Raw genomic sequence first — 57671 nt, forward strand, 5'->3', positions numbered from 1 at the left:
CCGATACTTGAAATGGGCAGTTGATTTAATATTCTATTCAGGGTTTGGGTGCTATACCCGCCTGGTTTTAATAGGGTCTATTTGTTTTCTAGCATGGAATAGATTAAAGCTATTTTTATTAAAATCTTTCGGTAAAAAAAATGGGTTTACGTCTACAGTATTACTCTTTTTATGGTTAATATTTACCTGTTGTTTTATATCCTTTGAAAGGATATGTATTTATTTATCCAGGTATGATTTTATAAAATCACGTGAATGGTTAACACCTTATCTATTTATACTGTTTTTTAGTGCTTTTGCACTTCCATTTTTGTTTAATAGAGGTATAAAACCTTCCATAAAAAAAGATAAAAGTTCAATTATTAGTCCTAAATTTTACGATAAAAAGTCACCTTTTAGCATTGCTTTACCTACTAAAAACGGTCTATTACCCATCAATAATCCTCAGAGAGGAATTTATATACTAGGCGGTCCTGGAAGTGGTAAAACTAGATATGTTTTAGAACCCATATTATATGAAATGATCCAAAAAGGTTATTGTGGACTTGTATATGATTATGATTTCGAAGGTACTCCAATAGATCCAAAAAGAAGCTATTGCTTATCTAAATTTGTATATAATTGCTATTTAAAATTACCAGGAAAAAATAGGGAAAATATTACTTTTAAGACGATTAATTTTACGGATCTGAATAAAAGTAGTCGAATCAATCCTATTGATCCTATATACATATCGGATAGAGCCTATTTAGAAGAATATGTAACCGTATTATTAAAAAATCTTAATCCTGGCGGGAAAGATGATTTTTGGTATTTAAGTACTAAATCCCTTCTAAAAGGCATTATCGCTTACTTATCCAACCAGGCAAAAAGTTGTTGTACGCTACCACATGTGTTAACATTATCTACTAAGCCTTTTGGTAAAATATTAAGTTTAATAGAACAAGACCCAGAAGCCTATTCCTATGCAAGTTCCATATTTGATGCTTATAAAGGCGGTGATAAATCATCAGGTCAGTTAGTAGGTATCATAGCAAGCTTTAAAACAAGCTTACAACCTTTAATTGATAAGAACTTATTTTGGGTATTGAGTAAAAATGAAATAGATTTAACTATCAACGATAATATTAATCCAACCATACTCTGTATAGGCAATTTTCCACCTGCCAAATCAGCTTTCAGTCCAGTTATATCCCTACTGATTACCATATGTTTTAAATCTATGTATGGGCACAATAGAACGAAGAGTTTTGTGGCCATAGATGAACTACCTACCTTATACATCCCAGGTCTTTCAGAAGTCCCAGCTACGGCAAGAAAGTACGGTATTAGTACCATTTCTTGCATACAATCGAATGCCCAACTAGAAGATACCTATGGAAATATAGGTGCTAAAAAGATACAAGGTACCCTAAGCAATCAATTTATGGGCAACTGTGGTGTGGAGTCTTCTAGATATGCCAGTTCCATATTTGGAAAGGAAGAACATACGATCAAGTCTACAAGTTCCTCAGAAACCTGTCACAGTAATACTCAAGGTCATCACACTACGCATGGTGAAAATATCACTATACATGAACAAGAGTTGATCAAACCTAATGAGTTTTCAAGTTTTGGTGTGGGATTTTTTGCGGGGAAAGTAGTAGAAAGTGATAATGTATTTTTTCAGGAACAGTTCAAAGAAGTATCGTCCTATGACAAAAACTTTAAAAATGAGTTATTAGAAGATTTACCAGATGTTACAAAGGTCAGTAATGAAGATAATGCTATCTATAAAGACAACTGTCCTCTTTATAGTGCTGTATGTAATGAAAACGAAGATACGGTTGCCTTATTACTCTCTCATGGTGCTAAAGTTATCTTTCAAGGAGATGGCAAATCAAATATTTTAGACGCTGTACGATATAAAAAAAATGATGCATCTAAAAGGATATATAATCTTTTGGTCTCTAAACTTTCTCCTGAGGAAGTTGCTAGACTGAATGTTCAAGAAAAAAAAGAACAAGATATAAATGAGGTTAAGAATGAAAGTACGCCTCTATTATGGGCTGTTATAGATAATGATTTACCTAAGGTGAAAGAACTTCTAAGCTTAGGCGCTAATCCAAATATAGCTAACGTGCATAGTAACCCTCTTGAGGTGGCTGTACGTAATAAGAATAAAGAAATGGTTTCTGTATTACTCTCTTATGGAGCGGAGGTAAGATTTGATAAAGATGGTGATTCAAGTGTTTTTAATTCTTTAGAGGTCAATAACAATCAAGAAATCCTTGATGTAGTTCTTTGTCATTTTGCTGATATCGGTAAGAAAGATTCAGTGGGTTTAACTCCTATTCATTGGGCTTGTAGGGATGGACACCTAAATGTAGTAAAACATATTTTAGATAAATCACCTTTTCTGGTTCACAATACAGATAATCCTTACAAATTCACGCCACTTCATTGGGCTGCCAGAAGAGGGTTTAAAGAAATCGTTGAACTGCTTATTGCTAGAGGTGTCAGTAAAACTGCTAAAAGCAAGAGTGGCTTTACATCTTTGATGTTGGCTATAGCTAATAAGCATGAAGCGTTGAAATGTATCCTTTCTCCAGATGGTTTTTCAAGACATTCAAAATTGGTAGACAAAGATTGGCAGTGTAGTATTTGTATAGAAGGCGTACAAGATTCTAGGGATAAAATATTTCCTGTTATCCCGTTGGATTGTGGTCATAAGTTCCACTTCAGGTGTATTACTATGCATGTGTTGAACCAGCATGACAATGATCAAACCATTAACTGTCCTAATTGCCGTGGTAATCTATCAGCAGATATGATTCAAAAAATAGTTTCTAGTGCTACTAACCCAACCATGAGTGCATTTAGTACGTTAAATGCAGTTAGACAAAAAGATATGAAAAAGTTGAAGTTTTTATTGGCAAAAGGTGGCAATCCAAATGAGTCAACCGTTACTAATTCGGCTTTAGAAGAAGCAGTTCGTCAGTCTAATTATGAGATGGTCTCTTTGTTATTGGACTATGGTGCTGATCCTACATACCAAGACCCTAGGACAAATAATACGCCTTTGCATTATGCAGCAGATAATATGTTTTTTGAAAGAACTAGTCAGGATGTATCTAACAAGATATTCATAGCCCTTATCAAACATGGTGCTATAGTAAATATGCAACGATTAGGATCAGAAAACCGTGAAACACCTAGAGATTGTGTGTGTACGTATGATGATCCTCTATTTGTTTTAACAGAAGCTGGCGGAATTCGTTCAGGTTGGTTTACTGATATTCAACCTGCCTTTGGCTTGTCAGGTGATAAAACTATATACAAAATTTTGTTTGGACGAGATCCAAAACAGGACACCTATCATGCAAAACTATAATTATGTCTAATCAAAAAATAATAACAAGCCTTTTCATTTTTTTAGGTTTGACTTTTAGTGTATTTGGTAAACCGAATAGGGTTTATATCTTGCAAAGACCTATTCATACACATGGCTGTCATGGGATAGAAGTCAATTATGGGGTTTCGCATAAAATGCATGGGGTTTCTGCAGGCTATGCATATCACATTAATGAAATATGGCATATGAAATTATCTGGTGGTTTTTCCAACAAAAACCTCTTAACGGTATACAATACTTACCACTATAATTTGTTTAATCATTACGAATCTATCTTTCTGAATGTTTTAGTAGGATGTCAAGGAGTTATAAGTTTCATCATGCCTGTTGGGAGCATTGTGCTAAACGTTTCAATATAGGCGCCCAATTAGGTTTAGAGTTGGAAAAATATATCACGGATTATTTGCTTTTGATATTACTAGCAGAAACTCCTATTTCCTTGTTGGATAAAAATGATGTGTTTAATTATCGATTTTCGGCAGGATTACGTATTACCTTTTAAAGAATAGCTATTGATCTAGTCGAAGCAATAATGTAGCAAATAGTTTTACTATGTACTATTAACCCAATATAACGAATATATGGTTAATTAATGAAAATGAGAACTAAAATGAGAAAAATAGCATCCCCATCATTTATTGTTGCTTCTTTATTTTTTTGGTCTTGTACAGTGGCCTTTAGACAGCAATTTGCCGACGATATTATTTGGATACCAAAGCATGAATATGCCTTGTTGCCAGAAAAAGGTGTAGCACCTGTTTTAGCTGAGAAAGTTCCTGTAATCTTGAGTATTAAGTTTGACGACACATGGAATAACGATAGGTCTAACAAACCCAAAGCTCCACATAGGTATGAAAAATGGGATGTTAATCCAGAGGTTATCCAGTTTCGTATTAAGGGTATTAGGGTTGAAGGTGGCGAAGGAAAACTGTTCAAGCGTGTTGAAATAGATGGAAAATGTTCTATAGGTGAGCCATTTAAAGTAGGTAGTATAGTCCAGCATGGCGAAATACCCCTATATTATGTACCCAATGAGAAAGACACTTGTCATACACATAAGGTAAGTATTGATGCCATCATATTGACTTGTGACTTTAACAGGGAGGGAGGAGATCCTATAACCTGTTCGCTAAGGCTAGATGAGCCTCCTTATGATTTAAAAGCAAGTGCCAATGTTAAGGTTATTTATGTAGAAGACAAAGAGGATACACCTATTAACATTAATATCAGTTCATCCAACGTATTAGCATCGTGTCAAAAATACCGATTGGTTAAATGGTGTGTGACAGATGGCCAGGGTACTATGTATGTAGATACAGGATCATGCAAAAAACCAATATGTAGCAATGAACCGCTTAAGTTTGGCAGCAATACACTCTTCTACGCTCCAAAACCTGGTAGTGATGGCACCCATACCATTCATTCATTTAACAGTAGGCAATACTAAAGGTGATACCACACAAGACTATTCTTTTTCTGTTAAAGTTCAAGATCATAGAATTGAAAACTTTACAGCAGAACTTTCTATAGTCTCAGAAGAAATACCTTTGTTACCGTTTAAAGATAGGGTATGTAAACTTAAGATCAGACCATTAAGCGATGCAGGTAAAGTTCTTAAATACCATATTAAGGCCATTAAGCTGAATGGAGGTAAGTTCATTTTAGGCAAGGATTCCATAAAAGAAGGAACGCCCCTAACAGTAGGGGTCAATACACTAATGTTAAATCCATGTGGTTATGTTGGTGATTTAACGCCTTCTATCACCATAGTAAATGATAAGGGAGATGAACGTGAAGTAACGCTTAAACATCAATTTATTGTTAAAGATCCATCTTTTAAAGTAGTGGGTAGTTTAGAAGGTAGTGTTGAGAATGGTATGGATAACAGACATATCAACTTAAAGATTATTGCTCCTTTTAATACTACAAGTGATAAGTTTATTTTGTCAGATTATCGTCTATCAGGCGGTATAGAAGGTGATTTACTAAAAATAACAGGAGAACTTGTTGAACCAGGTGGTATGCTTTCAGTAGGCGATAGTGCATTTAAATTTAGGTTAGGTGATATAGATCAGTTATAGATAAGATTGATGGTGCACCGAAGCTGTACTTCGACATTACCTATCCAGATGGCACACATCATGAAACAGAAGCTGTAGATCTTTCTATTTTCTTATTTGAAACATTGGCCTATAAGATAGAGTCATTATCTGAAGATAGTAAAGAGCTTTATAAACCAGTTGTTCAGGACTATAGTTTAAATCCAGAATCAGCCTTTCAAAATTTACAGGCTATAGAACCAGATTGGTATAATAGACAATCTAACCTACATAATATACTGGTTTATATGCAGCATGATACGGCTATTGCCCCTCAAGCTATGGATGCACTTACTAGCCTACAGACACTCAAAAGTGATACTAAAGATAAAGTAAAGACTAGGGTATTGACCACAAGGTTATTAAATGATTGGCATAAAGAAATGAATCATATTAACGCTAACCAAGAACCAGATGGTCGTAAAATACATACAGAAATACTAGAAAAAGAGCTTGGTGCTTTTTCTGATATATTTCGATCATGTAGAGATACTCTAGGTATGGAAGATGTAGTACAATCGTTAGATGATATGCTTGAAAAAATTGAGGGATTAAAAGTAGAAACAGCAAGATTAGATACTAAAAAATATGAGAAAGAATCAGAATACAAAAATTTCCAAAGAACAACCAGGAGTGATATAAAAAATGAGAGAGAAACTAGAGAGGCTGACGTTAGTATTTTAAAATCTGAAGACAAGCGTTTAGGAAGAGAGATAGAAGAGCTATGTAACAGTAGGGATGAACTAGAGTCTAAAATAAGAACCCATGATGGTAGTATTTCTAGATTAAACTCGTTGATGAACGAGTTAAGCAAGGTTAATAGTGATCTGCGTTCTAAGTGCAATACATTACAGTTATGGTCCGGTAAAGTAAATAAATATATTAAAAGTGTAAATGAAAGATTGTACGATAAAAGAGATAAAATGGGATGCACGCATATTTGGGAAAATTTTGAAAAAGATTTTTGTTAAAACATATATCTAAAGTGTAGTAGTTAAGATTTAATCTTACAGGCAGTAAAAAATTATAGTTTAAACTTGTCAGTTAAGTCTAGTTTGTCAGACATTTCTTCAATATAGGCGATTTGATTATTTTTTCAAAGACTAATTTTTTACTGTCTTCCCAAGTTTGTATAGGTGTTTTACCGTAACAATACTTTCCAGAATGGGGTCGCTCATGATTATAGTAATGCAACCATCTATCTAAATCCTCTTGCAAATCATCTAGATTAGTATAGATTTTTTTACGCATTGCTGTATCAAAAAATTCCTGCTTCATTGTTTTATTAAAACGTTCACAAAATCCATTGGTTTGTGGTGAATAAGCTTTAGTGACAGTATGTTCTATGCCTTCAATGCTTAAAAATAACTCAAAAGCATGATGTTCTATTTTACCTTTATACTCAGTACCACGATCTGTTAGAATGCGCAAGATTGGTACGCTTTGCTCTTGATACCAAGGTAATACTCTATCATTTAACATATCAGCTGCTGTTAGAGCTGTCTTATCAGTATAGAGTTTTGCATTAGCTACTCTAGAATAGCTATCTATAAAGACTTGCGTATAAACTTTACCTATACCTTTAAAGTTACCCACATAATAGGTGTCTTGACAGCCTAAGTAACCAGGATGTTCGGTATCTATTTCTCCACATGCCTCTTGTTCGTTTCTACGTTTTTCTAATGCTGCTAGCTGAGAGTCAGTTAAAACAAAACCATCTTGCGCCATCTTAGCTTCCAAAGCTTTAAACCGTTTCTTTATGTTGTTCAAGTCATTACGTAACCAGATAGATCTTACGCCACCAGGAGAGACAAGTATACCTTGTTGCTTTAATTCGTTAGATACCCTAAGTTGACCATAAGCCGGATAGTCTATGGCCATATCTACTACTGCTTTTTCTATATTAGGGTCTACTCTATTAGCTAGAATAGGTTTCTTACGGCTTATTTCATACAATGCTTCTTGACCAACTGTCTCATACAAGGATTTAAATCGGTAATAGCTATCTCGGCTATAACCCATATTTTTACACGCAGAGGATATGTTACCTAACGTTTTAGCTAGTTCTAATAAGCCTAATTTCGGTTTAATGATTTTTTGATGTAAGTTCATAATAGTTATAATTTATATCCATACAATTTAACAATTGTAAGACTAAATCTTAACTACTACATTTAAAGAGCTGATTTCAATAAAAATTTTAAGGGATCTTGACTAGAAAAACAAATATAAGTACATTGCTCTTCTAGTCAAGATCCCTTTTTTTAATAGAGAATCTAATTTTTTATTTCCTATACTTTAAATTAAAGGATAGGTGCCTCCACAAAAAATACCAAAAATTGATTTACACACTTAATGGGACAGGGCCAGGTACACCCATACATTTGGGTGTAATATGAACAGAAATGTTTATTTTTGAACACATTTTTCAAACTTATTAAAAAATTTATCCAAAAACTCTGAAAAATCTTTAGCAAAATGTACGAGATTACCAGAACTATCTACACAAAATACATGGCCTAAATTAGAATTTTTTTCTAAATTTATACAATATTGAATATCTTGATCTTTAGATATTAACCAATAATTTTTCTCATTTCTTCCTAGTTTCTTAATAGAACGATGAAATAAAATTTGAGTTGATGTTATGACATTAACTTTCTTGTCTATATTACTTTCCTTAATCTTATCATCTAGATATTCATATTCACTAAGTTCACATTTATATATATCGAAAGATGTACGACATATAGATCCATATTTATTTAAAAACTCCTTATACCCTTTCAATTCATATTGATCAAAACTATTGATATTCATGCCTAGTTTTTTAATTGACGAACCTAATATATCATTAGTTATAGCAAACCCTAATTCAAGTCTATTTTTGCTCAAAAACTTATTTACTCTGTCATCAAGACTTTCTTCAGAAGGCTTTTTTTCTTTATAAGAATCAACTTCTCCAGATTTCATCATATAATCTTCAAGCAACCTAGCCAAAAATATTAAAAAACTTTTAGAGAAATATTTAGGTATACCATCAATCCCAATAACATATATATATCCATGATTTGAAAAATCTATATAATACTGGTTATCTTCATCTTCAGCTATTAACCATATTTTTTTTCCTTCCAGTTCTTTCACAGTTTCATTCATTCTATTATTAAATGAACGTTGCATTGATATCATACACTTAACTTTTTTCTGTTTATCATCAGCTGCCTTGGTAGGCCCGAATATAAATAAGCTTCTACCATATATAGACCCATATTCGTTTAAAAAGTTTTTATACCCTTTTAGTTCATCTAGATCAAAACTATTGCTATCCCATTCTAGTTCATTAAATACTAAATTTAATTCCTCACTAGATATACAAGATCCTTGCACAAGCCTTCCTAAGTTCAAGAACTCTTTCACCTTTTCACGAATAAGATAGATATCACTGTCATCTTCAGGTACACTACATATATTCTCCTCTTTAGACGTAGACTGACAACTTAGCTCGTCTCCCATTCCCTTATTCATTTGATTACGATAGTATGATGTACATCCTAAATGTGTTACGCATATGAATAATAAAACGTAAATATTCCTTTTTTTAAACATAAGATGAATTATTATGAAGTTGATGATACATATAATTACTTAACCGTTTTATTTAACAGAACATAATCTCTTGTATCCTTTGATTTGTATATTTATAGTCTACCTCTATTTGGTCTATGTGTCCAGTAATTATCGGATTCCCTTATTACGTTTTCTAGAGGCAAACGTATTAGATTATCTATAAATCTATTCTTTTCTCTATGAAGAAATGCTGGTAGCTCAATCGTAATACTGTTATCTCTAAACAAATGATCTACGTCAACCCTATCTCCTAGATACCTAGGCGAACGCCCATGTTCTGCAAAATCCCAATTAAAAATATCCAAATGACCTGAGTCATCATGCGAACGAAAACCATAAAAATTTGTAAAAAGATCTCGTATCCTAAACTCTACCGTGTATGGTCGTCTGTTATTGCGTGCTACGTTAGTATCCCAATCTACTCGCACTGGTTCCCAAATTAACATTTGATTACCTGGAATTCTTCTAAATTCACGTACAAACTGATCCCTTCCATCTTCATCAAACACTGTTCCAGGTTTTTTCAAATAAAGAGAATTACAAAATACAAACATAAAATGCTTTCTAATGTTATCATTATTTGGATCTTACCCACCAACAAAACCTTCTCCCTCTAATCTTGTAAATTTACTTCTTAACTCTCTTGGAAAGAATCCGTTGACATAAAACCTTAAATCATTTTGCAAAGATTCTATTGGAATAGGATTTATATTCAACTCTCTTCCTCTAATAGAGCAAGACTGAAAGAAAAAACCAAGAAGATATAATAATGATCCAATTGATGAAATAGATGAGTATACTCTATTTCTATATATTTTTACCATACTTTAATAGGACAACCTTAAATTCAAAATATTAATAACAGATTTAACTTACTAATGATACAAAAAAATTTATAAAATATGAAAATAAATGCAGTAATATACTTTATAACCACACCCAACTAAACCAGTCTCTAAATATAAAATAGAGCACTATATCCAAACACGTTTCACAAAAAAACCTCTTCTATTTATATCATTATACATAATCCGATCAAATCCAGCTTCTCTTAACGCGCTTCCCACTAATTTAGTATTTAGCCTAATCGTAGTGCCAACAATTTCCTGCAAGTATTAAGTATATCGGTAGCTGTCATAAATTCTCCTTCTCCTTTAGTAGAAGGAGAAAGATATTGTACAATCAACTCAGCCTCTGTAGACATAGTCGTAAAGTGATTAGAACGATCTACTAATTCTGATAATTCTTCTTTACTTAATTCACCACTATTCGAATCTAATCTGTACAAATGATAAGCCTGCTTCCATGCTTCCTCTAAAATATACCTTGATTCATTATCCAAATATTCAATAGAATCTACCTCAAAACTAATCCATCTACTATGACCCAAATCTGATCGTAAAAACTCAATATCATTAGTACTTCCTAAAAAAGAAGCTATACGTGATGCTGTTATTTCATCTTCTTGATAAGGCAAACGAACATTAACATAACGCTGGGACAACCAAGTTTTGATTACATGAGCATTAGAACGAAACTGATGTAATTCATTTAATTGTATTATAGAACCAATTTAGTATTAATTTAAATCTAAGTTAATATTAATTAGAAAATTAAATAAAGCATTAAACTCCTGTATAGCTTTTACATCTTTAGGCTTTATCTCAGTAATTGCTAGTCCTTTTGAAGATGCATTTGGAAACGACTTCCTGTTTCCTATGAAAATATCTATGAACTCCAACGTTTTATTCTCCTTAAGAAGGTTAGCAGCCTCACTATCATCTTGCCCACTAAAATCAGCCTTATTGATAAAAGAAAATGATTTTAACTTTGGGTTAATGATCCTCATTTCTTCTATTAGTGTGGATACTTTTTCTATTGTCCAAATATCAAATGATCTAGGAACAAATGGGACTAAGTAAATATCAGCAATGCTTATAGCAGCGCGTTAACTAGTAGTATCCCTACCACCTGTATCAATAATAATATGGTCATACTTTGATGCTAACTTTATTGTTTGATCACGAACTGTTCTATCTGATAACTGAATGGATGTATAATCCAAGTTATCTTTCATTGTTGCACTTCTAAAAACAGTAAAATCAGAGGCACTTTGTTGATCGTCTGCATCAATTAAAAGAATATCTTTGAATTTTCTGGCCATTAAAACTGCTAAATTTGTAGAAATAGTAGATTTACCAGATCCTCCTTTAATACCACCTATTACATATATCATTTTTACACTAATATAGATTTATTACAATATATTTTATATGTCATAATAAACATTACTTAATATTATAGTGATACTTTTTTAGTATTACTTACATATCATTCTTAATGAGAATTAATCAAATATACAATATTAATATCGCAATGGTATCAAGATTTACGTATTGCTAAATAAGCATATAAAGGGTGATCTCAGAAAAGGGAAAATAAAGCACGTCGTACGTTTGTATTAAATAAGACTATCTTATTAAAGAGCTGGAATAAGGTCGCATTGCACCTGGTACTAGATACCGTCCTTAACGTTTAACCCCAGCTCTTTTCATCTTTAAAACTGAATAGTTCGCTGGCCATTAAAAGCCCGTGTATGCGACGATAGTTCATAAGATGAATCAATTTTAATATAAACGTCTAATAATATGAAATATATAGGCATCGATATAGCAAAAAGTAGTTTTGTAGCTGCTTTCCCTAAAGGTAAAGGCTATGCTACGGCTACGTATAATAACGACCGATCTGGCATTTTAACTTTTCTAACTAAACTTGATAAATTCTTAGATCACTGTGTTTTAGAGGCGACTGGCAATTATGGTGCTTTATTAGTAGAAGGGTACTAGGCAAAATCGTTCGTAAATGTACGCTAAGGCTTAAATCATTTAATCAAATTTTTATTTATGATGTACTATCCGTATAGCAATACATTATCCCATCCGATAGGCTAATGTGCTCTAATAATTTCAAATTTATTTTTTCAGCTTTAGGATTACATTCATCTATTACGCATTTAATTTCCTTTGCCTGCCAATAAATAATGCAAGCTAAGATCAATGTTAAACAGCTACATGTATTTTTTTGTTCTTGAAAATCACGTGCTTTTATTTTACCCCTTTTACCATAAGCTACTTCTCTAGCAAGTTGATGTATTTGTTCACCTTTGAGTAACCCACGCCGCCGCTTTTTTCGTAATAATGGATCAGACATATAATAAAATATTCTCAGTTTTAATAATCCTCCAAGCTCACGATTGGCACGATAGAAATGGTTTTTATTATTAAATGATACTAATCGTTTTAATGCCACTGATGCTGTAGCATGACCTCTCTCAATGGAGGCATAAAATTGTCCCATCCGGTCCCATTGACCAGTAATCCATTCGATATGAATTTTATGGTCACTAGATGAGAGTAGTGGTTTTAAGCTAGCATAGTCTTTTTTTTCATCAATGCGATAAATTTTTTGATGTTGCACACCTCTGATACGAGGTGAAAATGTTCGACCCAGTAAAGCGAAAGCTGCAAAGTTAATTTCTGTATAACCATGCGTATCTGTATAATGCTCTTCTATAGCTAGATCACTTTCATTATAGAGTAAGCCATCTAATACATAAGCGGCATCTCGATCCGTACATTCAATAGGTGTACTATAAAAAGGTGCGTAATTATCTGCAACAAACGTGTAGAATTCTAATGCAAAATCACCAAATTTGGTACTATAGGTTTGATTCAATACTTTTTGTTTAAACTCATAACGCTGACCGTCGCTACTTGATGTTTTACCGTAACCCCATGATTGTGTTACATCCAAATCAGAAATAGCTTTAACAATTTCGGCTAAGCTACTGCGTTGTGCTCCTTCTGTTAACTGCCAATCTGTGACACGTTTAATTTGTTCATAGCTGATTCCTGACGTTAATCGTGCCATTGTATAAGTTCCTATAAAGCAACCATGTGCCATTATAGTGGCTAAAATTGAACAGATATCTTCTACAAGTCGTTGATTGTGTTTTACAGGCAACATGAAATGACAAGTAAAGTGTAAATCATTATCTACTTCTATGAGCAATTCAGGTAATTTAACATGTCGCATATGATCTGCTAACCAACTTTTAAGTTATCTAAATCCAATTCATCTTCAGGGGTTAGCTCTGATGCAGCATCAACTGATAATATCCATTTGTTATCTTTAACCTTTGCATAAGTATTTTCAGATTCTTTTGCTAAAAAGGTATCATATAAGCATTATTTAATCTCATTATCAAATAGGAAGGAACATCTGTTGGGTTTTCTGGTAACTTTATACGCTTGAAAAAATCAGATCTAATTTTTATCCAATCATTATCAGACATAAAAAAATCATCAAATTGACAAAAGCGTTTACTACCTTTAACAGATAAATTACCTGCTTTGATTTCATCTCTAACTCTAGTTAATAATGCACATTCCAAGCCTGTTTATCAATATTGCCGCATGGAGCAACTAAGGTTCTAAGCTTTACAGGTACAAATCCCATTGGTGTGTCTTCTGGTAGTTTACGTTTGTTATTACTGTTTAAATCCCGCAAAATATCGATAGCTTCTAGTAAATCCGATGATATATTGCCTTCCTGTTGGAAATGAATATGGTTGAAGAGTGCTGGTGAGAATTGTCGAAGATAGTTGAATCTTTTAATAATCAGATTAAACACATGGCTATACTTACCTGTCAACCAAGATTCCGCATCATCTATTTGTGCAATTAAAATTTCTCGTGGTATCTTTTGAAAGACTTTTTTTCGTAATTCTTCGTCAGAAACTGTATCATCTAAGATAAGGTTGCTAATTACTTTTAAAATGGAAAGTGATCTTCTGATTTTTTTACGCTTCTTACGCATCTCTTTAAAGAGTTCATTTTGTGCATAACTATAAACTTTGGTAATCAATTTGAAGTGCATATCTATAATATAATCAATCGTGTCACGGTTGGTTTGCCATAAAAAGCAAACCAATATAGCATAGCGGTGTGAAGGTTTCATTTGTCGTAATCTGTGTGCTGAGCATCGACTGCAATATTTAGCTAGCGAACGCTGATAATTGTTGTTTAACCAGGACTGTTCTATCTCAAGTATTTTACTTTCTTGGATTAGTTCTAATTTTTGAATTAATGCCAGAATACCTTTGGGTGATGCTTTAGCCAGTGGGCATTTTAATTGTTGTAGTTTAGAAGTTTTGCCTTCGTCTACTGAGATGATACTATCTAAGCTTTCGATCATTTTTTCATCGAGCTGTGAATAGATTTTTGAGAAAATAAATTGTCGTGCTTTTTCACGCTGAGTAACAATAATTCGCTCTAAAGTGTCCCTAGCGGGCTGCAAAAAACGACGCTCTTTTAAAAATTGTTCAGCACGCACAAGTAATATTCCTGATTATTCAACCCTGGAAGATTCTTTAAATAAAAATGATTTAATAGTTCAATAGCTTGATGATCAAACCGAATTAAATTCAAATAAATTCTAATTTGTTCCTGATGTTCAGCAATAGTTTCTCTTCTTTTTTTATAAGATATAATTTCAAGTTCATCAATATTGAGTTGTAAGCTGGCAAAGTTTAGCACCTCTGGTATGATTTCAAATGGTTTTTGCTTAGGAAAATAGTTGGCCAATTTGACAAAAATAACTTGATAAGCAAAACCAAGTTTATTATAATTTCTTCGACATTGATTAACGCGTTTTATATCTTGAGATGTTAGCGTACCTAGTTCTACTAATTGAAGATGAGAGTAATTAGTAATTACCATAAATACTTTTTTAATTTTATCACTTCTTGACTTCGTGATCCACTTAATAAAACGAACTATCAAAAAAATATCTTTAAGAAACAATAATATATTTTCAGCTCAATACCTGTTATATTTCGCTCTTTATGAATGAATAAATGATGCTATAAATAACGAATTTAATTCGTAAATTTTAATACTTTACGAACTTAAAACCAAAATCATAAAATGGCCTATCAATATGTAAGAGAACCTTTACGATTTGAAGAAGCGGATCGACTATGTCAGGCTTGTGAAACTGTGCAAGAAAAATTAATCGTGTGGACTTTATTAGATACAGGGTTAAGGGTATCCGAATTATGTGGGCTTACTACACAGCAAATCCTATGGCAACAAAAGGCGATGCGTATTTCTGGTAAAGGTGGGCCTTATGGGAAAAAATCTAAAAAACGTGTGGTACCTATGTCTAAGCGGGTTCAAACATTACTTGAGCATTATTTCGCGATTAATAATTCCTGGCCTATTGGCGTAAGGTAAGTGCAAAAAATCATTAAACAGATTGCTAACAGAGCAAAAATAGCACAAGAAGTTCCCCGCATGTCCTGCGTCATACATTTGCCACTTTAGCACTACAAAAAGGAATATCTTTGGCATCAGTACAAAAAATACTTGGACGAACTATGTTAATAAACAAATTTTTTGTGACAAAAATCTTTTATCTTTAAGGTCCGTCTTGATTGGGATGTGGACTTATGGATAACTTGATCAAGTTATCCATAAGTCCACATTATAACTATTATAATTCTAATTTAATTTAAATTGATAATCAAGATAGATTTATAATCTATTCAGTTATGAAATATCATATTGCCTATCCATTCAATACTAAGGATTTACCTTAAGTTTAGATAGATGACCATCTACATAAAAAGTATTGTCTCTTATGATAGCAAATATTTGTCTAATCAGTTTATTGGCCACAGCAATAAGGGCTACCTTGCTAGGTTTTCCCCTTTCCTTTAACCTTTCATAGAATGCTTTACAGGCTTTATTAAAACGTATAGCAGGCCAAGAAGCCATATAAAGCAAAGAACGTAACCCAGGATTCCCATGACGATTAATATACCCTTTTTTTCTTATTGATGTACCTGAATGCTCATAAACAGGTGCCAGGCCGACGTACTTGGAGAACTGTTTAGCACTTTGGAAGTGTTTACCACCACCAGTGGAAACGATAAGTTCCATAGTCGTTCTATCGCCAATCCCTTTAATAGAACTAATTCGTTTATAGATCTCTTTATAGTGTTCCTGCGTAATAGAAAGCATTGCTTTCTCTAAAATATAGCTATTTGTTCTTCCTGATAGGATATAGTTGACTTGAGCATGGTTAAGGATGCATCATCTGGTTTAGGCAACACACTAAAAGACTCCAGCAAATTATAAGACATCGTAAGTTGTTTCTTGAGCTGAGTAAAAAGTGTTTTTTGTTGATTTAAAACCTCAATTCGGTATTTTATTTATTGTAAATCAGCCATATATATATTAGTTATAGAAGGTTTTTTCTCTTTTAGGTCATAAGCCGCAATTCCAGCTATCAAATTCACAAGAAAATTAGGGATACTTCTATGTCTGGAATGTTCTATCTGGCTAATATTTTTAAGCTGATCTATAATGGTTTCAATTATCGAGCGTTTTCTTATCATCAATTTGTCCCAGGGTGGCATAAAAGCATTTTTCATATTTTTTCTGATTTGGGTAATCAGTTGCATGCCTTTATCCATTAGTTTCTCAAATAAATCTTTACTCAAGTACCCTTTATCACTGAATACTTTACCGAGCAAATTTCTACATAAATTCCTTACAGGAAACCTATCATTAACCTTACCTGTTGTGAGTTAAAAATTCATAATTTCTCCTAAATCGTTGACTATCAAATGTAATTTGATGCCAAAAAACCAACCGGTGCTGGTTTTACCTTTAGTAGCAATTGATTTAAAAACCTTATTAGAATGGGCTCTTTTGATATTACAAACTTTGATAGCCGTAGCATCCATAAAGTAACAGCCTGTTTTGGTTTTAGAAAGGCTTTGTGTAAAAAAGTAAAAGGGAATCAAGGTTCTTTGGACCAGTTCTATAAACCTATTGTAGCTTACTAACTTGCCAAATTCACTAGTATGAAATTGCTGTAAATGAAGATAATAAGCCTTAAAATTTCTAAAGCCAATTATATGAAAGGCAATGAGTATGGTCATTATTTCACTTAAACTTAATGAACATATTCTAGTGGGTTTTCTTGTAGAATTGGTTAACAGTTGTTTTTCCATATAAGGCATAAATTTTTTGAGAAACTCGTTAACAGCGTAGTATATTTCTACTAATTTTGATACATTCATAACTGGCTCCTTTGTTAATTTGGTTGCAAACTTGATCTCCAAATTTAAAACACAAAGGAGCTCTTTTAACATCTTATTGGACTGGATAATCCCGAATTCACGTTTAAAGCCTGTATACTTTCTAAAGGCATTGTGCAGGGCTTAGGTTCCATCTTTGAGCCATACAGCGCAATAAGTTTGGCATCTACCTTATCTGTTTTTGTCGTATACTGCATTACACGAGAAAAATGCTTGATTTGCTTAGGGTTAACAACTGATACAGATACCTCAGATTCTAGCAGCATCTTTACTAATAAAGCACCATAGTTGCCAGTGGCTTCTAAAACACAGTGATGAAATAATTTATCAAGTTGAGCCAAAAATAGGGCAATGCCATCTGGATCATTTGTATAGATAGCCGTAGTATAGCCTTCACCTTGAGGACAAGCCGCTACAAAACTACTTTTTGCTATATCGATGCCTATATATTTCATAGTATTAGATGTTTGTATTAAATTGATTCATCTTGTGAACTATCGTCGCATACACGGGCTTGAATGGCCAGCGAACTATTCAGTTTTTAAGATGAAAAGAGCTGGGGGCGGAACGTCCAAAGCGGTATCTACTACCAACATGATAGCTGCCTTATTCCAGCTCTTTAATAAGATTATCTTATTAATATAAACGTACGACATGATAGGTTAATGACCACCGCAATCTATCTCAATTTTACAGACGCACATGTTATGGAAGAATATGCTGATAAGTGGTAAGCGCTTAGCGTGTATTTGTGTGTCCAGAGAGACTAGTATGTACCAGTAGGTGCAGGTGCAAATGATCAGGCCGCAGCGCAAGCGAACACACGGATAGCCTCGAAAGCTAATAACTCTGAGGGCCGAACTAACGAATACACAGTGAAGGCAACATGTTAAGTCGAAAACTAACTGAAACGACTTAATACCTCGGCGGGGTGTTAGTGGCAGCATGATCATAAGGATATACTGAGTGACTGGAGAAGTCCTCCTCATCCCAGGAAGAAAACTCCTGGAGCAGGATAGGCTCTATAACTGGCAACACCAGGAAATGAGCTGAAAGATGAAGATGATGGCGGATGGGTTCGTACTAGCAAAGAAGCAGTGTAATAGCTGCGGAGCAAAGGGACCCTACTGATAACATTGCTCCGACAAAAAGGGAGGTAAGGGTATGATGATAAAAAAACGCCCATAATATTACAGGACCTGAGAAGGAGGATATATATCAAAGCTAAAGCTTACAAGTCGTGGCTTAAAGCAAGGTTTCTATAGTTCAAGGTGGAGTAAGACTTATTCTGAAAGCAAAACTATTAGATAGGCCATAGGTAATGATAAGAAGTTGTCAGGAAAGCGTAGTACGGGAAATCTGTATGCTGCGTTTGACGAGGCGGGCAATGGAAACGGGGATAACACCACCGCGCCCGCGCCATTGCTCGACCCTACACGAACGATTTTGCTTAATACCCTTATAATAAGCTTTGACTTTTTAGGGTATAGTCAAATGATAGAATATTGCTATCTATTAAGCATATATAGAAATAAAACAAAGTTCTGCCATTGACTAACAAGTCCAATGAATTAATTAATTTCGTTAGTCAAGGAAAAATATATTTTAAGACTCTAACAGAGTAATCATGGTAGTTGAATATTAATATTGGTACCTTGTAAACGGATGTTTACCATATACTGATCAAGATTATTAACTTCATTACGGATTTCTATAGCAGCATCTTTAGCTGTACGAGCAAACCCATTAGCGTCAGTAATATTATTTTTAACATTTGTAAACATAGTATTACAATTTGTAACATTAGCACCAGTATAGTTAACATTATTAAAAATCTGCTGATTTAATTGGCGTACCGTTCTACGAGCAGCGTCACGTCGATTACGGGCGTTGCGCACAGCAGCTTGAGCTCTATTAGCAGCGGCTTGAGCTTGATCAAGAGCATTTTTGGCCTGTTGCCTAATATTGTTAGCTTGATTCAAAGCATCTAAGATAGGCTGATCACCAGGTAATACCGCTGCACCTTGTACGTTAGATTGAACAGCTGCTACACGAGTCTGAGCACTTGCAGCAAAAGTTGCGATACGGCCCAAAATGCTGACAACCCTATCATACAAAAGCTTAGCCTTATCAAAATCAATTTCAGCAAGCTGTCCATGATGATGAGCCCAATCATAAGTTTGATTAACACAATCACGCATGGCCATAAAAGAGTTTCGTAACTCAATATTGTAACCATTAAGACCTTGATTAGTAGCTCCATTTAAAGCGTTATATCTTAATGTAAGCGTATCATATGTCTGATTATACAAATCCGGTCCTGGTGGATCAGCTGGGTTCAACATTCCCATTAACGAGATTGGTATAAAAATGTAAAACAAAAACTTTGAAAAAAACAATGTTAAACTTTTAATATTAGGTGTATACGTCATTAGGATTAATTATTAAATAATACATATAATATAAAGACCCAAAAAAAATAAATTTAGATTAGGTAAACTTAATACTTAACTAAACTGATACTTACTAGGAAATATCCTCCATCTCCTAAATCCAGTCTAGTAGCCCTGTCTTTACCATCTCAATCTTTACCCTTCGTGCATGCTGAAGATGAGGTATCTCCTCCTGCCAACTCTAGGCTCCTCCTTTCTGCATCATCTGCAATTTTACGCTTCATCTCTAATGAATTCTTAGCACATTCAAGAGCTTCTTTTGCATGATCAAGAGCCTCTTGTTTACTAATGCAAATCTCCTCTGCAATAGAAACAGCTTCCTTCATGCCTCCGAGAGAGTCTTCCATCATCTTATGATATAAAGTACCACCTCCTGCCAATTCCAAGTTCCCCCTTTCTGCATCATCTGCAATTTTACGCTTCATCTCTAATGAATTCTTAGCACATTCAAGAGCTTCTTTTGCATGATCAAGAGCCTCTTGTTTACTAATGCAAATCTCCTCTGCAATAGAAACAGCTTCCTTCATGCCCCCGAGAGAGTCTTCCATCATCTTATGACAGTCTATAGAACCATATGTAACAATTTCAGTGGAACTACTTCCTGCTTTAGAGTCCCCATACAAATCACCTATTTTTCTACATTTCTCCTTGCTCTCTTCCTTTCTATCACCACCACCATCCATATAACTTGGATTCTCTATTTTGTTACACCCTGTTATTCCTATCATATACAAGAATAGCATAATTTTAAATTTCTTTGTGTTCATTTTGTTTTTTTTAGTTTAAAATTAAAACTAATCGCGTTATTATTACAATTTTACCATTCAAGTAACATTAAAGGCTAATTTTACAAAAAATTCACAAAATCTGCAAATAATTACAGATATATACCACTTCCCAAAAATTAAACATTTATCTTTTAGACAAAATAGCCACGTCTATCTAACATATAATACTTTACCCTATCAAACCCAGCTTCTCTTAGCGCACTACCTACCAATTTAGTATTCAACCTAATAGTAATTCCAACAATCTCCTGCAAATATCTAAGTATATCAGTAGCTGTCATAAATTCCCCTAATTCTTTAGTAGAGGGGGAAAGATACTGTACTATCAACTAAGCTTCTGTAGAACTAGTTGTAAATTGATAAGATCGAGTTTTTAACTCTAAAAATTCCTCTTCACTTAATTCTCCACTACTATTATCTAATTTATACAGATAATAAGCCTGAGCCCAGGCTTTTTCCAATATATATATTGCTTCATCATCTATATATTCAATAAACTCTACCTCGAAACTAATCCATCTACTATGACCTAAATCTGATCGTAAAAATTCAACATCATTAGTACTACCTAAAAAAGAAGCTATACGAGAGGCTGTTATTTCATCTTCTTGATAAGGTAAACGGACATTAACATAACGCTGGGACAACCACGTCTTGATTACATGTGCATTAGAACGAAGCTGATGCAATTCATCTAAATTTATTATGAAGTTCCTGATCAATGACTTTTTTGCATCCTTCTCATTACTAATAACTGGATTGCTATTGTAGTACCTTATAAGAGAGGGAGGACATAAAAATTCACAAAAATAACTCTTACCTATATTTTCTTTAGGAGAGCACAAAATTAAAGCATGTTTATTTATCCCTTCTGGTTCAAAAACAGTACGAATAGCCCTAATCATCCACTTCTTAAGATGTATTACCAACATCTAGTATTAGAAGGCGTAGGATCTTTTAAATGAACATAATTGGCCAGTTGACGAATATAATCCTTACTATCATCAAATTCATTTCCTTCAAAGGCTAAAAAATAAGATTCTATAGGATTAAAACGTTCTACAAAAAACGATTTTAATATACAATTAACTAATTCCAAATTACACTCAAAACCATGTCTATCTAAATTATCTCTTAGTTCATTTACATTAACTTTTTCCCATAAATCAGGATTACGCTTAGTACTTATTTCACGCTCTTGAGTAACTACATTCAATCGAAAATTAAACTTAGTACTCAAATAGGCTTTCACTTTACTACGTTTAGTATTACTTAACTTTCTAACCCTATGGTTATCAATAGAATTTACCGTAATAGATTGTTCCTGTTGTATACCATAATCTAGAAGTAGCTGGAAATCATCAGTAGTATACTTTTTAAAATATTCTGCTATATCCTTTACATCTCCTGGCAATTGAACGGATACAATACCAAAAGAATCTCGTAACTTCTTAGAAGCATTCTTTACTGCCTCATCATTATCATAACAACATAATAGTACGGAAGCCTTACTACGTAAAATCCTCAACAGATCATCACTAGGCATCTGGTGCTCCGACTGTAAAGAAATAACATTGCTAAACCCATGTGCATAAGCACTCATGCAATCTTTTTCACCTGCCGTAAACAATACATAATCTAAGTTTCCTTCAGGTAATTGAACCAACCCAAAAACATCATCTTTATTTTGATTTTTATATGAAAATGATTTTTTCTGACCTTTAAAATAAGGATCACTAGAAAAAGAAGATGGTATTTCTGGAATATAGACTTTAACCCTACCAGATATATGGTAGGCAGATACAACTTGATGCTTTTCAAAATATTTAAAAGACAAACAACGACCTGAGTTAGCAGTATAAGATAAAAAACTTACTTGTTTAACGTCAAACTTTATATCGATTTATTTAGTAGAATATGGTTAACAAAGGGTTCAAATGTCGTGAGGAGTTTTCTGCCAACCCATTCCTAACTGATGCTTTTAAGGTGGATACCTCTAGTGTGATAATGCAATTATAAAAAGTGTCGTTAGAGTTAATGTATTACATATTGGACACAAGGTCCTTTATGGAGGATAAATTTGTGTTTGACATAGATGAATTTAAAAGGTTTGCTAATAAAAAAACAGATGCATCAGCTATTCAAGCTTTGAGAGAGCTTTGTGCTTTTCACATTATAGCAAAGACTATAACGTTTAGGGTTTATTGGGTTAATAAAAATGTTTTTTTAGATGAAAAAGAAATGGAATTTTTGAAAAAACGTTTGAAAACAAGAAGAAAAATATAAAAATAGCCTCCCGAAGAAGGCTAAATTTAGTTTGTTTGGTTGAGATCCATATGAATGTAATAACTAGTCTTCCATTGGGATAATATCATAACCTATGATAACAAAAGAACAAATCCTGGAAAAGGTAGGGGGAGAGGAATATCTCATCCGCCACTTGGTTCCTACATTCAATTCAAATGTAAGAAAAAAAAATTACAAATCTATATTTTCCGAGAAAGATGATAGACCAAGTATGTCTATTTATAAGGAAAAAAAGACAGGTACGTTAAAATTTAAATCTTTTAATACGGGTCATCAGGGAGATGCCTTTAGGATGTGGGCAGATTATTATGGATTAGATTGTAGAACACAGTTTAAGGAACTTTTAGAACTCATTAACCAAGAAATGTGCTTGGGTTTGAATACTGAAAAGAAATCAATAGTTACTCAAAAAATTGTTTTTCCTAATTTATCCACTGTTAAAGACACTGAATCATCTTCACCCTCTCAAACACTTCGTATTGAATACATGTCTGATTCAGAATCTTTTATTTCTAGATTATATCTAAAATACTGGTTACAGTATGGTATTGACCAATCTGTTTTAGGAAGGTTTGATGTTAAGCAAGTAGGTTTTTTATCTTATACTGCTAACTCAGGTCGTTGTTTATCTTTTAAATATTTTGAAAAGCATCAAGTTGTATCTGCCTACCATATATCTGGTAGGGTTAAAGTCTATATTCCAGAAATACCATCTTCTTTTTTTCTAGTGATCCTTATTTTAAAGGTCAGAAAAAATCATTTTCATATAAAAATCAAAATAAAGATGATGTTTTTGGGTTGGTTCAATTACCTGAAGGAAACTTAGATTATGTATTGTTTACGGCAGGTGAAAAAGATTGCATGAGTGCTTATGCACATGGGTTTAGCAATGTTATTTCTTTACAGTCGGAGCACCAGATGCCTAGTGATGATCTGTTGAGGATTTTACGTAGTAAGGCTTCCGTACTATTATGTTGTTATGATAATGATGAGGCAGTAAAGAATGCTTCTAAGAAGTTACGAGATTCTTTTGGTATTGTATCCGTTCAATTGCCAGGAGATGTAAAGGATATAGCAGAATATTTTAAAAAGTATACTACTGATGATTTCCAGCTACTTCTAGATTATGGTATACAACAGGAACAATCTATTACGGTAAATTCTATTGATAACCATAGGGTTAGAAAGTTAAGTAATACTAAACGTAGTAAAGTGAAAGCCTATTTGAGTACTAAGTTTAATTTTCGATTGAATGTAGTTACTCAAGAGCGTGAAATAAGTACTAAGCGTAATCCTGATTTATGGGAAAAAGTTAATGTAAATGAACTAAGAGATAATTTAGATAGACATGGTTTTGAGTGTAATTTGGAATTAGTTAATTGTATATTAAAATCGTTTTTTGTAGAACGTTTTAATCCTATAGAATCTTATTTTTTAGCCTTTGAAGGAAATGAATTTGATGATAGTAAGGATTATATTCGTCAACTGGCCAATTATGTTCATTTAAAAGATCCTACGCCTTCTAATACTAGATGTTGGTAATACATCTTAAGAAGTGGATGATTAGGGCTATTCGTACTGTTTTTGAACCAGAAGGGATAAATAAACATGCTTTAATTTTGTGCTCTCCTAAAGAAAATATAGGTAAGAGTTATTTTTGTGAATTTTTATGCCCTCCCTCTCTTATAAGGTACTACAATAGCAATCCAGTTATTAGTAATGAGAAGGATGCAAAAAAGTCATTGATCAGGAACTTCATAATAAATTTAGATGAATTGCATCAGCTTCGTTCTAATGCACATGTAATCAAGACGTGGTTGTCCCAGCGTTATGTTAATGTCCGTTTACCTTATCAAGAAGATGAAATAACAGCCTCTCGTATAGCTTCTTTTTTAGGTAGTACTAATGATGTTGAATTTTTACGATCAGATTTAGGTCATAGTAGGGGTCTCCTTGGATATGGGAAATTATTGTACGTTAAGGCTGTTTTTGTATTTTTCTATGTTAGCCGGTCGTAGAGGTCGGAACTTACTTAATGTTTTTTTACGCTTTCTTGTTCAGATATAATCTCCTGTCAAATTGATATGCTCCCATCCTAATGGAGATAGATGTGATAACAATTGATCATTGATTTTTATTCCCTGTTTTTTCAGAGAGTCTACAGCTCTTTCGATGTAGACCGTGTTCCATAGCGTGATGGCAGCTGTGAGCAGTGTTAGTCCACTGGCACGGTAGCTCTGATTTTCCAGGTTTCTGTCCCTGATTTCCCCCAACCTGTGCATAAATACCGCACGGGCAAGGGCATTACGGGCTTCTCCTTTATTAAGCCCTTTTTGTACACGTCGACGCAATGCTGGATCTCGAAACCAGTTCAGCATGAATAATGTTCTTTCTATTCTCCCGATTTCTCTGAGAGCTTTTGCCAGACCGTTCTGTTTTGGATAACTGGCCAACTTCTTGAGCATTAGGGATGCAGTAACTGTCCCCTGGCTGATCGAGGTGGCTAGACGAAGCACGTCAGCCCAGTTTGATTTGATATCTTTCAGATTCAGGCTGTTCGAAGATATAATAGACTGAAGTCCAGGGTATTGTTGGGCTTTTCCTTGAATAAAAAGTCGTTTGTCATGTAGATCTCGAATTCTTGGGCAGAATTCAAAACCAAGTAGGTGCATCATGGCAAATACATGATCGGTGAAACCAGATGTATCGGTATAGTGTTCCCGGATTTCTAGATCACTTTCGTGATACAGCAAGCCATCGAGTACATGAGTTGAATCCCTTACCCGGCTGATAACCCTGGTATAAAATGGACTGTATTGATCAGAGATATTCGTATAAAACTGAATACCAGGATCCTGTCCATATTTAGGATTGACTTGTCCAGCGTAGCGTCCAAGGCTTCCGACTCTGAAGTTCTGACCGTCTGAAGACGATGTAGTACCGTCACCCCAGTATATCGCCATAGGTTGCTTTCCCTGCGCATTAACTAATTCAGCAAGAGCAGCTGAATACGTTTCATCTCGTATATACCACGCCTGAATACTTTCCAGTGAAGATCTAGTAACTCCAGGACAGGCCTCTACCATTTTACCTAGCCCAAGGTTAATTCCATCAGCCAGGATAGTGGTTAGGAGGAGCCGAGTATCAGGGCGGATGACCTCATTTTTGAGATGAGAAAAATGGTCAGTAAACGCTGTCCAGTCGTTTACTTCATCCAGTATCTCTGTAATTTTAGGATGAGGTAACATACTATAAACCAGGGCTGTCAGCGGTGAAACCTCTGCAGGAACACTATTATCCAATGGCGTGACCTTTACTCTTTTATTAGATATTTCAACATTAGGTAAATCACCTATAAGGGCCATTTTGTTTACCTCTTCGAGTCGTGATTTCAATAATGTTAGGCGACTTCCAATATATTGACTGTAATCAAAAGGGACAGAAAGTGGTAACTGATGATTCTGAATCAACTTATTAAACTCCTTTTTAGGAATGAGGTAATCGTCAAAATTTTTATATCGGCGAGAACCTTTTACCCAGATATCCCCTGAACGAAGCGCGTCTTTCAGTTCGTTAAGAGCGAAAAATTCATAGTACTGTCGATTTATTCCGGTGGGTGCAATAACCACTTTCCTCCAGTTTTCAGGAATAAAATCCAACGGTTCCATTGGTGGGACCTTTCGTAACTGTTTATGATACATTTCTCTGATGACTGTCAGAGCCTCGGCTAGTGACTGTGCAGCTGGCGTGGCATTCAGTTCCAACGCAGACAACATTCTTGGAGCGTATTTACGTAACGTACTATATTTCTCAATAATAATATGCAGTGGATCAAAATTACTTTTTTTGGTCAAAAAACGGGTTTCTTCTAGACTTATAATAAATTTTTGCCATGGCATAACATGTTCAATAGCAGTCCATGGATCTTCTCCGGATTCACGGGCTTCAGTTAATGCTTGACCAATAGCAATATACTGGTACAGTTTAGACTGGATAAGTTTACCTGTTTGCTGGAGTCGCTCCGCCTGAGTCCTTTTAGCCCGGCTGAACATACTGTTCAAGATACGCTCATGCAAATCGATGATCTCATCTGTAAGTGTAGCTCTGGCTTCTTCAATCACACATATTAGAATAGCGTATCGTCTGCTTGATGAGAACTTAGTCAAATCTCGGCTGCTCATATTCCGACCCTCACGGGCCAGTTTCAGTAACCGATTCTGATGAACTAAACGTCCGATCCCTACCGGTAAGTCTATTGCCATGATCGTATTCAAGCGTTCAATGTGCTGTAATACATTTTTTCCGTTAATTTTACCAGGAGGTTGAAGAATCCAAGATAGACGTGAAAGATGATTATTTAATGCAATCAGAAGGCTGTCTAGATTGACCTTATACTCTGATATAAGTTGAGCATTCAGTTCCGAGAATACTATTTTATCACCAGCAGCCATGGCCTTTGAGCACGTTCGCTCCAGTACATCAATAGTGGGAATAATCACGCAATTCCGCTGCATATACTTTAGAAGTTCTTGTGCAAGAAGAATACCCTTGTCAGTGCGTTTTGCAAGTGGAATTAAATACGAAATGCAATCATTTTGAATCTGTTTTGTAAATTTTTTTAGTCCTAGATAGTGGTATAGTTCTATTAAATGTTCCCTGCGAGTGGTGTCTCGTCCTGATGCATAATCTTTCCAAAGTTCATTTGATAAATTAAGTCTGCTAGCGATATGCTTGAGTAAAAAATCGGAAAGTAGTGATTTTTTATCTGGGATCATCCCTATGTTCTTCAGGTAACAAAGCAAGACAGAAAAACCGAACCTATTGGCTGGCTTGCGGTGCGTATTAATATTTGTCTCCTAGGCATATAGTTTGCATTGATAATTATTTTGTAGATTAATTTTCGTTTAAATTTTTATCGCATAATGGTACACCTCAATGAAATATCTTAAAAATTATTAAATTGAATCAATGAAATAACCTATATGCAATAGATTCAATGACATAACCTAAATACGATAAATTCGTTAGAATATGTTCATCAGAGCTTATTTGAGAGCTTCAATAGAAGATCAGTTTGCAGATCGAGCAAAAGAAATGCTCGAGCAGTTTGTTCAGGAGAGAGGACACAAAATCGCTAGCTACTACCGAGAAAATATCAGCGGAACAAAACTGGAAAGACCAGAACTGGGACGATTACTAATGGATAGTCACCGAAATGATATTCTACTAGTAGAACAAATAGATCGGCTGACCAGACTTAGTAACAGTGACTGGCTAACACTCAAAAAGCAGATTGAACATCATGAATTGAGAATTGTAAGTCTGGACATCCCAACTTCATGGCAGGTTTTGTCTGACAAAGAACCATCACAAAATGATCCAATAACTCGTGCTGTGATTTCTGCCATCAATAATATGCTCATGGATCTAATGGCCGCAATGTCGTATAAGGATTGGTTGAGCCGTCAGCAACGGCAAAAACAGGGAATCGAAAGAGCACGTCAAGAGGGTAAATATCGTGGAAAACAGGCTGATCATGAGCGTCACCAGAAGGTAATATATTATCGAAGTGTTAAAAAACTAAGCATTCAAGATACCGCACAAGCTACCGGGTACAGCGCTTCGCAGGTATGTCGTATTCAGAAATTGTACTTTGTAAACAATGAAAAAAGCGATGCTAAGCACTTTTAATAAATTGCTGGAAAGTGGGAAAAGTAATGTCTGAAACATGTTGCTAATCAGGTAAATTTATACAATAACCTGGAAGAAAAAGAAGAACATCTTTAGTACAGAAAACAGCCTTAACGTACAATAATTTCCTATATCCAAGGAGACCCCTACATGCTTTATAATGTTTAAAGGTTATATGCGTTTTTTTTTGCTAAAAAGCTCAAAAATCATTATAGTAAAATATTTTTTTAAATAAAATTTAAACTAAAACCTGCGCACCAAAAATTGGGTTTCAAAGGGGAGTTATTGTTTGCACTGTTTTATGTATATTTGCTTACTTGTGTGGTTACAAGAGACCTTCTTCAAAACCTATTTGTGATCAGCAGTTTTTAGGAGAAGCGCAGTCGAGCACCGCAGAATACTGGATGTATTTGAGGAGCATAGACAAGCTTCGACACCAAAATTGCCATTAGAAATAGGTTTTGCAGAAGGTCTAAGTACAACAGGAGGGCAGTAGTCTTCTTGTTGAGGATCATCTATTACATTATTAAATTCACTTGCTCAAATGTTTCTTATAGGGTTAAGTATACTCTTGCTGGCTTCTTTTTTGGGGTCTCGGCTACAAGGCATGAGCCTCAGCATGTTAGGTGGCCTTGGTGTATGGTTGTTTATGTTCGTTTTAAATGCGCCACCAGCAGATCCTCCTTTTCAAATCATGCTTTGTATTGCTGCAGTAGTGGCTGCAGTGGGCACTATAGAAGCGGCAGGTGGTTTAAGCTATTTGGTACAACTGGCTGAGCTATGTATCCGAAAACATCCGCGTAGCATCATATACATTAGCCCTATGGTTACCTATGCGATTACCTTTTTGGGTGGCACCAATCACATCGCGTACTCTATTTTACCTGTTATCGCAGAGGTTTCTAAAGAAGTAGGCATTCGTCCGGAGCGGCCTTTGTCCCTTTCTGTGATTGCAGCTTTACACGGTGCACTTGCCAGTCCTATTTCTGCTATAATGGTTATTTTAAGTGGATTGTTAAGGGTTTCTGGAATAGAAATGGTCACCATTTTTAAGGTGATTATTCCATCAACGGTTGGCGGACTACTGCTGGCAACATTTGTAACCAGCTTATTGAGTAAAACCATGCCGGCCACTTCAACAGTTACAGAAAAGACAACAACAGCTGCTGCACCTACGCTGCTGCCTTTTGGTGCTAGGGTAGCAAAACACTCGATTGTTTGTTTTTTACTCGGCAGTTTGGCGATTGTTTTAATAGATGCGTTGCAATGTTTACGCCCTTCTTGGGAAATAAATGGCATAAAAGTCCTTTTGCCATCTGATTATATTATGCCACTTGTGATGTTATCCACTGCTGCATCTATTATGCTGCTCTGCCGGATTTCACCGAAGTCTATTACCCGGGGTAAAGCATTTACTGCTGGCATACAAGGGATGTTTTCTATTCTAGGTATTGCTTGGTTAAGCAGTACCTTTGTGCAAAGCAATCAACCCGTTTTATTGGAGTTTATATCCACTTATCTTTCTAAACCTTGGCAGTTTTCTATTATCCTAATCTGTATGGCTGCTATTATGGGCAGCTCTGCTGCCACGATTAAATCTGTATTTCCACTGGGTATTGCCCTAGGGATTCCGCCTAAAGTATTATTGGCTTCTGCAGCAGCGGTTAATGGTGTTTTTATTATTCCCATTTATCCTACCATGCTGGCTGCTATTCACTTAGATACTACAGGCACTACCCGAATTGGTAAGTTTCTTTTTAACCATAGTTTTATGTTGCCAGGTTTGGTTTCCATTGCTGGTGCAGTGGGTATTGGATTTTTCCTGATTTGTATTGGTGGTCTATAATAGACCTCCCTTTCCGAAGGGGGGAGCCTCATTATATTATATTATATTTTATTTTATGATATCTACAACTGGATGGCCTATGCTCCTATTGGTGCTGATAATAGGTTTGCGTTTGGGTGGGGTTGCGCTTGGGTTATTGAGTGGACTGGGCTTGGGACTGTTAACCTTTTGGATGCAACCTGTCCCTCCGCCTAATGACTTAATGCTCCTACAGGCAACCTGGCTCCTTCTGATGGCTACATTAGAAGCGGCTGGCTTTTTTTATCTACTGGAAACCAAACTCACTGCTTGTATCAAGCAGGCTACCAACCATTATGGCTGTTTGGTTGTACTGCTTTGCTATGCTTTTGTCTTCTTAACAGGGGATACCAAATGGCTCCATCGACCTCTACAAGAGGTTCCATATACAGGTAAGTCCTGGTTGCTTGTTGCGCTGCGCATTGCGGCACATATGGCCTTATTGGCTAGTCCTTTATCTATTTCAGGTATACTGCTTATTGTAGTGGCAGGAAATAGTGGGCTATCTATAGTCGATCTGGTAGGGATGATTGTGGCCATCACAGTTGGCATAACAGTGACCAGTAGCCTACTAGTTGGATATATTCCGGATCAATGGCTTATAAGGCTAGCTGCATGGCGTAAGGAAACTGTTCAGGATGGTACGCAGGTTATCCCTGCATCAGCAGGTAAGGTTCAAATTACTTTTTTGCTTTTGCTCCTGGCTGAAGTGCTGTTTTTACTTATTAAACCTGAAGCCAATAGGTTAACTGGGTTAAGTTATGCCGGAAAAATTTTTCCAGTTCGATTTCCTATATTTTTTGCTTTGACCATGCTTTCCATTGCAGCGGTAGCCATGTTGGGGTTTAAGATAAAGCCTATTAAAATTTTGCAAACCCATCGATTTGAGCTAGGCATTCAACAATTCTTTATCTTTTTAGGGTTAACTTGGCTATTAGATAGCTTAATCAGCCATGACAAAGGGGAGCTCATCCAAATGTTGTCTGGTGGTAAAGTGAGCCATGGTTTGTATTTAGCCTTATCTATGCTTTTAATAGATATGCCCATTCTGATTTGGCTTTTTACTGGACTACTGATGGCGCAGCATTACGCTATTGTAACGCTTGCCCTATGGCTGGTGGTGGTACATAGCTTAGCGCCGCTAAGGTATTGGATAACCAGTATGGTGCAAGCGCATAAAAAAAAGTAGTGAAAGTAGTTTTTATTTTGTTTTTAGGCAGTAGACTGCTTTCGAAACGCTAACTTATGCTGAGGAATTTGTAGGCGACACGGAGCGCAAAACCACAGCGTACTAGATGTACGTGAGGATTTAAGCACCGGATCAGATCCACTGGATCAACGTGCAAATTACCAGCAGAAGTTAGCGTTTCCAAAGAAGTCTATCACACTAATTTTTATCTTATTCCTATGGATATAAAAGCGCTATTTGGACAAATGGACCAGGCCCGAGAAAAGATCGAAGCGGTCAAAAAAGAATTAGACCAACTCATCGTAACCAAAGAAACAGGCGCTGGGCTCGTCAAGGTAACAGTAAGTGGAGATAAAAAATTGCGGGCTTTATCAATAGATGAAAGCCTGCTCAATAAAGCGGACAAAAAAATGGTTGAGGAGCTTATAGTGGGTGCTGCTAACTTAGCATTGGAAGAGATTGACTATAAGACTCAAGAAGTCATGCAACAGCATGCAGGCTTACTATAAGCAGCTACCTAATCAGGATCCGATCAGTGTGGCCATTGTAGTGTTAAACTATAATGGCCTACCATTATTAAAAGCATATCTACCTACCTTATTGCGGTATAGTAATGGCTATCCAATAGTAGTAGTGGACAACGCCTCTACCGATGGATCTGTAGATTATATACAGGCTCATTTTCCAACCGTAGCCTGTATCGTGCATGATGCAAATTATGGCGTTGCAAAAGGATATAATCTGGCCTTACGGCAGCTTAAAGCTACCTATTACCTATTGTTGAATAATGATCTACTGGTTACCAAACATTGGTTAAAAAGGCTATTGGCCCTTATGGAGGGTGATCCTGCTATCGCATGCTGCCAACCTAAAATACTTGCGCTAAAAAAACCAGATCACTTTGATTATGCTGGAGCAGCTGGTGGGTTTATAGATGGCTATGGCTATCCCTTTTGTCGCGGAAGAATTTTTAATCGCATTGAAAAAGACAACGGACAATACGACGATACAAGAGCTGTTTTTTGGGCCAGTGGGGCTTGCCTATTGGTACGTGCCAGCGCCTTTCATATGCTAGGTGGCTTTGACGAGCTTTTCTTTGCCCACTTTGAAGAAATTGATTGGTGCCAGCGCGCGCAACTTGCCGGTTGGAAGGTCTATTACTGCGGCAGCAGTACCGTTTACCATCTAGGAGGCGCTACGCTGCCCTATAATAGCCCTAAGAAAACCTATTTAAATTTTAGAAATAGATTGCTCCTGCTATATAAGCATCACCCCAATCATTTGATGCAAAAGATACGAAATGTGTGTCTAGACCTATTGGCTATTTTTTGGATGTTAATGCTGGGCAAGTTTGCACATAGCTGGGCCATTTTAAAAGCACAGATAGATTTTTTTAAGCTTAAAAAAAAATGTATGGTAAAACCTTCTACACGACCATTGCCGAATAGGTATAAAGGCAGCATATTGATGGATTTTTTTATCAAAAAAAAGAAATACTTTTCAAAACTTGCCCCCGATCGGTTTACATAAACCGTTCAATGTTATGGCCATAGTAGGAAAATGCCCCAACCATTTTTAGCTTACTTTTTATTAAACCCCAAACCCATAGTTATGTTACCGTTTAACGATTACACTTTTATATATTTTATAGGTATTGGCGGCATTGGCATGAGCGCCCTGGCACGCTTGCTGGCTAAGCAAGGGTACCAAGTTTTTGGGTATGATCAGTGCCCATCTCCTATAGTGTTACAGCTTAGAAAAGAAGGTATAGAGGTCCATTGTGAGGATACGCCTACTTCGATCCCTGAAGTTATTTGCCGCCATCCTGGCCAGACCCTAGTCATTTATACACCCGCCATTCCCACTGACAGCCCTCTTTTAACCTACTTTAAAAAGGCTGGTTACAATATCCAATCACGTGCAGTAGTGCTGGGACTTATTTCTAGGCAGTTTACCACCATAGCAGTGGCCGGCACACATGGCAAAACCACTACTTCAGCTATGATTGCCCATATACTCTATCAAAGCAACCTGCCAATGATTGCTTTTGTGGGCGGTATCATGCGTCTATATGATACCAATTTGTTATCTAATTGTTCATTAGATCGAGTAAAACTAATGGTAGCAGAAGCCGATGAGTTTAATAGGTCTTTCCTCCATCTTCAACCCACCTTTAGCATGGTAACTGCTGCAGATCCAGATCATCCAGAAACCTATACAACATCAGCCCTGATGGCAGCTGGTTTTATAGCATTTATCCAACGGAATCCACAACACTTACTGATACAACATAGGGCTGCAGCGCAATTAGCAGTGCGTAAACATTATCCTACACCCTTTCTGACCTATGGATTGGATCAAGGCGATATTGTTGCGCGTAATATAGCTATTGCACCCCATCAAAGCAGTTTTGACTATGTGGGCACCGATGCAACCATTGCGAATCTAGTTTTACCTATAGCTGGGCCCTATAATATTGAAAATGGCTTAGCAGCCATTACAATCTCTTTGATGCTTGGCATAACAGCCAGCCAAATACGTACTGCTATGGCCAGTTTTCCCGGTATAAAAAGACGTTTTTCCTTCGTTTGCAACCGTCCAGAATATCTACTGATAGATGACTATGCCCACCATCCTGTAGAGATTAGCGCTTTGCTACATTCGGTTAAAAAGCTCTATCCTAGCAGTACGATAACCGCTATTTTTCAACCCCATCTTTTTTCACGTACCCAGGCTTTTTATAAACCATTTGCTACCAGTCTAAGTCTAGCAGATCAGGTTTTTATATTGCCCATCTATCCAGCCAGAGAAGCCCCCATTCCAGGTGTTACCGCGCAACTTATTTTTGATCAACTAAGCTGTACAAGAAAAGCCTTAGTAACGATGGATCATTTGCCCACAGCACTGGCTGCTTGTGCTACCATAAAAGGACATCAGGTTATCCTTACCATTGGAGCAGGAGATATAGGAGCGGCCGTTCCAGTGGTAGCTGATGCCTTACAACAGATTTTTATAATGGTTTGATTGTCAAATGAAATGAATATAACCCTCTATTAGACCTTCTGCAAAATCTATTGCTAAATGGCAATTTTGTGGTCTATGCTCCTTAAATACATTTAGTATTCTGGCGACTGCGCTTCTCCTAAAAACTGCTGATCACAAATAGGTTTTGAAGAAGGTCTGTTGATTTTACTATCATTCAGCTTATAATGCTTTTTGTTTTAACAAATAATTTACTATAATCATTTTTTGTAGGCATTATGAATGAAGTATGTGTGGCAATAATCAATGTTTCCATGTAATAGTGGTCATTTGCGTAGGGTTTCTATTATTTACTACTTCTTGTAGCAAATATAGTAAATCTACTATGAGGAGTTCTAGTGATAATGGGGAATACCTGCCAACATCAGATTGCAGTTTAAGCGATGAGGGTGAAGGTGGCGTTACGAATCAGTTTGATTGGTCTACAGTTGATTTGTGTAAAGTTTACGATGAGCAGACTGAATTTTGTATAGTAATAGAAAAAGGCAAATTAAGTCTATTGAAAGAACTTCTAGAATACATTAAAAATAACCCTATAACGTACCCTTGTGGCAAGGTAATATACCTAATAGCTGGTTGTGGAAGCGAAAAAATAAAAGGCATGAAATTATCTCTGTTGAGTCGGGCAGTGCTTAAAAACAATCTGGATATAGTAGCGCTATTATTTGAAACGCTTCGTGGCTATGACTTAGTCGCATGTGAAAAAGTTTTTTCTCTAAGGTTTGGTGACGGAAAATACACAATTATGCACCAAGCAGTAGAGCTATCTAGCTTAGAAATCGTATACTACTTAATCAACACTTTTATTAAAATTAAAGCACTGCAAGGGTTAACAGGTGATGCTGCATGGAGTAGTCTGATAGAAATTTTGAATATAAGAAATAGCGTGAACGCAACACCGCTGGATGTAGCATTTACAGAGTATGCTCGTGTAGGTCATTCAGATAGCTTAAAGATTCTGTGTTATTTGGTACAGTATGTGGATCCTTGGTGTTATATGGAATCGAAGCATAGTTTCATGCTTCATGTTGTAGCCCAATGTAGTAATAAAGAAAGGTTAGAAGGTATGATCAATGTCATAATAGAAGGATCAAAAAGAATGGCTAATCGCCAAGATAAGGAGATGGTCTACAAGATTGTACATCTATATAGATAAGGATCATTGTACCCTTCTATATCGTGCGGTTCAAAGCGGTCATTATGCTACAGTTAAATATCTAATGGAATTAGATACTGATTGCACATGTTTCGATAAGAATGGCGTATCTCCGCTCTTTATAGCGACTGGGTTTGGTGATCTAGATATGGTGGAACTACTATTAGACAAAAAATTTCCTGTGAACGGGAGTAAGTCGTTAAAATTGAATATAAATAAGCAAGGTAGGGATGGGCTAACACCGCTGAATTTATCAGTTTCGTGCAGGGATAGTGTAGTAGTCTCAACCATATTACGATGTAGAGATAGGCGTAATGATAGGCGTAAAGAATACAGTAGTGATGCTGTACACAATAATGATGCTGAGTCTTGCAATGTGATAGGGAAGTGTGATCCTCAGATCGTGCAAGCATTACTGGAAGCTGGTGCTGACCCTTTAATACCAGATAACGCTGGTGACACTCCCCTTCATAAAGCAGTTGCCAAAAGCAGGGATGTTGTGGTAGGTCTGCTTCTAGATGCTGGGGCCGATCCGTTAGCAAAAAATTTAAAAGGATATCATGCTTTAGATGTAGCAGTGGACCAGATCCTTGTTAGACCTTCTTTAGAATATGATCATGAAACCATCATGAGTATTTTTTTTAAATTGGTAAAAAAAGCAATACAGGTGACTCACGCTGCAGATTTACAAAAATCTCAAGATGACTTGCTGGCTTTAAGTAGGGATGTGTCGGCAGTTTACAAACATGGTGACCACAAATGTGAGCGTTCTAAATTTGAATCGTTGTTGGTTCCTTTATTCGAAAATTATGGCATATCGACTAGAATTACCTCTCAATATAAGCGCAAAAAAAGCCATGCGATGTTGATTCGGGCCCTATGCAGCTCAATAAGCGGTATAAGCGAAAAATTACGCAGCAGCGTGATGGTTCTTCAAGTGGTCGATCCCATGCAACCTAGTTTTATACATTATAGTAATGTTAACGCAACACGTTGGTTTTAATCAATAGGTTGATCTAACTATATTTGGTTATGTTATTCGACACTTTATTGTTTATAGTAATAGTTTTTTTGCTATCTGTTTCACTAGTCGCTTTTTATGCTACTAGAAGGCCTTCTACCACCTTTCGAGCCTACGCTATGGGAAACAGAGCATTTTCTACAGCTAACTTGGTAGCTACTGCATTGGCCACTTATTATGGCGGCGCTACCCTGATGGGCTATGTAACACAGTTCTCTGATGGACTCTTTTGGCTAAGCTGGAGGATTTTTGGTATTATTGCTGTTTTTTTTACGTTGAGTTGGCTAGGCATGCGTATGTCTAAGTTTAGCTACCATATCTCCATGCCAGAGACAATGGGTCGTCTATACGGCAAGTATCCAAGGATTATTACAGCTTTATTAAGCGTTTGTTATTCTACTGTTGTGATTGCTATGCAAATTCATATTATGGCTCAGGGCATCAGTATGTGTATTGATTCAGTGAGCCCATTATGCATTACGGTAGTGACTACTTTATTGCTGGTTACCTATTCCATCTTTGGTGGCATTCGTGCCGTTATCTTGACGGATGTATGGCAATGTATTATTTTCTCTAGTCTTATTTGCGTATTGGCCTGGTTTATGTTTCAGCAAACCAATGCCTCATTTGGCCAAACCATTGCCTTTGCAGCAGCTCAAAAAAAGTTTGGGTTAGGCCATTTGTTCCTGTATGATAGAAAAGTGGTGGCTACATTGCGATACCTAGCTACTATGGTCAACTGTATAGAACCTGCTTTTATACAGCATGTTTATATAGCTTCTAGTCCCTCCCAAGCAAAAAAGATGTTCTTATATGCTGGTATTTTTGGTTGCATGCTAATGGTCTGTTTCTCGCTAGTTGGTTTGTTTATTTTTTCATGGGTACCATCCAATCTATCGGGAATGGAGATTTGGAATTATATCATGGTCTATACTCCTCCTTTGTTAAAAGGAGTCATTTGTACTTGTTTATTAGCCATGAACATGTCCACAGCTGATTCGAGACTACATATCTGTGCAGTTATGATCAGCTATGATATATTGCCAAATATATTGCCTTTTAGAAAAAATATTTCCTCTGCCTATCATTATAGAATGGCCCATATGGCTATATTGTTTATCACTACCTTAGCCATTCCGTTGGCGCTTAGTAGCAACTATTTTATTGTGGATAAGGTGGTGCTTTGGTATAGTCGTTTGTATGTGCCTGTAGTAGTTGCGCCATTTATCTTAGCTGTTTTGGGTTTTCGTACACGTACTGCTTTAATCGGTATGGTTGCAGGTGCACTGGCTGTTTTTGCTTGGCGGAAGTGGATTTTTCCCATACTGGGTACCAATGATGGGGTCTTCCCTTGTATGTTGATCAATGGTTTAGTTATGCTAGCTGCACATTATTTACTACCCAAGTCCAAGCGTATAAAAGAACTAAATGATGATCCATTGAAGCAAATTTAATCTATCCATTTAGCCGTATGTCCACATATTACAACTGTAGTTTTTCCTTTGCTACTGACCGCCGATAAAGGAAACCGCGCCCTTAGAAAAAGTTTCGATCAGAAAGTGCAGCATTACAGATGCAAAGAAAAACGTATCCATTCAGCCATCTGGCAACGTTATACTCCAAAAAGAGCAAAACGCCCATTGTAAAAAGTTACGTTTAGAAAGCAGCGCCTAGAGCTTTTTACAGAGGCGTGTTCTTTTCTTAACATTGCCACATAGCTAAGCGGATGCTTAACTTTAAAAATACCTTTTCTAATTGCAACTTTTTCTAAGCGGCTTTTTTGTTTTATTTTAGAGTAGTATTGCTATTTCCCTTCCCACCGTAGTACTACCAAATCAGGTAAATACTGTTCATTAAAAGGCTTGTTTTAATGCTATCCACACTGAGGAAGCAAGATGGAAAATCTAAAAATATGCTATAAATTACGGGAGAAGGATGCTACTTTAACTAGATTTGACGCTGATCAAGATCAATCTGTTTGTAAGCATATAGTGGTATACAAAATCAAGAGACCTTCTTCAAAACCTATTTGTGATCAGCAGTTTTTAGGAGAAGCGCAGTCGAGCACCGGCCAGATACTAAATGTATTTGAGGAGCATAGACAAGCGCCAAAATTGCCATTTAGCAATAGGTTTTGCAGAAGGTCTAATGAAATAGAAAGAAATCAAAACATATAATAATGATGCGTAAGATAGATGCACTACCTATTGGCTACTCAGATGTTGAAAGGGTGATCAGAACAGGCTATTATGTAGATAAAACCAAGTATGCACAAGCGCTAATAGAAAAAGAAAACCCTGTATTTATAGCTCGGCCACGCAGATTTGGGAAATCACTATTTATCAATACACTGGCCACTATATGCAATGGAGAACAAGAAATTTTTAAAGACTGCTATATAGGTAGGCCAGAAAGTGGGTATCAATGGAAGAAATATCCTATAATCAACATAGATTTTTCAGGCCTAAACCACAATCCGAACTATCTGGAAAACAGCTTAAAAAGTAAGTTAGATAAAATTGCTTGTTCATATGGTTTGACCATACAGGTCCCAGACATACAAGATGGGCTAGAAAACTTAATAGAAGCACTTTCAAAACTCAGCAATGGTTATGAATCCAATATAGTAGTGCTTATAGATGAGTATGATGCGCCAGTTGTCAATTTGCAGAAAGGATCAGATTTGGAACAGGCCAATATCAAGGTCATGAAAGATTTCTTTATGACTTTAAAATCACTCAATAAACGTTTTCAATTTACCTTTATCACTGGCGTAAGCAAATTCAGTTTATCTGATGTATTTTCAGGGGCCAATCATTTAAGCGATCTTACGATTGATAAAAGTGCAGCCGCTATGTTTGGTTATACCGAACAAGAGTTATTAGAAGTATTCTCCGATCGTATAGCTATGGTTGCTGCTACTTGGAGTGAAGAGCTGGGCGGGTCAGTGACCCAAGAGAAAGTCATGCAAGAGATTGCTAGCCATTATAATGGTTATAAGTTTTATGAGAAAGGTCCTTCGGTTTACAACCCTTGGTCTACCCTTCATTTTTTTAAAGAGGGGAAGCGAGAAGACTACTGGTATGAATCGGGAAGCTCTACGTTGATAATCAGTCAAATGTTATCAGATCCTGATAGATTTAACTTAGATGAACTACCCATTGATGCCTATAGACATCAGTTAATGTATACCGGTAGTAGGAGCGAAATTAGTTTAAAAGCACTGATGTTTCAAACCGGATATCTAACCATAGCGCATTATGAACCATCTACAGGTATTTATAAACTCAAGTTTCCTAATCAAGAAGTAGCAAAGGCTTTTGCGCAAAAGATTCAAGATACCTTAGAGCGATGCGTAAAAGATTACTTTATACAAGAGCGGGATAAAATTAGACGTGCATTAGCTGATAAAAAAATTGATGCCTTTATAGATAATATCAATACGGCTTTTGCCACGCTTCCTTACTATATCAATAGCGGCCAGGAAAAACAGTACCACAGCAATTTACATATGCTGTTACAAGGATTGGGATTTTTAGGTGGGAGGAAAATGCATATGCATAGTGAGTCAGCGTCTAGTCAAGGTAGATCAGATATCATTTTAGAATTAGAAACAGCAATTTACGTTATAGAGATAAAGTATAAATCCAGCGGGAAAGTAGCCTTAGAACAAATCAAAGCAAACGGGTATTATCAACCTTATTTACTCAGACAAAAAGCCATTATACTACTAGGCATTAACTTCAATGAGGAAACCAGAATGATAGATAATTGGGATTATGAAATATATGAAGAGCATATAAAAGTGTGATTTACACACTTAACTGGATAGACCCGCTTATTTGCCAATACAAAACTTGGAGAAAATTTCCCCAAGAATTTCTTCTGTTGTAATCTCTCCTGTAATTTCGCCCAGTGCATATAGGGCACTGTTTATATCCACAACGAGTAGCTCATTGGATCGTTTTTGTTCCAGGCCTGTAATAACAGCTGTTAAGGCTTGTTTGCTTTTTTGTAACCGATCGTAGTGGCGCGCATTGATAACAACAGTAGCTAGCCCATCAGTAGGCTTGTATGCTACCAGTTCTAGCAGCTTATCTTTAAGTTGTGCTACACCACTGCCTGTTTGTGCAGCAATCAGCAGATAATCTTTAAAATTTTCTAGCGCAGCAGCTGGTGCAAGATCGATTTTATTGCCAATTTTAAGCACCGGTAACCCCTCTAAGCCCCATCTAACCAGGTCGGCCGCTGCTTGTTTAAAAGTAGTGTTGGATAGATCAACCAAGTAGAGTACGATAAAGGCTTTCTTTAACTGCGCTTTGGTGCGTTCAATGCCTATTGCTTCTATAGCATCCGAAGTGTTTTCCCGTAAGCCAGCTGTATCCACAAATCTAAACGGTATACCCCCTAAGTGCAGTATGCCCTCAATGGTATCTCTGGTAGTGCCTGCTATAGGCGAAACAATGGCCCGTTCTTCTTGTAGTAACGCATTTAGTAATGTAGACTTGCCTACATTAGGTTTGCCCACAATGGCTACCGCAACACCTTGTTTTATGACGTTACCCAGTTGGAAACTATCTATCAAGGAGGTCAAGTTTTTAATAAGCGCATCGGCTAATTTATGTAACTCCTTTCTGTCTAAGAATTCCACATCTTCCTCTGCAAAATCCAGTTCTAGCGTTAACATAGCTGCAAAGTGGCGCAATGCTTTACGTAATTCTTGCAATGCTGAGGAAAAGCCCCCACGCATTTGATGCAGTGCAGTTTGATGGGCTAGGGCACTATCCGCTGCAATCAAATCCGCTACTGCCTCTGCCTGTGCTAGGTCAAACCGACCATTTAAAAAAGCCCTTTTCGTAAACTCACCTGGTTCAGCGATGCGGACACCGTGTGCCACAAATAATTCGATCAATGCAGAGACAATAAAAGGTGCGCCGTGACACGAAATTTCTACCGAGTCTTCTTTGGTAAAAGAGTGTGGCGCAATAAAAATGGAAACCAGCACCTCATCGATTGTCGTATCCCCCTTTTTTATAAGGCCAAAATGAATTGTATGAGAGGCTTGTTGGGTCAAGTCACTGCCACAAAATAGTCCATTTACGATGCCAATCACACCCTTTCCAGATAGACGTACCACTGCAATAGCGCTCACCCCTTGCGGTGTGGCCAGTGCAATAATAGGATCTTGGTTAGGATGCATTTTCTTTTATAAATAAGGCTTCTGGATACCCCACTTCCACTAATGTTAAGCCATGTGGCGGCATTAAAGTCAGCACGGGGCGAACCGCGGGTTTTTGCCTAATAAGCTGCGCTAGTGCCGTTATATCCATTTTCCCGGTTGCTGCTTTCAGTATTGTACCTACAATTGTCCGAACCATACCCCTTAAAAAGCGATCCGCTTTTATGTGAAATACAATTTTTTGATCTATTTGCAACCAAAAAGCTTCCTTTATATTACAGACAAAACTTTTTGTTGCATCAGTTGTCTTGCTAAAAAATTCAAAATCCGCTTGTATAACAAACAAAGCTGCGATCTGGTTCAATAAGGCAAGCGGTGGAACGTGGCACAGCCAAACCGCGCTATCCCTATAAAAGGGATCTTTCTGCGTAATGATCGTATAGGCATAGCTGCGGTAGCATGCATCAAGGCGCGCATGCGCCCCATCTACTACTGGGCGAATCGCTGTAATGCTAATATCAGATGGCAAAATCCTATTGAGCCTATAGCTTACATCAGCAGGATCTATGGGCCCTATTAGATCAAAATGAGCCACCTGTTGCCTTGCATGTACCCCTTTATCCGTTCGGCTGCTGCCTGAAATAGCCACTGCGGTTGGTAGCAATCTACCCAGCGCCTCTTCCACCACTTGTTGCACAGCAAGCGCATTCCTTTGAACCTGCCACCCACTATAGGCTTTACCAAGGTAAGCTATATATATAAAATAACGCATAAGATGAGACCTTCTTCAAAACCTATTTGTGATCAGTAGTTTTTAGGAGAAGCGTAGTCGCCAGAATACTAAATGTATTTGAGAGCATAGACAAGCGCCAAAATTGCCATTTAGCAATAGGTTTTGCAGAAGGTCTATGGTTTAGCCTAACTGCCTAAACGGGTTATGGATTATTGATTATTGATATGCCTTTTTGCCTAGGGTGTTATTCGGCTGCTGGTTTATCTTTTGAATAGCTTCCTCTAGCAATATATAGAAATAATGGTGGAGATAAGCAAATTCTAATATTCCAAAGGATCTTTTTGTTGCTTGAACTGGAGATATGTCTTGTCCCTTAGGAGCCTTATTAAACAGATCATTAAAGCGCTTTTCATTGAAATAAGTGGTGTATTCTTGCTTTAATGATGATATCATCTTGTTAAGGTTATCAATATTGTTATTGTTTAGCATCTTTCTACCTAAATCTTCTAACTTGCTAAGCATTGCCTTTGTTTTTAGTACTGACTCATCATCTTTTTTATAGTTTTCTGATGAATCTAAATCATTTTTGAGCTTTTCGAATTTTTCATGCAGATCTAATAATCCGTCTAGTTCTTTTGGTAATTGTTTTATGCCTTCTTCTGCTTTACCCGAAAATAACTTTTTTATTGTTTTTAATTTGTTATTTATTTTGATGGATAAGTCTATGATATCCAAATTCAGCTTCTTGTTTTTTTGTTTCTCTTCCTCTGACCATTCCTCGTTGCTTTCAATATCCTTAATCGCCTGCTCCTTTATATTTTTCAATTCAGTATCTGAGTTATCTTTTTCTATGGCTGTATAAGAGACCCCTTAACCCTTCCAGGTTTCCATCTTTCGTAGCTATATCATTGTAGAACTGAAGTGTTTCTGGGCCTAATACCTCATTACCAGTTATATCCACTGATTCGCCAATTCCTTGTGTTTTTGTGTTCGATGAGTTAGATGGAGAAGGGGTAGAAGGATTTTGGAATATAGCCCTAAGGTCATTAACAATTTTTTTTGCTTGCTCCTGTTCCAGGTGCTTGGTTTCATTAGGCAGCTTGCGGTTATCTTGATTAGAAGGACATCTACATTCCACTGTCAATAAAAGGAGGCTGGCAGCTAGTAGTATCCTTTTACTAAAAAATATTGATTTTTTCATATGTAAAAACTGTTAAAAATGTATAAAAATAGAGGTAATTTAACTAAATTATAGATGGTTGAAAACCCTATGGCTATTTTTGATCTCACCAGGTCCCACTTGGTTTTTCGTGGCGTTAGCAAGTTTACAAAATAAAATTGAAATAACCTTAAATGGGTTGCGTGAGGTGGTGGGTTGGATCTTCTATTGCCTTTTTGCCACTGACTTACTTCAACAGGTAGAATTATTTTTCCATTGATAGGCATTGCTGTAGGTCATGAAAAATTGGGCCATTATTATTCTTCAAATTGGATATGATCCATAAGCTTAAAAATAATAGGTTCCTGCTTTAGATATCTGATTCTAATCCTTTTGTTGATCACGTGGCTTAGCTTTTTTTGAATGGGCATGTACTTCAATTGGACCAACTATTTTTTCTCCCTGCCTGTTAATGGCAGTGCTTTCAGGTGCATCATATGTGTATGTATAATAGTATGATCCATCGGACTTATCTTGTCCTTTAGTTGAAATAATGGCAGTTGTTTCAGCCCATTCATTAGACGCGTCTCTATGCTTTGATAGCAAACCACATATGTCGCAATACAAAAAAAAATGGGGCCGAATACAAAAACCAATGGCTATGCCAAATGTAATAATAGCTCCTATAGCAAAAAATATTTTTATCTTTTTGTTTGGATGCATTATAGTTGGGGTTTACAAGACCTTCTGCAAAACCTATTTCTAATGGCAATTTTGGTGTCGAAGCTTGTCTATGCTCCTCAAATACATCTAGTATTCTGCGGTGCTCGACTGCGCTTCTCCTAAAAACTGCTGATCACAAATAAGTTTTGCAGAAGGTCTACAGTTGCTTTAATCTTAAATTTTAAGAATCTATAATAAGTTTAATCTTAAATGAACTAATTTTTCCTTAAATTTAAGAAAATTAATGCGATGCAACATGTTAACCTATGCCAGTTGTAGTGCATTCCGTTTAGCCTATATGTTTTACCATAGAAACCCATGCATTTAGTTCCAGAAAGCTTACTTATTGCCGGCTCTTTTTTGCTTTTTTTAAGTATTGTCATTACCAAGCTATCTACCAGGTTAGGGATTCCTGCTTTGATTATCTTTTTATTGGTCGGTATGGCAGCAGGCCATGAGCAATTGGGCAATATTGATTTTCACAATCCTATAGCGGCTCAATTATTAGGCGCGATTACCCTGAGCTTGATCCTTTTTACAGGGGGTATAGAAACCGAGTACAAGCATATACGGCCCATTCTTTGGAATGGTATATTACTGGCAACCGTAGGCATTTTAATCACCACTTTTAGTGTGGGGCTCTTTATTTGGGGCGTTACAGCCTTTTGGGGGGGTAATATACAATTTACTTTATTAGAAGGCTTGCTGATGGGTTCGATTGTTGCTTCTACAGATGCAGCTGCTGTTTTTGCCATTATTCGTGCTAAGAACATGCACCTTAAAGCCAATCTTAGCCCGATGTTAGAGTTAGAATCTGGCAGTAATGATACGATGGCGTGGTTTTTAATGATTTTATTTAAAACCCTACTCCTTACCAACCAAGCCATTAGCCCCATGGCAGCTATTTTTACCTTTATTCAAGAAATGGTGGTAGGTGGACTAGCTGGTGTATTAGTGGGTAAAATCATGCTTTTATTGCTGGAGAACCTGCGTCTTGCTAACCGTTCGCTCTACCCAGGTTTGATGCTTGCTGTAGTAATTTTTACCTATTCAGCCACACACTTTTTACATGGAAATGCTTTTTTAGCCGTTTACCTTGTAGGATTAATCTTAGGTAATAAAGACTTTGCACATAAAAAAAGTATCATTCAATTTTGTCAAGGCATTTCTTGGTTGATGCAAATCATTATGTTTATTACGCTTGGGCTATTGGTTTATCCTGCTAAGCTCCTACCTATAGCTGGGATTGGCCTCTTGCTTTCTATCTTTTTAATGTTCGTAGCCCGTCCATTGAGTGTCTTTGTTTCCTTATTTTTTTCTAAAACATTAAATGTAAACCATAAGATTTTTATCTCTTGGGTAGGCCTTAGAGGGGCTGTTCCCATTGTTTTTGCTACTTATCCATTGTTAGATAACATTCACCAAGCAGATGTAATCTACCATATTGTTTTTTTTGTTGTGCTGACTTCTATCTTGTTTCAAGGCACAACCCTTTCGCCCCTTGCCAAGTGGCTGCAATTAGAAGCACCAGCAGTGGTAAAACGTGAGCCTAGTATTCAGCTATCAAAAGAAGTAGACAGTGAATTAATAGAGGTGATGGTCCCAGAAGACGCGCCCGCTATTGGTAAAAAAATAGTACAGTTGAGTTTTCCAGAAAATACATTGATTGTGCTTATAAAACGTAATGGTGTATATGTGATTCCCAGAGGTGATACCGTTATTGCTGCCTTTGACTTGTTGATGATTATGGCAGAACAAAAGCAGGCCATTCATACCATAAAAGAGCAATTGGGTATAGTACATTAGTAGCTTTTTAACTATAATTGTCTACCATATGAGAAGTGATAGCTTTTTTCATATTAATAGGCCTCTTTTGAAAGCGATTTGTGATCAGCAATTTTTAGGAGAAGCGCAGTCGAGCACCGCAGAATACTCGGATGTATGTGAGGAGCATAGACCAGCTTCGACACCAGAATTGCCATCAGAAATCGAATTTCGAAAGAGGCCTACTATCTAAAGCAAACAACTTATATGTCTCAAGAACAGGAGTATGATCTTATTGTAATCGGAAGTGGTCCAGGTGGCTATGTTGCTGCTATACGGGCTGCGCAGTTGGGCATGCAAGTTGCTGTTATAGAGCAAGAAGCGCTTGGTGGCGTTTGTTTAAACTGGGGTTGTATTCCTACAAAGGCTTTGCTAAAAAGTGCCCAGGTATTTGACTACTTGAACCATGCTGCAGCTTACGGTATTGAAGCAAGCCAAGCCAAGCCTAATTTTGGGGCCATTATGAAGCGGAGTCGAGATGTTGCAGCTACGATGTGCAAGGGCATTCATCAGCTCTTTAGAAAGCATAAGATTACCCTCCTAGAAGGACGTGGTAAGCTACTCCCTCATGGTACAGCCTCCGTTACCACGCCAGCAGGCACTACCGATTTGTACCGCGCGCAGCATATTATCTTAGCAACTGGTGCAAGAAGCCGTCAGTTGCCCCATTTGCCTATTGATGGCACGCATATTATAGGCTACAGAGCAGCGCTCTCACGCACCACGCAACCAGCCTCTATAGTGATTGTAGGAGGGGGCGCTATTGGATGTGAGTTCGCCTATTTTTACCATACGATAGGCACAAAAGTCACTTTAGTCGAGTGTAATCCCTATTTGTTACCACTTGAAGATGAAGCAGTATCTAAACAAGTCTTAAAATCTTTTACCAAAAAAGGCATGCAGGTCTATACTGCTGCCGAGGTTACCAAAGTAGAGGTACAGCAGGCCTCATCAATAGTAGCGATTGCTACCCAATCGGGGCTCTTGCAGGTAGAAAGTGACCTCGTTCTCTCTGCTGTTGGGGTGCAACCCAATATAGAAAATATTGGTTTAGAAGAAAACGGCATCCTTATGGAGGCTGGTAAGGTTGCAGTAGATGGCTACTATAGGACCAGTTGCAATGGTGTATATGCTATTGGCGATCTTATCAAAGGGCCTGCTTTAGCCCATGTAGCCTCAGCCGAGGCTATTATTTGTGTAGAAAAAATAGCTGGGCTTACACCAGAGCCGTTAGATTACAATAACCTACCCGCTTGTACCTACACCCAACCTGAAGTGGCGTCTGTAGGTTATACAGAAAAATCTGCAAAAGAAGCTGGTTATAAAATTAAAACAGGAATTTTTCCATTTTCTGCTTCTGGAAAAGCACATGCAGCCGGTGCACCAGAAGGGTTTGTAAAGGTCATTTTTGATGCTGAGTATGGCGCGTGGCTTGGTGCACATATGGTAGGTGCTCATGTCACAGAAATGATTGCAGAGGTAGTAGTTGCGCGTAAACTAGAAACTACCGCCTATGAAATTCAGAATAGTACCCATCCACATCCGACCATGTCGGAAGCCATTATGGAAGCAGTAGCTGCTGCTTATGGAGAAGTAATTCACCTTTAGTATTATATGGAGTCTATATATGGTTACGATAAGATATAGGCTACTAAAAAAATTATTGAACTATTTATTTAAATATCCTGTATATTTGGGTAGTATCGTTTTTAGCTTTGGAAATAAATATAGACTTCTTTGCGAAACGCGCTTATGCTCTGGAATTTGTAGGAGACACCGCGCGCAAAACCGGAACGTACTGGATGTACGTGAGGAGTTGAGTACCGGACCGGATCCACTGGATCACCGTACAAATTACCAGCAGAAGTAGTGTTTCGCAAGAAGTCTAATGGAGTATTAATTTGCGTAGATAAATTAAAGCGCAATGCATGTATTGCATTGCCTACTGGTTGTTTAATTAAGCTATAAAACAAATTTGCGTCCAGCATGGAAAAAACAGAATCATTACAAAGTAATTTACAAGATGGCATTTTGACCATCACCTTTAAGGCCGGTTTAAAATCCTTTACTTTAACAGATAAAAGGCTAACTGAATTGCGTAGTCTTATTCAAGATGTTTATGACGACGAGGCCATAGAAGGTGTAATTATTACTGGAGAAGGAGAGGAGATCTTCTCCTTAGGTACGGAGGTTTCTGAGTTGCTCAAGTTAAGCGAATTGAATGCAAGAAAGTTTGCAGAAAACGGTCAAGAGGTATTGGCTTTTATAGAAAATTGTCCCAAGCCTATTTTAGCTGCTATTAATGGGTATGCTTTCGGCGCTGGCTTTGAGTTGGCATTGGCCTGTCATTTTCGATTTGCCTCTGAGAATGCTGTGTTTGCTTTTCCAGAGATTGCCTGTGGGGTCATTCCTGGCTTTGGCGGCACCCAACGGTTGACCCAGTTACTCGGCAAGACCAAGGCATTAGAGTATCTAATGACCGGTAAGCGTATTGGTGCAGAAGATGCAGAACGCATGGGGCTTGTCAGTGAAGTAGTCAGCTATAAAGAAGAAATGCTTAAGAAAGCTAAAAAGTGGCTTACTTCTATTGCCAATAATGCAGATTTAGCATTGGGCATGTTGGTAACTTGTGTAAATGCCGCCGAAAACCCAGATGAAAATGGTTTTCAAACAGAAGCAAACGGCTTTGCCAATTGCTTTAAAGCAGGAGACCTTAAAGAAAAGCTTATGAAGATTATAGATAAGCAAGCGCTTCTGGAGATGAAGTAATGCTGTCTTACTTTTTTCTTGATAAATAAAGTAACAAAAAATCAAGCCCTCGGTAAAAAGCTGCGGAACCTGCCCCTTACAGATGGAAAAACAGGAACCGCCCGTTTCGCGGGCTTGAAAGGAATCTGTTTTTCCTAATCATCTGTAAGGGACAGGTTCCGCAGCTTTTTACAGGAGACCTTCTGCAAAACCTATTTGTGATCAGCAGTTTTTAGGAGAAGCGCAGTCGAGCACCGCAGCATACTAAATGTATTTGAGGAGCATAGACAAGTGCCAAAATTGCCATTTAGCAATAGGTTTTGTAGAAGGTCTAGGGGCATTTTCCTACTATGGTCATAACATTGAACGCATACCTTCAAGGTATATTAAAATAATTTGTATAGTACATGTTATATACCTATATTTGCAGAAATGATTCCTTTTCTAGTAGGTTTTAAACACTGTAGGATTGGATTTTGTTTCATAGTTCTTTGATCCCACTATATAGTGGGGGTGGGATAGATGTAATAGGAAATATTTAATAATAAATGTATGGTAATGCGTCACCATTTAAATGGGTTGTTGGTAGTAGCTGTTTTTTTCTTTCTGCACTGGGATTGACTGGATGCAATGTTTCTAAAGCTGGGTTGGGTGTCAGTCCTATGTCCTCGCAAACAGTAGAAGGACGTTCCACAGCTGACCGTGCTGTTGATATGGCTGGTGGTATTGGTGCGTTCACTGCGGGTATTGGTGGAGGTATGATTGGAGGAGGGGCCGGTGCTATTGGAGGTGGCCTTTATGGTTTATAACGGTACTCCTATTGCTGTGGGTATAGCAGATGGTGCTGCTGGCGGTGCTCGTTTTGTTTCCTCTATTGCGTCTCCTTTTGGTAAGTATGCGCTTGCCATGACTACTCGTGGTGTAATATGGGTTGCACCATATGCTTTCAATGGTCTTGGGTGGCTTGCTTCCAATACTTATGGTGGTATTAAATATGTTTCTTCTGCTATTTATAATAGTCTTGGCTCTAGTCAGAGTTTGCCTGATGGAAGTTCTTTAAATCAAGATTCCGGTTGGGAAATTGTAAATGCCTATGATAAACCTGATCAGGGTACTGAGTTAAAAGATCTTTCTCAACCAACTAAATGCCCTTTAGGGCTTGATATTTCCACATGTTCCAAGGTGTTAGCTCAATAGTTATATTTTTATATCTCATGCTGATTAGTGCGCCAGAGGATTGTGCGTTCTAAATTAACCCTTTAGGTTTATGCCCACCGCCCGTTTAGGAAGTGATGCCAGTTTAAGGATTTTTTTGTCCACCTTTTGATCAAGCAAAAAGTGGTAGGCATCATCATCCGTTTGATCAAGCAAAAAGAAAGTAAGATAAAAACTTCTTTTCCCTTAAACGCTAGCGCAATTGCCTGAAGAGATACAATGAGTAGTCTCCCCCAATTAAAGATTAAATTTTTTTGAGCCTGTCAATAGACTTTAATCTATCCTACCGCAGGTTCCCAATGTAATGAAAATAAATAACAACTTAAAAACCTTAATTTTTTATTTTTTGCTATTTGGATTAATTGGATGTAATGGACTTGCAAAAGCTAGATTGGGTTGCTCGCCGGAAGCAAAGCAGCTTAAAAAACAAACTGAAACACAATTAGGTTCTTGTAAAGAATGCGATAAGCCATGTAAGCAATATCTTAGGAAGAAAATTGAGAAAGTATTTAGTAAGCAGAGTAAGCAGATCGAATGGTTGATGGATCTAATATATTCTTTGATAGAATACTTGAGTAAAATAGAATTCGTTAACAAATATTATACGAAGAAAATTGAGAAATTAGTTATTAAGCTGATCGAACTGCTTGCTACTACAGCAATGGGTGGTAGCTACGATAATAGTTATCCGTGTAATCACCACAATTCGTGCGTAGGGGGTAGAGATAAGCCTATTTGTCTAGAGGTACTCGTCCTCAATTGGATAACGTATTGTGGCAGTCCTGTTTTTAATTCTTTTATTGTCCAGGTTGCGGGGGTAATAAAGAATGTTGTACCATGCCTGTATGAACCTCGTAAGAATTCTAAGACTTCTAGTAATGGTGATGCATCTGGTGTTGTTTCTAGTCTTTCCGCTGATAAAATTTTTATTGATGATCAGTTTGAGCGAAGGTTTATAAATGTTATCCTAAAAGCATATCCAATTGCTTTCGATAAATGTGCTGTTGATAGTGTCTTATGGTTGATCTGCTTTGCTTACAAGTATTGTATTGGTGAGTGTGAATATGAAGATTGTATATTGTTGACTGTTATTGTCGACATCATTTGTTTTCTAGTTAAAGAGCATCTTAAGCCGTCCGTAACGAATTATAGGAAATTGCTCATGGGGTACTTGCCTAAGTCTGGTGATGATCTAATTAAACAGCATAAGGCTATTTGTAATGCGTTCTATTCTGGTGTCGCTATTGGTAAGTCTGTTTTTACCCGAGCTATCAGTGGTGTAAACTATGGTGCCTCATGTATTAATCATCTTAGAAAGTCGGCTGTTGATACCATTAATCAGAACAATGGTATGAGATATGGCACTTTTGTTTACAATGTTCATTTTATCCATTAAACCATATCGCACTAATAGCGCCAAACTTTTTGATCAAGTAAAAAGTAAGATAAAAATTCCTTTTGTCAAACAAAAATTAGGCTAAATATTCCTTTTTTTTGTAACTTTATCGCTTGTAGGGCAAAGTTGGCCACATCGGCCTATAGCCTTTACATAGAAGTCGTATTTATTTAATTTCATTTTTTAACCACTTGGCGCAGCATCAATCCTATGGTTAGCTGTGTTCAAGTAACCATAAAAATTAATACCTCCCCTTTATGAGTGCAACAGAAGGAGTTTTGAACTGGGATCAATATGGCCACACTGATAAATTAGGTAGTGCCTATACAGATCAAGAAAGAGAAGCTATTGCTGCCCTATATGGCGCTACTTTAAGCGCTATTAGTCAGTATGAAGTAGTAAAAGGATCGGTTATAACCATCACCAATAAAGATGTTGTTGTGGGTGTTGGATACAAGTCCGATGGTTTAATTGCTGCTTCTGAGTTTAGAGATTTACCTGATTTAAAACCAGGTGATGAAGTCGAGGTCTATATAGAAGAAACAGAAAATGCCAAAGGGCAATTGGTGCTTTCTCGTAAAAAAGCAAAATTGGTAAGGGCCTGGGAAAAAATCCAGCATGCATTGGAACATGGAGAGGTATTAGAAGGACTTGTAAAACGCAGAACAAAAGGGGGGTTAATTGTAGAGGTTTGTGATATTGAAACCTTTTTACCTGGTTCACAAATTGACATCAGACCTGTTTTAGACTTTGATATCTTTGTGGGCAAAACCATCGATGTAGTCGTTATTAAAATCAACCATACCAATGATAACGTTGTAGTCTCCCATAAAGCGCTCACTGAGAAGAAGCTAGAAAAGCAGAAGCTTGAAATCATGAGTAAGCTTGAAAAAGGTCAGATCCTAGAGGGCTATGTAAAAAACATCACTAAGTTTGGTGCTTTTATTGATTTAGGCGGCGTAGATGGTTTGCTTCATAAGTTAGATATGTCTTGGGGTAAAGTCAACCATCCAGAGGAGCTCTTCACCCTTGGTCAGGAGGTACGTGTAGTCGTCATTGGCTTTAATGAAGATAAGAAGCGTATTTCTTTGGGCATGAAGCAACTTCAAGACCATCCATGGGATGCCCTTCCAGAAACCGTACAGGTAGGATCTACCATTAAAGGAACCATAACCAATATTGCCGATTATGGTATTTTTGTAGAATTAATGCCTGGTATTGAAGGATTTGTATATGTTTTAGATATTTCATGGTCACAATATTTGCGTGACATCAATGAACATTACAAAATAGGCGATACGATTGAAACCTGTATTCTATCGTTAGATCGAAAGAATCATAAAATATCTTTAGGCATCAAGCAACTAACGGTAGATCCGTGGGAGCATGATGCATTCCTATCTACCTATGCAGTAGCCACTACCCATGAAGGTATTGTCCGCAATCTCACCCATTTTGGTGCCTTTATAGAGCTAGAACCTGGTATTGAAGGGTTGTTACATGTTTCTCGTCTTTCCGGTACCAAGCGCGTAGCACATCCTGCTGACGTGCTAAAATTGGGCGAAAAAGTAGAGGTAGTTGTCTTGGGTATTAGCAGGGAGAATAGGCGGCTCTCCCTTGGCTTAAAGCAAGAAAATCCATGGGATGCCTGTGAAAAGATTTTTCAGATAGGCACCCTACATAAAGGTACTGTTCTGAAAAAGACATCAGGTCGTGGTGCCATTGTGGAGCTAGCGCATGGTATAGAAGGCCATGTACCGCAGCAGCATTTAATTAAATCAGATGGCGCCGAAGCAGAGGTTGGAGAAGAGTTGGATTTGCAGGTAATCAAGTTTTCCAAAGGAGATAAAAAAATAGTTTTATCCCATCAGGTTCTTTTTAATCCAGCAGTAGAGACCAAAGCTGAGCCTAAAACGAAAGCGGAAGAAAAAATAGAGAAAGCGCCATCCGCTAGAGGGTTCGAAGCCTTTGCTGACTTAAAAGAAAAGCTAGAGCAGCAGACAAAAGGAGACAATAAGGCGTAATCCTTTTATTTCGGTCGCGTGGCCGAGTGGTTAGGCAGAGGTCTGCAAAACCTCGTACGGTGGTTCGAACCCACTCGCGACCTCTTTTTTTTGCCTGGGTGGCGGAATTGGTAGACGCGTTGGTCTCAAAAACCAATGATAGTGATATCGTGCCGGTTCGATTCCGGCCCCAGGTACTATAAAGCGCTATCTATATTAAGTAAAGTCAACAAAACCATTCTTTACATTTCCTGATAAACCAATAGCGTAGGGTGTAAAATATTTTTTGTCTTGAATATTAGGATGGTACTTAAAAAATTATAAAAATATCAGTTTTGTTCTTTGTAATTCTAGTAGACTTTATTTAAAATTATAATTCATTCGTTTTAGAGGGTTCCAAAAATTGGAATATTACTTCTTCTATTGTGTGCCATACAAATTGATAAAGTTGTAACTTTGAGGCGAAGTAATAAACTTTCCTTAAAGTAATGCATAAGCCAAAGGTCATAAGTTTTGGAATTGGCTTATGTAGCAAACTTTTGATTGTATTAGCGTCATGAAAAGAAATAAAATGCTTGATCTCGATAATTGGAATTTGCAGCAGCTTGCAGAGGTAGTATCTGAAACGTCAAAGGATATGAACCATACCTGGCCAAAGATACAGGAAGCCTATGCATGGGCCGAAAGCATTGAAGAGCAAGCAGATTCAAAAACATTCAAGCCTGCGCTGCAGCCATCTATACAGGTAGCCATTATTGCTGTTACGGAGATGTCTTTGGGACTTTCTACTGTTATTGCTGCGATCTTAGCACCTCCTTTTTTACAAGGCTTGGTCCGGAAAGAAGCCATTCAAAAGCGTTTTGGCTTAAAAGTAGCTTCTATATTGGTCGAGTTGAATAGATTCAAGCGTTGCAAACCACGTCGTAGCGCCATTCTTAACTGTCGGAATACCCCTGATGCAGCAGCTCCCCGTATTTTAGCAATTCTGTTGCAGATTTGTGATATCATTCGTGTAAACTATAGCGGCGTTCCATTAGAAAGTTTAGACTCAGCGTTGATTTGCTATTCTAGCCGTAAACTTTTATTTGATTTAAAGTCTTTTTATATTCCACTTGCCCATAGAATGCGCTTGTATAACATTCAGGCCAAGTTAGCAGACTTTTGGTTAAAATATACAGATACCCTGACTTATTATTCCATTACTGCCAAGATTGGCATGACCAAGCTTCAAAGGCAGCAAAAGTTAAATCTTATTTCTGAGGAGGTTCATTCAGCTGTTCAAGCACATGGAATTGATTTCGTATTAAAAAAACGGATTAAATCTATTTATTCCATTTGGCATAAGACGCAAAGGTTAAAAGTTGATGTCGACCAAATACATGATCTCGCTGCTATTAGGATCATTTTAACAGGTATGGATGGTAAAACACTACAAGAAGAAAAGATAGCCTGTTGGCGGGTGCTTAGCATTGTTAGTGATCTTTATAACCCGGTCTGTAATATTATGAGAGACTGGATTAGTATACCAAGAGATAGCAACTATGAATCGCTCCATCTTACCTTTGAAACCTATAAACATGGACGGTTGGAGATGCAGGTACGTACCGAGCGCATGGATTATATAGCAGAATATGGTGAGGCAGCCCATTGGAAGTATAAGCTTTTAGATTAATGTTTATGCTGCTTTTTTCTTCTATCCATTCAGCCGTATATCCACCTATTACAACTGTAGATCTTCTTCAAAACCTATTGCTAAATGGCAATTTTGTGGTCTATGCTCCTCAAATACATTTAGTATGCTGGCGACTGCGCTCCTCCTAAAAACTGCTGATCACAAATAGGTTTTGCAGAAGGTCTCATGTTATGGCTATAGTAGGAAAATGCCCCTGTAAAAAGTTGCGAAATTAGCACCCACCCCTTACATTGGTTTGAAATCTTATCCGGCTAATATTTTTCAGGTGTGCTAAATCATTTAAGCCCATTTGCTTTTAAAAAACCTTTTGGTTACCTTTCACTTATAGGAAGCAGATAACGCAATCAAGTGTTTAGATTGTAGGTGAATATCTGTTAAATAGTAAATAAATTCAGGATGCATTTATCTATTATAGCGCCTAACGGTAGGCTTTTTAATGGAACGGTAGATAGTGTAATGTTGCCAGGTATGCTTGGTCCATTTCAGGTACTTGCCAATCATGCCCCTATTTTAAGTAGTTTAATAGCAGGCAAGGTCACCTATGCACTCGGGGCTATATCATCGTCCATTTCAATAAAGGGTGGCTTTACCTCAGTAGCCGATAACCAGGTTATAGTAGTTTGTGAGCCAGCACTATAGAACAGAACCAGCTGCGCTTCCTTAAGCTTTGGGCTATAGGGGGTCTTTTTTTTACCCCCTTATTTAACCTAAAAAATAATAAATGCTTATGCTTTTGAGTAAAAAAACCTAAAAATGTAATATATTGACAAATATAAAGCTCGTGTCTGATCGGATCGGTACAGTCGGTAAAGGGCATGGCTAAGGCAGGAAACCTACCTTGTTGCATTTGATGCAATCAATTGTACAATTGATCTGGCATCGGCACAGCGTAGGCAGCATGAACAATAAAAGGACTAAAGATGTTACATCATTGCACCAGCACTATATTATCTGAGGCGAATCAATATATTCAGTCCAAATCAAATGCCAAGGGCCCAGCTATATCCCTGTCAATTTTAGGAAATTCTCAAATAGAAAGCAAGTCTTCAAAGGGAATTATTATGAGGTTAGTGGATATTACTTCAGTAGAGTTATGCAGTAATCCTACGCAGTATGTCCCACAGACGGATGGTTTTATCTTACGTAAAAGGCCAGAAGCATTTAATCTGTATTTTTTATTTTCTACTGATTATAAAGCATCTGATCTATTAAAAAATTTAGAATTACTGGCTTATGTGGCCGCATTTTTTCAAAGTAAATCACACTTTGATGGCTCCAATACGCCCATTTTACAAGAGATGGGGATTGAGAGTTTTTCTGTTGAACTCGTTAAAATGACGCCATCAGAAAAGTCGATGCTTTGGGAAACGTTAGATACGCCTTATAGTCCTTCTTTGTTGTATAAGGTAGGGCTTATATTTATAGGGGATGCTACAATGGGTTTAAAAGTAGTATCCGCATTTTCATCACGTGAAAGGTAATGGCATTTATAACAAAACTATTTCGCATAGCTATTTCGAACCATTATTATAAATCCAATAATGCTCGAAATGATTTCGATATAGCGCCAACCCGCTCTACCGCTTCCTGGATGGCAGCACGCAAGGTACGCATCTTGCCTCATTCAGATGGCATAGAGCTGATATGGCTTTCACAGGATTATGACGATCCGTTAACATTATTTAAAAAGAAGGCAGAGGGCATTACCCTTTCCTTTGTGATGACATTAAAAAGTGGCTGGCTATTAAATCTTTTAGAGCTAGAAGCTGCTTATCCAACGGGGCAAGTCTATTATTTGTATAATGGCCGCACCCATGATCCTAATTGCCTACATAGCAAAACCTTTATGGGTAGCGCTGATTTAGCTGGGATTCAGGATGTGGTCCATTACCCTACTGAGCCAGGTTGGAATGTTTTTGCAATCATTGATATAGATCTTACCCATTGGATCGATGCCCTGCAAAAAGGTAGCCTAGTGGGTGCGCCTATTGTTTATAAAATTAATATAAAAAACCGCGCTACTTTTTGGCGCTACTATGTAGTAGATACTAAGAAGCAGCTTAGTGGGGCTTTAGGCATTTTATCTAAAGGAGATGCCTCTTACTTTAGTCAGGTAAAAGCTTGCACGGAACTTTCGGATACCTATTGTGCCGAATCTACCATGCCCATGGAGCTTTGCGATCAGTACGATCGT

At 37.0% G+C, this 57671-nt stretch carries 57 protein-coding genes, 2 tRNA genes and 2 pseudogenes (2 of these 61 only partly in view); 38 read left to right on the plus strand and 23 right to left on the minus strand.

The genetic code is table 11. The annotated features are described in order from the left end of the window. The 5 genes from FPG78_RS02665 to FPG78_RS02685 all read left to right on the plus strand — a co-directional run. On the plus strand, positions 1-3373 hold the 3' portion of the coding sequence (locus FPG78_RS02665; RefSeq protein ID WP_223261965.1) for an ankyrin repeat domain-containing protein. 29 nt of this gene lie to the left of the window's left edge; 3373 of the gene's 3402 nt are visible here — the last part of the coding sequence; its start codon lies beyond the left edge, outside the window; it ends in the stop codon at positions 3371-3373. 316 nt (positions 3374-3689) lie between these two features. Beyond that, complete coding sequence (locus FPG78_RS02670; RefSeq protein WP_144086499.1) at positions 3690-3896, plus strand: hypothetical protein; 207 nt, start codon at positions 3690-3692, stop codon at positions 3894-3896. Positions 3897-4004: 108 nt separating this feature from the next. After that, positions 4005-4841 carry a hypothetical protein gene (locus tag FPG78_RS02675; protein WP_144086500.1) on the plus strand — a complete coding sequence of 279 codons (837 nt, stop codon included), beginning with the start codon at positions 4005-4007 and terminating at the stop codon, positions 4839-4841. Beyond that, complete coding sequence (locus FPG78_RS02680) at positions 4798-5475, plus strand: hypothetical protein (protein WP_144086501.1); 678 nt, start codon at positions 4798-4800, stop codon at positions 5473-5475. Before FPG78_RS02675 ends, FPG78_RS02680 begins: the two co-directional genes overlap by 44 nt. A gap of 104 nt (positions 5476-5579) precedes the next feature. Then, positions 5580-6464 (plus strand): hypothetical protein, encoded by an 885-nt coding sequence (locus FPG78_RS02685; RefSeq protein WP_144086502.1) that lies wholly within the window; start codon positions 5580-5582, stop codon positions 6462-6464. A 79-nt stretch (positions 6465-6543) separates the two neighbouring features. Here FPG78_RS02685 and FPG78_RS02690 read toward each other — a convergent pair whose 3' ends face one another. From FPG78_RS02690 to FPG78_RS07605, 6 genes are all read right to left on the minus strand, one after another. Beyond that, positions 6544-7608: an IS481 family transposase gene (locus tag FPG78_RS02690; RefSeq protein WP_420888393.1), complete on the minus strand. Its 1065-nt coding sequence runs from the start codon at positions 7606-7608 to the stop codon at positions 6544-6546. Positions 7609-7902: 294 nt separating this feature from the next. Further along, on the minus strand, positions 7903-9021 hold the full coding sequence (locus tag FPG78_RS02695; protein WP_144086504.1) for an SMI1/KNR4 family protein: 1119 nt from the start codon (positions 9019-9021) through the stop codon (positions 7903-7905). A 173-nt stretch (positions 9022-9194) separates the two neighbouring features. Continuing rightward, entirely contained in the window at positions 9195-9632 is a 438-nt protein-coding gene (locus FPG78_RS02700; protein WP_144086505.1) for a hypothetical protein, read from the minus strand. 569 nt (positions 9633-10201) lie between these two features. Next, complete coding sequence (locus FPG78_RS02705; RefSeq protein ID WP_255431718.1) at positions 10202-10627, minus strand: virulence-associated E family protein; 426 nt, start codon at positions 10625-10627, stop codon at positions 10202-10204. A 75-nt stretch (positions 10628-10702) separates the two neighbouring features. Next, entirely contained in the window at positions 10703-10972 is a 270-nt protein-coding gene (locus FPG78_RS07600) for a hypothetical protein (RefSeq protein ID WP_223261966.1), read from the minus strand. A gap of 99 nt (positions 10973-11071) precedes the next feature. Beyond that, a complete protein-coding gene (locus FPG78_RS07605) occupies positions 11072-11359 on the minus strand; it encodes a nucleotide-binding protein (RefSeq protein WP_223261967.1) in 288 nt (95 codons plus the stop codon). A 412-nt stretch (positions 11360-11771) separates the two neighbouring features. On the opposite strand from FPG78_RS07605, the gene FPG78_RS02715 reads away from it, so the two are divergent. After that, positions 11772-11969 (plus strand): IS110 family transposase, encoded by a 198-nt coding sequence (locus tag FPG78_RS02715; protein ID WP_223261968.1) that lies wholly within the window; start codon positions 11772-11774, stop codon positions 11967-11969. Positions 11970-12024: 55 nt separating this feature from the next. On the opposite strand, the gene FPG78_RS02720 is transcribed toward FPG78_RS02715, so the two are convergent. The 4 genes from FPG78_RS02720 to FPG78_RS02735 form a co-directional block, all read right to left on the minus strand. Next, a complete protein-coding gene (locus FPG78_RS02720; protein ID WP_144086506.1) occupies positions 12025-13218 on the minus strand; it encodes a Tn3 family transposase in 1194 nt (397 codons plus the stop codon). Between the two features lie 130 nt (positions 13219-13348). Next, positions 13349-13576: a hypothetical protein gene (locus tag FPG78_RS02725; protein ID WP_144086507.1), complete on the minus strand. Its 228-nt coding sequence runs from the start codon at positions 13574-13576 to the stop codon at positions 13349-13351. Further along, on the minus strand, positions 13558-14517 hold the full coding sequence (locus FPG78_RS02730; protein WP_144086508.1) for a hypothetical protein: 960 nt from the start codon (positions 14515-14517) through the stop codon (positions 13558-13560). Before FPG78_RS02730 ends, FPG78_RS02725 begins: the two co-directional genes overlap by 19 nt. After that, positions 14496-14903: a DUF4158 domain-containing protein gene (locus FPG78_RS02735; RefSeq protein ID WP_144086509.1), complete on the minus strand. Its 408-nt coding sequence runs from the start codon at positions 14901-14903 to the stop codon at positions 14496-14498. Before FPG78_RS02735 ends, FPG78_RS02730 begins: the two co-directional genes overlap by 22 nt. A gap of 207 nt (positions 14904-15110) precedes the next feature. Between FPG78_RS02735 and FPG78_RS07610 the strand changes: the two genes are divergently transcribed. Together FPG78_RS07610 and FPG78_RS07615 are read left to right on the plus strand one after the other, a co-directional pair. Continuing rightward, positions 15111-15419 carry a tyrosine-type recombinase/integrase gene (locus tag FPG78_RS07610; RefSeq protein WP_223261969.1) on the plus strand — a complete coding sequence of 103 codons (309 nt, stop codon included), beginning with the start codon at positions 15111-15113 and terminating at the stop codon, positions 15417-15419. A gap of 65 nt (positions 15420-15484) precedes the next feature. Next, positions 15485-15607, plus strand: a complete 123-nt coding sequence (locus FPG78_RS07615) for a hypothetical protein (protein ID WP_223262050.1) — start codon at positions 15485-15487, stop codon at positions 15605-15607. A gap of 160 nt (positions 15608-15767) precedes the next feature. On the opposite strand, the gene FPG78_RS02745 is transcribed toward FPG78_RS07615, so the two are convergent. The 7 genes and pseudogenes from FPG78_RS02745 to FPG78_RS07625 all read right to left on the minus strand — a co-directional run bounded on the left by FPG78_RS02745 (position 15768) and on the right by FPG78_RS07625 (position 22371). Next, the gene (locus FPG78_RS02745; protein WP_144086510.1) at positions 15768-16208 is read right to left on the minus strand and encodes a transposase; all 441 of its coding nucleotides are present in this window, start codon (positions 16206-16208) and stop codon (positions 15768-15770) included. A gap of 191 nt (positions 16209-16399) precedes the next feature. Beyond that, positions 16400-17275: pseudogene (locus tag FPG78_RS02750) on the minus strand (IS982 family transposase). 65 nt (positions 17276-17340) lie between these two features. Further along, the gene (locus tag FPG78_RS02755) at positions 17341-17748 is read right to left on the minus strand and encodes an IS110 family transposase (protein ID WP_223261970.1); all 408 of its coding nucleotides are present in this window, start codon (positions 17746-17748) and stop codon (positions 17341-17343) included. 1170 nt (positions 17749-18918) lie between these two features. Then, on the minus strand, positions 18919-19725 hold the full coding sequence (locus FPG78_RS02765; protein ID WP_144086511.1) for a hypothetical protein: 807 nt from the start codon (positions 19723-19725) through the stop codon (positions 18919-18921). Positions 19726-19874: 149 nt separating this feature from the next. Further along, positions 19875-20489, minus strand: coding sequence for a hypothetical protein (locus FPG78_RS02770; protein ID WP_186292425.1), 615 nt, complete (start codon positions 20487-20489; stop codon positions 19875-19877). Between the two features lie 374 nt (positions 20490-20863). Then, a complete protein-coding gene (locus tag FPG78_RS07620) occupies positions 20864-21466 on the minus strand; it encodes a virulence-associated E family protein (protein WP_223261971.1) in 603 nt (200 codons plus the stop codon). After that, positions 21457-22371 (minus strand): toprim domain-containing protein, encoded by a 915-nt coding sequence (locus FPG78_RS07625; protein WP_223261972.1) that lies wholly within the window; start codon positions 22369-22371, stop codon positions 21457-21459. Before FPG78_RS07625 ends, FPG78_RS07620 begins: the two co-directional genes overlap by 10 nt. A 230-nt stretch (positions 22372-22601) precedes the next feature. Here FPG78_RS07625 and FPG78_RS02785 point away from each other — a divergent pair, with 230 nt between their 5' ends. From FPG78_RS02785 to FPG78_RS07640, 4 genes are all read left to right on the plus strand, one after another. Beyond that, entirely contained in the window at positions 22602-22820 is a 219-nt protein-coding gene (locus tag FPG78_RS02785; RefSeq protein WP_144086513.1) for a hypothetical protein, read from the plus strand. 94 nt (positions 22821-22914) lie between these two features. After that, positions 22915-23667, plus strand: a complete 753-nt coding sequence (locus FPG78_RS07630) for a hypothetical protein (RefSeq protein WP_223261973.1) — start codon at positions 22915-22917, stop codon at positions 23665-23667. Then, on the plus strand, positions 23640-24383 hold the full coding sequence (locus tag FPG78_RS07635) for a toprim domain-containing protein (RefSeq protein WP_223261974.1): 744 nt from the start codon (positions 23640-23642) through the stop codon (positions 24381-24383). Before FPG78_RS07630 ends, FPG78_RS07635 begins: the two co-directional genes overlap by 28 nt. Further along, the gene (locus FPG78_RS07640; protein WP_223261975.1) at positions 24374-24859 is read left to right on the plus strand and encodes a virulence-associated E family protein; all 486 of its coding nucleotides are present in this window, start codon (positions 24374-24376) and stop codon (positions 24857-24859) included. Before FPG78_RS07635 ends, FPG78_RS07640 begins: the two co-directional genes overlap by 10 nt. 42 nt (positions 24860-24901) lie before the next feature. Here the strand turns inward: FPG78_RS07640 and FPG78_RS02800 are convergent. Beyond that, positions 24902-27688, minus strand: a pseudogene (locus FPG78_RS02800) (Tn3 family transposase); the annotation flags it as partial. Between the two features lie 184 nt (positions 27689-27872). On the opposite strand from FPG78_RS02800, the gene FPG78_RS02805 reads away from it, so the two are divergent. The 12 genes from FPG78_RS02805 (at position 27873) to FPG78_RS02855 (ending at position 40615) form a co-directional block, all read left to right on the plus strand. Beyond that, positions 27873-28532, plus strand: a complete 660-nt coding sequence (locus FPG78_RS02805) for a recombinase family protein (protein ID WP_144086174.1) — start codon at positions 27873-27875, stop codon at positions 28530-28532. A gap of 317 nt (positions 28533-28849) precedes the next feature. After that, positions 28850-28984 carry a hypothetical protein gene (locus tag FPG78_RS08065; RefSeq protein WP_255431722.1) on the plus strand — a complete coding sequence of 45 codons (135 nt, stop codon included), beginning with the start codon at positions 28850-28852 and terminating at the stop codon, positions 28982-28984. 92 nt (positions 28985-29076) lie between these two features. Then, positions 29077-30378: an anaerobic C4-dicarboxylate transporter family protein gene (locus FPG78_RS02810; protein WP_144086514.1), complete on the plus strand. Its 1302-nt coding sequence runs from the start codon at positions 29077-29079 to the stop codon at positions 30376-30378. Positions 30379-30433: 55 nt separating this feature from the next. Further along, the gene (locus FPG78_RS02815; protein WP_144086515.1) at positions 30434-31585 is read left to right on the plus strand and encodes an anaerobic C4-dicarboxylate transporter family protein; all 1152 of its coding nucleotides are present in this window, start codon (positions 30434-30436) and stop codon (positions 31583-31585) included. A gap of 218 nt (positions 31586-31803) precedes the next feature. Continuing rightward, positions 31804-32094 (plus strand): YbaB/EbfC family nucleoid-associated protein, encoded by a 291-nt coding sequence (locus FPG78_RS02820; RefSeq protein ID WP_144086516.1) that lies wholly within the window; start codon positions 31804-31806, stop codon positions 32092-32094. Beyond that, a complete protein-coding gene (locus tag FPG78_RS02825) occupies positions 32078-33115 on the plus strand; it encodes a glycosyltransferase family 2 protein (RefSeq protein WP_144086517.1) in 1038 nt (345 codons plus the stop codon). Before FPG78_RS02820 ends, FPG78_RS02825 begins: the two co-directional genes overlap by 17 nt. 81 nt (positions 33116-33196) lie before the next feature. Then, positions 33197-34609 carry a UDP-N-acetylmuramate--L-alanine ligase gene (gene murC / locus FPG78_RS02830; protein ID WP_186292426.1) on the plus strand — a complete coding sequence of 471 codons (1413 nt, stop codon included), beginning with the start codon at positions 33197-33199 and terminating at the stop codon, positions 34607-34609. Between the two features lie 247 nt (positions 34610-34856). Beyond that, the gene (locus FPG78_RS02835) at positions 34857-35783 is read left to right on the plus strand and encodes an ankyrin repeat domain-containing protein (RefSeq protein WP_144086519.1); all 927 of its coding nucleotides are present in this window, start codon (positions 34857-34859) and stop codon (positions 35781-35783) included. Then, entirely contained in the window at positions 35764-36786 is a 1023-nt protein-coding gene (locus FPG78_RS02840; protein WP_144086520.1) for an ankyrin repeat domain-containing protein, read from the plus strand. The genes FPG78_RS02835 and FPG78_RS02840 overlap by 20 nt, the downstream gene beginning before the upstream one ends. A 29-nt stretch (positions 36787-36815) precedes the next feature. Then, complete coding sequence (locus FPG78_RS02845) at positions 36816-38258, plus strand: sodium:solute symporter family protein (RefSeq protein WP_144086521.1); 1443 nt, start codon at positions 36816-36818, stop codon at positions 38256-38258. Positions 38259-38699: 441 nt separating this feature from the next. Beyond that, positions 38700-38981: a hypothetical protein gene (locus tag FPG78_RS02850; RefSeq protein WP_144086522.1), complete on the plus strand. Its 282-nt coding sequence runs from the start codon at positions 38700-38702 to the stop codon at positions 38979-38981. A gap of 2 nt (positions 38982-38983) precedes the next feature. Next, positions 38984-40615 (plus strand): AAA family ATPase, encoded by a 1632-nt coding sequence (locus FPG78_RS02855; protein WP_144086523.1) that lies wholly within the window; start codon positions 38984-38986, stop codon positions 40613-40615. Between the two features lie 27 nt (positions 40616-40642). Here FPG78_RS02855 and mnmE read toward each other — a convergent pair whose 3' ends face one another. The 5 genes from mnmE to FPG78_RS02880 form a co-directional block, all read right to left on the minus strand. After that, complete coding sequence (gene mnmE, locus FPG78_RS02860) at positions 40643-42004, minus strand: tRNA uridine-5-carboxymethylaminomethyl(34) synthesis GTPase MnmE (protein ID WP_144086524.1); 1362 nt, start codon at positions 42002-42004, stop codon at positions 40643-40645. After that, positions 41994-42755, minus strand: coding sequence for a tRNA pseudouridine synthase A (locus tag FPG78_RS02865; protein WP_144086525.1), 762 nt, complete (start codon positions 42753-42755; stop codon positions 41994-41996). Before FPG78_RS02865 ends, mnmE begins: the two co-directional genes overlap by 11 nt. Before the next feature lie 177 nt (positions 42756-42932). Further along, a complete protein-coding gene (locus FPG78_RS02870; RefSeq protein WP_144086526.1) occupies positions 42933-43541 on the minus strand; it encodes a hypothetical protein in 609 nt (202 codons plus the stop codon). Between the two features lie 13 nt (positions 43542-43554). Then, the gene (locus FPG78_RS02875) at positions 43555-43917 is read right to left on the minus strand and encodes a hypothetical protein (protein WP_144086527.1); all 363 of its coding nucleotides are present in this window, start codon (positions 43915-43917) and stop codon (positions 43555-43557) included. A 342-nt stretch (positions 43918-44259) separates the two neighbouring features. Further along, positions 44260-44598, minus strand: a complete 339-nt coding sequence (locus FPG78_RS02880; RefSeq protein WP_144086528.1) for a hypothetical protein — start codon at positions 44596-44598, stop codon at positions 44260-44262. A 318-nt stretch (positions 44599-44916) separates the two neighbouring features. On the opposite strand from FPG78_RS02880, the gene FPG78_RS02885 reads away from it, so the two are divergent. From FPG78_RS02885 to FPG78_RS02950, 14 genes are all read left to right on the plus strand, one after another. After that, the gene (locus tag FPG78_RS02885) at positions 44917-46404 is read left to right on the plus strand and encodes a potassium/proton antiporter (protein ID WP_144086529.1); all 1488 of its coding nucleotides are present in this window, start codon (positions 44917-44919) and stop codon (positions 46402-46404) included. A 28-nt stretch (positions 46405-46432) separates the two neighbouring features. Then, positions 46433-46615, plus strand: coding sequence for a hypothetical protein (locus tag FPG78_RS02890; RefSeq protein ID WP_144086530.1), 183 nt, complete (start codon positions 46433-46435; stop codon positions 46613-46615). Between the two features lie 14 nt (positions 46616-46629). Continuing rightward, positions 46630-48030 carry a dihydrolipoyl dehydrogenase gene (gene lpdA, locus FPG78_RS02895; RefSeq protein WP_144086531.1) on the plus strand — a complete coding sequence of 467 codons (1401 nt, stop codon included), beginning with the start codon at positions 46630-46632 and terminating at the stop codon, positions 48028-48030. Between the two features lie 378 nt (positions 48031-48408). Next, a complete protein-coding gene (locus tag FPG78_RS02900; protein ID WP_144086532.1) occupies positions 48409-49191 on the plus strand; it encodes an enoyl-CoA hydratase/isomerase family protein in 783 nt (260 codons plus the stop codon). A 527-nt stretch (positions 49192-49718) separates the two neighbouring features. Then, a complete protein-coding gene (locus FPG78_RS02905; protein ID WP_144086533.1) occupies positions 49719-49979 on the plus strand; it encodes a hypothetical protein in 261 nt (86 codons plus the stop codon). After that, on the plus strand, positions 49969-50367 hold the full coding sequence (locus tag FPG78_RS02910) for a hypothetical protein (protein ID WP_144086534.1): 399 nt from the start codon (positions 49969-49971) through the stop codon (positions 50365-50367). The genes FPG78_RS02905 and FPG78_RS02910 overlap by 11 nt, the downstream gene beginning before the upstream one ends. A gap of 409 nt (positions 50368-50776) precedes the next feature. After that, complete coding sequence (locus FPG78_RS02915; protein WP_144086535.1) at positions 50777-51781, plus strand: hypothetical protein; 1005 nt, start codon at positions 50777-50779, stop codon at positions 51779-51781. A gap of 257 nt (positions 51782-52038) precedes the next feature. Then, positions 52039-53805 carry a 30S ribosomal protein S1 gene (locus FPG78_RS02920; RefSeq protein ID WP_144086536.1) on the plus strand — a complete coding sequence of 589 codons (1767 nt, stop codon included), beginning with the start codon at positions 52039-52041 and terminating at the stop codon, positions 53803-53805. A gap of 12 nt (positions 53806-53817) precedes the next feature. Next, a tRNA-Cys gene (locus FPG78_RS02925) sits at positions 53818-53888 on the plus strand. Positions 53889-53897: 9 nt separating this feature from the next. Continuing rightward, positions 53898-53981: transfer RNA gene (locus FPG78_RS02930), tRNA-Leu, on the plus strand. Positions 53982-54340: 359 nt separating this feature from the next. Continuing rightward, positions 54341-55456 (plus strand): HD domain-containing protein, encoded by a 1116-nt coding sequence (locus FPG78_RS02935; RefSeq protein WP_144086537.1) that lies wholly within the window; start codon positions 54341-54343, stop codon positions 55454-55456. Positions 55457-55873: 417 nt separating this feature from the next. Beyond that, the gene (locus FPG78_RS02940; RefSeq protein WP_144086538.1) at positions 55874-56116 is read left to right on the plus strand and encodes a F0F1 ATP synthase subunit epsilon; all 243 of its coding nucleotides are present in this window, start codon (positions 55874-55876) and stop codon (positions 56114-56116) included. Between the two features lie 281 nt (positions 56117-56397). Beyond that, the gene (locus FPG78_RS02945; protein WP_144086539.1) at positions 56398-56958 is read left to right on the plus strand and encodes a Pvc16 family protein; all 561 of its coding nucleotides are present in this window, start codon (positions 56398-56400) and stop codon (positions 56956-56958) included. Continuing rightward, on the plus strand, positions 56958-57671 hold the 5' portion of the coding sequence (locus FPG78_RS02950) for a hypothetical protein (protein WP_144086540.1). It continues 141 nt past the right edge of the window; the window shows 714 of its 855 coding nt (coding positions 1-714); its start codon is at positions 56958-56960; its stop codon lies beyond the right edge, outside the window. The genes FPG78_RS02945 and FPG78_RS02950 overlap by 1 nt, the downstream gene beginning before the upstream one ends.

It is taken from the genome of Cardinium endosymbiont of Dermatophagoides farinae (assembly GCF_007559345.1).
GTDB lineage: Bacteria > Bacteroidota > Bacteroidia > Cytophagales > Amoebophilaceae > Cardinium.

Coding starts and splice junctions, on each gene's coding strand:
- FPG78_RS02670 (WP_144086499.1), top strand. CDS start 3,690: ATGTCAAGGAGTTATAAGTTTCATCATGCCTGTTGGGAGCATTGTGCT.
- FPG78_RS02675 (WP_144086500.1), top strand. CDS start 4,005: ATGAGAAAAATAGCATCCCCATCATTTATTGTTGCTTCTTTATTTTTT.
- FPG78_RS02680 (WP_144086501.1), top strand. CDS start 4,798: ATGGCACCCATACCATTCATTCATTTAACAGTAGGCAATACTAAAGGT.
- FPG78_RS02695 (WP_144086504.1), bottom strand. CDS start 9,021: ATGAATAAGGGAATGGGAGACGAGCTAAGTTGTCAGTCTACGTCTAAA.
- FPG78_RS07600 (WP_223261966.1), bottom strand. CDS start 10,972: ATGAGGATCATTAACCCAAAGTTAAAATCATTTTCTTTTATCAATAAG.
- FPG78_RS07605 (WP_223261967.1), bottom strand. CDS start 11,359: ATGATATATGTAATAGGTGGTATTAAAGGAGGATCTGGTAAATCTACT.
- FPG78_RS02715 (WP_223261968.1), top strand. CDS start 11,772: ATGAAATATATAGGCATCGATATAGCAAAAAGTAGTTTTGTAGCTGCT.
- FPG78_RS02720 (WP_144086506.1), bottom strand. CDS start 13,218: ATGCGACATGTTAAATTACCTGAATTGCTCATAGAAGTAGATAATGAT.
- FPG78_RS02735 (WP_144086509.1), bottom strand. CDS start 14,903: ATGGTAATTACTAATTACTCTCATCTTCAATTAGTAGAACTAGGTACG.
- FPG78_RS07610 (WP_223261969.1), top strand. CDS start 15,111: ATGGCCTATCAATATGTAAGAGAACCTTTACGATTTGAAGAAGCGGAT.
- FPG78_RS02745 (WP_144086510.1), bottom strand. CDS start 16,208: ATGCTTTCTATTACGCAGGAACACTATAAAGAGATCTATAAACGAATT.
- FPG78_RS02755 (WP_223261970.1), bottom strand. CDS start 17,748: ATGAAATATATAGGCATCGATATAGCAAAAAGTAGTTTTGTAGCGGCT.
- FPG78_RS02765 (WP_144086511.1), bottom strand. CDS start 19,725: ATGACGTATACACCTAATATTAAAAGTTTAACATTGTTTTTTTCAAAG.
- FPG78_RS02770 (WP_186292425.1), bottom strand. CDS start 20,489: ATGCTATTCTTGTATATGATAGGAATAACAGGGTGTAACAAAATAGAG.
- FPG78_RS07620 (WP_223261971.1), bottom strand. CDS start 21,466: ATGTTGGTAATACATCTTAAGAAGTGGATGATTAGGGCTATTCGTACT.
- FPG78_RS02785 (WP_144086513.1), top strand. CDS start 22,602: ATGGAGGATAAATTTGTGTTTGACATAGATGAATTTAAAAGGTTTGCT.
- FPG78_RS07630 (WP_223261973.1), top strand. CDS start 22,915: ATGATAACAAAAGAACAAATCCTGGAAAAGGTAGGGGGAGAGGAATAT.
- FPG78_RS07640 (WP_223261975.1), top strand. CDS start 24,374: ATGTTGGTAATACATCTTAAGAAGTGGATGATTAGGGCTATTCGTACT.
- FPG78_RS02805 (WP_144086174.1), top strand. CDS start 27,873: ATGTTCATCAGAGCTTATTTGAGAGCTTCAATAGAAGATCAGTTTGCA.
- FPG78_RS02810 (WP_144086514.1), top strand. CDS start 29,077: ATGTTTCTTATAGGGTTAAGTATACTCTTGCTGGCTTCTTTTTTGGGG.
- FPG78_RS02815 (WP_144086515.1), top strand. CDS start 30,434: ATGATATCTACAACTGGATGGCCTATGCTCCTATTGGTGCTGATAATA.
- FPG78_RS02820 (WP_144086516.1), top strand. CDS start 31,804: ATGGATATAAAAGCGCTATTTGGACAAATGGACCAGGCCCGAGAAAAG.
- FPG78_RS02825 (WP_144086517.1), top strand. CDS start 32,078: ATGCAGGCTTACTATAAGCAGCTACCTAATCAGGATCCGATCAGTGTG.
- murC (WP_186292426.1), top strand. CDS start 33,197: ATGTTACCGTTTAACGATTACACTTTTATATATTTTATAGGTATTGGC.
- FPG78_RS02835 (WP_144086519.1), top strand. CDS start 34,857: ATGTGTGGCAATAATCAATGTTTCCATGTAATAGTGGTCATTTGCGTA.
- FPG78_RS02845 (WP_144086521.1), top strand. CDS start 36,816: ATGTTATTCGACACTTTATTGTTTATAGTAATAGTTTTTTTGCTATCT.
- FPG78_RS02850 (WP_144086522.1), top strand. CDS start 38,700: ATGGAAAATCTAAAAATATGCTATAAATTACGGGAGAAGGATGCTACT.
- FPG78_RS02855 (WP_144086523.1), top strand. CDS start 38,984: ATGATGCGTAAGATAGATGCACTACCTATTGGCTACTCAGATGTTGAA.
- mnmE (WP_144086524.1), bottom strand. CDS start 42,004: ATGCATCCTAACCAAGATCCTATTATTGCACTGGCCACACCGCAAGGG.
- FPG78_RS02865 (WP_144086525.1), bottom strand. CDS start 42,755: ATGCGTTATTTTATATATATAGCTTACCTTGGTAAAGCCTATAGTGGG.
- FPG78_RS02875 (WP_144086527.1), bottom strand. CDS start 43,917: ATGAAAAAATCAATATTTTTTAGTAAAAGGATACTACTAGCTGCCAGC.
- FPG78_RS02880 (WP_144086528.1), bottom strand. CDS start 44,598: ATGCATCCAAACAAAAAGATAAAAATATTTTTTGCTATAGGAGCTATT.
- FPG78_RS02885 (WP_144086529.1), top strand. CDS start 44,917: ATGCATTTAGTTCCAGAAAGCTTACTTATTGCCGGCTCTTTTTTGCTT.
- FPG78_RS02890 (WP_144086530.1), top strand. CDS start 46,433: ATGAGAAGTGATAGCTTTTTTCATATTAATAGGCCTCTTTTGAAAGCG.
- lpdA (WP_144086531.1), top strand. CDS start 46,630: ATGTCTCAAGAACAGGAGTATGATCTTATTGTAATCGGAAGTGGTCCA.
- FPG78_RS02900 (WP_144086532.1), top strand. CDS start 48,409: ATGGAAAAAACAGAATCATTACAAAGTAATTTACAAGATGGCATTTTG.
- FPG78_RS02905 (WP_144086533.1), top strand. CDS start 49,719: ATGTATGGTAATGCGTCACCATTTAAATGGGTTGTTGGTAGTAGCTGT.
- FPG78_RS02910 (WP_144086534.1), top strand. CDS start 49,969: ATGGTTTATAACGGTACTCCTATTGCTGTGGGTATAGCAGATGGTGCT.
- FPG78_RS02920 (WP_144086536.1), top strand. CDS start 52,039: ATGAGTGCAACAGAAGGAGTTTTGAACTGGGATCAATATGGCCACACT.
- FPG78_RS02935 (WP_144086537.1), top strand. CDS start 54,341: ATGAAAAGAAATAAAATGCTTGATCTCGATAATTGGAATTTGCAGCAG.
- FPG78_RS02940 (WP_144086538.1), top strand. CDS start 55,874: ATGCATTTATCTATTATAGCGCCTAACGGTAGGCTTTTTAATGGAACG.
- FPG78_RS02945 (WP_144086539.1), top strand. CDS start 56,398: ATGTTACATCATTGCACCAGCACTATATTATCTGAGGCGAATCAATAT.